Source organism: Flavobacterium sp. CSZ (assembly GCF_015350725.1).
Lineage (GTDB): Bacteria > Bacteroidota > Bacteroidia > Flavobacteriales > Flavobacteriaceae > Flavobacterium.
In genome coordinates, this window is record NZ_JADKPQ010000003.1 from 1 (window position 1) to 57,671 (window position 57,671).

General features: G+C 34.1%; 54 protein-coding genes (1 of these 54 running past the window's edge). 23 read left to right on the plus strand and 31 right to left on the minus strand.

Going from position 1 to position 57,671, the window contains the following annotated elements:
* Positions 1-278 precede the first annotated feature (278 nt).
* The 11 genes from IRZ78_RS03995 to IRZ78_RS04045 all read right to left on the minus strand — a co-directional run bounded on the left by IRZ78_RS03995 (position 279) and on the right by IRZ78_RS04045 (position 6,970).
* A complete protein-coding gene (locus IRZ78_RS03995; RefSeq protein WP_194615290.1) occupies positions 279-650 on the minus strand; it encodes a hypothetical protein in 372 nt (123 codons plus the stop codon).
* A gap of 22 nt (positions 651-672) precedes the next feature.
* Positions 673-1,056 (minus strand): hypothetical protein, encoded by a 384-nt coding sequence (locus IRZ78_RS04000; protein ID WP_194615291.1) that lies wholly within the window; start codon positions 1,054-1,056, stop codon positions 673-675.
* 35 nt (positions 1,057-1,091) lie between these two features.
* Positions 1,092-1,376: a YtxH domain-containing protein gene (locus tag IRZ78_RS04005; protein ID WP_194615292.1), complete on the minus strand. Its 285-nt coding sequence runs from the start codon at positions 1,374-1,376 to the stop codon at positions 1,092-1,094.
* A 45-nt stretch (positions 1,377-1,421) separates the two neighbouring features.
* Positions 1,422-1,574, minus strand: a complete 153-nt coding sequence (locus IRZ78_RS04010; protein ID WP_109746162.1) for a lmo0937 family membrane protein — start codon at positions 1,572-1,574, stop codon at positions 1,422-1,424.
* 34 nt (positions 1,575-1,608) lie between these two features.
* Entirely contained in the window at positions 1,609-2,259 is a 651-nt protein-coding gene (locus tag IRZ78_RS04015; protein WP_194615293.1) for a porin family protein, read from the minus strand.
* 39 nt (positions 2,260-2,298) lie between these two features.
* Positions 2,299-2,820 carry a DUF4142 domain-containing protein gene (locus IRZ78_RS04020; protein WP_228520362.1) on the minus strand — a complete coding sequence of 174 codons (522 nt, stop codon included), beginning with the start codon at positions 2,818-2,820 and terminating at the stop codon, positions 2,299-2,301.
* A 410-nt stretch (positions 2,821-3,230) separates the two neighbouring features.
* Positions 3,231-5,015: a CHASE3 domain-containing protein gene (locus IRZ78_RS04025; protein WP_194615295.1), complete on the minus strand. Its 1,785-nt coding sequence runs from the start codon at positions 5,013-5,015 to the stop codon at positions 3,231-3,233.
* Positions 5,016-5,024: 9 nt separating this feature from the next.
* Positions 5,025-5,474, minus strand: a complete 450-nt coding sequence (locus IRZ78_RS04030) for a response regulator (protein ID WP_055098384.1) — start codon at positions 5,472-5,474, stop codon at positions 5,025-5,027.
* Positions 5,475-5,495: 21 nt separating this feature from the next.
* Positions 5,496-6,047, minus strand: coding sequence for an AraC family transcriptional regulator (locus IRZ78_RS04035; protein WP_173970931.1), 552 nt, complete (start codon positions 6,045-6,047; stop codon positions 5,496-5,498).
* Positions 6,048-6,204: 157 nt separating this feature from the next.
* Positions 6,205-6,390, minus strand: coding sequence for a CsbD family protein (locus IRZ78_RS04040; protein WP_055098382.1), 186 nt, complete (start codon positions 6,388-6,390; stop codon positions 6,205-6,207).
* A 106-nt stretch (positions 6,391-6,496) separates the two neighbouring features.
* Complete coding sequence (locus tag IRZ78_RS04045) at positions 6,497-6,970, minus strand: DNA starvation/stationary phase protection protein (RefSeq protein ID WP_194615296.1); 474 nt, start codon at positions 6,968-6,970, stop codon at positions 6,497-6,499.
* Between the two features lie 162 nt (positions 6,971-7,132).
* On the opposite strand from IRZ78_RS04045, the gene IRZ78_RS04050 reads away from it, so the two are divergent.
* The 3 genes from IRZ78_RS04050 (at position 7,133) to IRZ78_RS04060 (ending at position 11,199) form a co-directional block, all read left to right on the plus strand.
* Positions 7,133-9,316, plus strand: a complete 2,184-nt coding sequence (locus IRZ78_RS04050) for a DUF5723 family protein (protein ID WP_194615297.1) — start codon at positions 7,133-7,135, stop codon at positions 9,314-9,316.
* Positions 9,317-9,431: 115 nt separating this feature from the next.
* On the plus strand, positions 9,432-10,259 hold the full coding sequence (pyrF, locus tag IRZ78_RS04055; RefSeq protein ID WP_194615298.1) for an orotidine-5'-phosphate decarboxylase: 828 nt from the start codon (positions 9,432-9,434) through the stop codon (positions 10,257-10,259).
* Positions 10,260-10,398: 139 nt separating this feature from the next.
* The gene (locus tag IRZ78_RS04060; protein WP_194615299.1) at positions 10,399-11,199 is read left to right on the plus strand and encodes a helical backbone metal receptor; all 801 of its coding nucleotides are present in this window, start codon (positions 10,399-10,401) and stop codon (positions 11,197-11,199) included.
* Here the strand turns inward: IRZ78_RS04060 and IRZ78_RS04065 are convergent.
* Positions 11,196-12,116 carry a helix-turn-helix transcriptional regulator gene (locus IRZ78_RS04065; protein ID WP_194615300.1) on the minus strand — a complete coding sequence of 307 codons (921 nt, stop codon included), beginning with the start codon at positions 12,114-12,116 and terminating at the stop codon, positions 11,196-11,198. The two genes, IRZ78_RS04060 and IRZ78_RS04065, sit on opposite strands and share 4 nt — an antisense overlap.
* A 153-nt stretch (positions 12,117-12,269) precedes the next feature.
* Positions 12,270-13,280: an aldo/keto reductase gene (locus tag IRZ78_RS04070; protein ID WP_194615301.1), complete on the minus strand. Its 1,011-nt coding sequence runs from the start codon at positions 13,278-13,280 to the stop codon at positions 12,270-12,272.
* 890 nt (positions 13,281-14,170) lie between these two features.
* Here IRZ78_RS04070 and IRZ78_RS04075 point away from each other — a divergent pair.
* Positions 14,171-15,664 (plus strand): catalase, encoded by a 1,494-nt coding sequence (locus IRZ78_RS04075; protein WP_194615302.1) that lies wholly within the window; start codon positions 14,171-14,173, stop codon positions 15,662-15,664.
* A gap of 351 nt (positions 15,665-16,015) precedes the next feature.
* Here the strand turns inward: IRZ78_RS04075 and purU are convergent, their stop codons facing one another.
* The 7 genes from purU to IRZ78_RS04110 all read right to left on the minus strand — a co-directional run bounded on the left by purU (position 16,016) and on the right by IRZ78_RS04110 (position 23,066).
* The gene (gene purU / locus IRZ78_RS04080; RefSeq protein ID WP_194615303.1) at positions 16,016-16,870 is read right to left on the minus strand and encodes a formyltetrahydrofolate deformylase; all 855 of its coding nucleotides are present in this window, start codon (positions 16,868-16,870) and stop codon (positions 16,016-16,018) included.
* An 86-nt stretch (positions 16,871-16,956) separates the two neighbouring features.
* Positions 16,957-17,679, minus strand: coding sequence for a DUF4197 domain-containing protein (locus IRZ78_RS04085; RefSeq protein WP_194615304.1), 723 nt, complete (start codon positions 17,677-17,679; stop codon positions 16,957-16,959).
* A 273-nt stretch (positions 17,680-17,952) separates the two neighbouring features.
* Positions 17,953-19,212 carry a hypothetical protein gene (locus IRZ78_RS04090; protein WP_194615305.1) on the minus strand — a complete coding sequence of 420 codons (1,260 nt, stop codon included), beginning with the start codon at positions 19,210-19,212 and terminating at the stop codon, positions 17,953-17,955.
* Positions 19,213-19,403: 191 nt separating this feature from the next.
* Complete coding sequence (locus IRZ78_RS04095) at positions 19,404-19,997, minus strand: hypothetical protein (protein ID WP_347349812.1); 594 nt, start codon at positions 19,995-19,997, stop codon at positions 19,404-19,406.
* Positions 19,984-20,604 carry a hypothetical protein gene (locus tag IRZ78_RS04100; protein WP_194615306.1) on the minus strand — a complete coding sequence of 207 codons (621 nt, stop codon included), beginning with the start codon at positions 20,602-20,604 and terminating at the stop codon, positions 19,984-19,986. Before IRZ78_RS04100 ends, IRZ78_RS04095 begins: the two co-directional genes overlap by 14 nt.
* A 110-nt stretch (positions 20,605-20,714) precedes the next feature.
* Positions 20,715-21,137, minus strand: a complete 423-nt coding sequence (locus IRZ78_RS04105) for a cytochrome c oxidase assembly factor Coa1 family protein (protein WP_194615307.1) — start codon at positions 21,135-21,137, stop codon at positions 20,715-20,717.
* Positions 21,138-21,491: 354 nt separating this feature from the next.
* On the minus strand, positions 21,492-23,066 hold the full coding sequence (locus tag IRZ78_RS04110; protein WP_194615308.1) for a L,D-transpeptidase family protein: 1,575 nt from the start codon (positions 23,064-23,066) through the stop codon (positions 21,492-21,494).
* A 306-nt stretch (positions 23,067-23,372) separates the two neighbouring features.
* Here IRZ78_RS04110 and IRZ78_RS04115 point away from each other — a divergent pair, with 306 nt between their 5' ends.
* Both IRZ78_RS04115 and IRZ78_RS04120 read left to right on the plus strand, forming a co-directional pair.
* On the plus strand, positions 23,373-26,813 hold the full coding sequence (locus IRZ78_RS04115) for a methylmalonyl-CoA mutase family protein (protein ID WP_194615309.1): 3,441 nt from the start codon (positions 23,373-23,375) through the stop codon (positions 26,811-26,813).
* Between the two features lie 173 nt (positions 26,814-26,986).
* The gene (locus IRZ78_RS04120) at positions 26,987-27,601 is read left to right on the plus strand and encodes a hypothetical protein (RefSeq protein WP_194615310.1); all 615 of its coding nucleotides are present in this window, start codon (positions 26,987-26,989) and stop codon (positions 27,599-27,601) included.
* A gap of 41 nt (positions 27,602-27,642) precedes the next feature.
* Here IRZ78_RS04120 and IRZ78_RS04125 read toward each other — a convergent pair whose 3' ends face one another.
* From IRZ78_RS04125 to IRZ78_RS04140, 4 genes are all read right to left on the minus strand, one after another.
* Positions 27,643-28,029, minus strand: a complete 387-nt coding sequence (locus IRZ78_RS04125; RefSeq protein WP_194615311.1) for a flagellar motor protein MotB — start codon at positions 28,027-28,029, stop codon at positions 27,643-27,645.
* A gap of 204 nt (positions 28,030-28,233) precedes the next feature.
* Complete coding sequence (locus IRZ78_RS04130; protein WP_194615312.1) at positions 28,234-28,620, minus strand: secretion protein; 387 nt, start codon at positions 28,618-28,620, stop codon at positions 28,234-28,236.
* A gap of 373 nt (positions 28,621-28,993) precedes the next feature.
* Complete coding sequence (locus IRZ78_RS04135) at positions 28,994-29,401, minus strand: T9SS type A sorting domain-containing protein (RefSeq protein ID WP_194615313.1); 408 nt, start codon at positions 29,399-29,401, stop codon at positions 28,994-28,996.
* A 749-nt stretch (positions 29,402-30,150) separates the two neighbouring features.
* Entirely contained in the window at positions 30,151-30,570 is a 420-nt protein-coding gene (locus IRZ78_RS04140) for a secretion protein (protein ID WP_194615314.1), read from the minus strand.
* A 448-nt stretch (positions 30,571-31,018) separates the two neighbouring features.
* On the opposite strand from IRZ78_RS04140, the gene IRZ78_RS04145 reads away from it, so the two are divergent.
* From IRZ78_RS04145 to IRZ78_RS04160, 4 genes are all read left to right on the plus strand, one after another.
* Positions 31,019-31,891 carry an AraC family transcriptional regulator gene (locus IRZ78_RS04145; RefSeq protein WP_194615315.1) on the plus strand — a complete coding sequence of 291 codons (873 nt, stop codon included), beginning with the start codon at positions 31,019-31,021 and terminating at the stop codon, positions 31,889-31,891.
* A gap of 291 nt (positions 31,892-32,182) precedes the next feature.
* Positions 32,183-34,219, plus strand: a complete 2,037-nt coding sequence (locus tag IRZ78_RS04150) for a M13 family metallopeptidase (RefSeq protein WP_194615316.1) — start codon at positions 32,183-32,185, stop codon at positions 34,217-34,219.
* A 363-nt stretch (positions 34,220-34,582) separates the two neighbouring features.
* Positions 34,583-35,452, plus strand: a complete 870-nt coding sequence (locus IRZ78_RS04155; protein ID WP_194615317.1) for an alpha/beta hydrolase family protein — start codon at positions 34,583-34,585, stop codon at positions 35,450-35,452.
* A gap of 89 nt (positions 35,453-35,541) precedes the next feature.
* Entirely contained in the window at positions 35,542-36,060 is a 519-nt protein-coding gene (locus IRZ78_RS04160) for a hypothetical protein (RefSeq protein WP_194615318.1), read from the plus strand.
* A gap of 339 nt (positions 36,061-36,399) precedes the next feature.
* On the opposite strand, the gene IRZ78_RS04165 is transcribed toward IRZ78_RS04160, so the two are convergent.
* Together IRZ78_RS04165 and IRZ78_RS04170 are read right to left on the minus strand one after the other, a co-directional pair.
* Positions 36,400-37,374, minus strand: coding sequence for a TerC family protein (locus IRZ78_RS04165; protein WP_065447717.1), 975 nt, complete (start codon positions 37,372-37,374; stop codon positions 36,400-36,402).
* 388 nt (positions 37,375-37,762) lie between these two features.
* Entirely contained in the window at positions 37,763-38,779 is a 1,017-nt protein-coding gene (locus IRZ78_RS04170) for a glutamine synthetase beta-grasp domain-containing protein (protein ID WP_194615319.1), read from the minus strand.
* Between the two features lie 427 nt (positions 38,780-39,206).
* Here IRZ78_RS04170 and IRZ78_RS04175 point away from each other — a divergent pair, with 427 nt between their 5' ends.
* From IRZ78_RS04175 to IRZ78_RS04225, 11 genes are all read left to right on the plus strand, one after another.
* Entirely contained in the window at positions 39,207-41,396 is a 2,190-nt protein-coding gene (locus IRZ78_RS04175; protein WP_194615320.1) for a glutamine synthetase III, read from the plus strand.
* A gap of 397 nt (positions 41,397-41,793) precedes the next feature.
* A complete protein-coding gene (locus tag IRZ78_RS04180) occupies positions 41,794-42,642 on the plus strand; it encodes a hypothetical protein (RefSeq protein WP_194615321.1) in 849 nt (282 codons plus the stop codon).
* A gap of 68 nt (positions 42,643-42,710) precedes the next feature.
* Positions 42,711-43,232 carry a hypothetical protein gene (locus tag IRZ78_RS04185; protein WP_194615322.1) on the plus strand — a complete coding sequence of 174 codons (522 nt, stop codon included), beginning with the start codon at positions 42,711-42,713 and terminating at the stop codon, positions 43,230-43,232.
* 8 nt (positions 43,233-43,240) lie between these two features.
* Positions 43,241-43,642, plus strand: coding sequence for a hypothetical protein (locus tag IRZ78_RS04190; protein WP_194615323.1), 402 nt, complete (start codon positions 43,241-43,243; stop codon positions 43,640-43,642).
* A gap of 29 nt (positions 43,643-43,671) precedes the next feature.
* On the plus strand, positions 43,672-43,974 hold the full coding sequence (locus IRZ78_RS04195) for a CsgE family curli-type amyloid fiber assembly protein (protein WP_347349814.1): 303 nt from the start codon (positions 43,672-43,674) through the stop codon (positions 43,972-43,974).
* Positions 43,975-43,990: 16 nt separating this feature from the next.
* Positions 43,991-44,395 (plus strand): curli production assembly/transport component CsgF, encoded by a 405-nt coding sequence (locus tag IRZ78_RS04200; RefSeq protein ID WP_194615325.1) that lies wholly within the window; start codon positions 43,991-43,993, stop codon positions 44,393-44,395.
* 1 nt (position 44,396) lies between these two features.
* The gene (locus IRZ78_RS04205) at positions 44,397-45,758 is read left to right on the plus strand and encodes a CsgG/HfaB family protein (RefSeq protein ID WP_194615326.1); all 1,362 of its coding nucleotides are present in this window, start codon (positions 44,397-44,399) and stop codon (positions 45,756-45,758) included.
* 65 nt (positions 45,759-45,823) lie between these two features.
* Positions 45,824-47,308, plus strand: coding sequence for a carboxypeptidase regulatory-like domain-containing protein (locus IRZ78_RS04210; RefSeq protein WP_194615327.1), 1,485 nt, complete (start codon positions 45,824-45,826; stop codon positions 47,306-47,308).
* A 167-nt stretch (positions 47,309-47,475) separates the two neighbouring features.
* On the plus strand, positions 47,476-48,654 hold the full coding sequence (locus tag IRZ78_RS04215; protein WP_194615328.1) for an AIR synthase related protein: 1,179 nt from the start codon (positions 47,476-47,478) through the stop codon (positions 48,652-48,654).
* Between the two features lie 188 nt (positions 48,655-48,842).
* Positions 48,843-49,199 carry a hypothetical protein gene (locus IRZ78_RS04220; protein ID WP_194615329.1) on the plus strand — a complete coding sequence of 119 codons (357 nt, stop codon included), beginning with the start codon at positions 48,843-48,845 and terminating at the stop codon, positions 49,197-49,199.
* 338 nt (positions 49,200-49,537) lie between these two features.
* Complete coding sequence (locus tag IRZ78_RS04225) at positions 49,538-50,146, plus strand: GNAT family N-acetyltransferase (protein ID WP_194615330.1); 609 nt, start codon at positions 49,538-49,540, stop codon at positions 50,144-50,146.
* A gap of 80 nt (positions 50,147-50,226) precedes the next feature.
* Here the strand turns inward: IRZ78_RS04225 and IRZ78_RS04230 are convergent, their stop codons facing one another.
* Positions 50,227-50,880: a hypothetical protein gene (locus IRZ78_RS04230; protein WP_194615331.1), complete on the minus strand. Its 654-nt coding sequence runs from the start codon at positions 50,878-50,880 to the stop codon at positions 50,227-50,229.
* A gap of 73 nt (positions 50,881-50,953) precedes the next feature.
* Positions 50,954-51,577, minus strand: coding sequence for a hypothetical protein (locus tag IRZ78_RS04235; RefSeq protein ID WP_194615332.1), 624 nt, complete (start codon positions 51,575-51,577; stop codon positions 50,954-50,956).
* A gap of 181 nt (positions 51,578-51,758) precedes the next feature.
* Between IRZ78_RS04235 and IRZ78_RS04240 the strand changes: the two genes are divergently transcribed.
* Together IRZ78_RS04240 and IRZ78_RS04245 are read left to right on the plus strand one after the other, a co-directional pair.
* Positions 51,759-54,086 (plus strand): GH92 family glycosyl hydrolase, encoded by a 2,328-nt coding sequence (locus tag IRZ78_RS04240; RefSeq protein ID WP_194615333.1) that lies wholly within the window; start codon positions 51,759-51,761, stop codon positions 54,084-54,086.
* Positions 54,087-54,299: 213 nt separating this feature from the next.
* Positions 54,300-54,743, plus strand: coding sequence for a hypothetical protein (locus IRZ78_RS04245; RefSeq protein WP_194615334.1), 444 nt, complete (start codon positions 54,300-54,302; stop codon positions 54,741-54,743).
* A gap of 287 nt (positions 54,744-55,030) precedes the next feature.
* Here the strand turns inward: IRZ78_RS04245 and IRZ78_RS04250 are convergent, their stop codons facing one another.
* From IRZ78_RS04250 to IRZ78_RS04260, 3 genes are all read right to left on the minus strand, one after another.
* Positions 55,031-56,884, minus strand: coding sequence for a peptidase M61 (locus IRZ78_RS04250; RefSeq protein ID WP_194615335.1), 1,854 nt, complete (start codon positions 56,882-56,884; stop codon positions 55,031-55,033).
* Positions 56,885-56,984: 100 nt separating this feature from the next.
* Positions 56,985-57,263 carry a DUF2805 domain-containing protein gene (locus IRZ78_RS04255; RefSeq protein ID WP_055098339.1) on the minus strand — a complete coding sequence of 93 codons (279 nt, stop codon included), beginning with the start codon at positions 57,261-57,263 and terminating at the stop codon, positions 56,985-56,987.
* Positions 57,264-57,383: 120 nt separating this feature from the next.
* On the minus strand, positions 57,384-57,671 hold the 3' end of the coding sequence (locus IRZ78_RS04260) for a sterol desaturase family protein (protein WP_194615336.1). The gene runs 540 nt beyond the window's last position; only the last 288 of its 828 coding nucleotides appear in the window; its start codon lies off the right edge, out of view; the stop codon is at positions 57,384-57,386.

Here is a 57,671-nt window from a genome sequence, read left to right on the forward strand (position 1 = left end):
TTTTACTAATGTGAAACAGGGGCTTTTTTTGGTTCGGACAAAGTCTGGTTTTAGACTTTCAAAGAAATCTTAGTAACTTAGCATCTCAGAACCTTAGATATATAGTGAAGGATATTAACTCTTTAACCGTTTGTTTATAAAACGTATAAAGCAAGTTAGATACCTAGAAATACTCTTGAAAATTCGAAACATTTATATAGATTCGAGTAAACGTATACACCATTTTTTAATACTATTTCGCTTAACTTTTCCATAATACATAAATTTGAGTTAGACAATTACTCTCTTGATGGTTCATGTTGTGATGATTCCTCGTTTTGGGATTCATGATGTGGTTTTGAAACTAAATTAGTTACGACAAGCTGTAATAAGGATCCAAATATTCCTTTAAAGACTGAAGTGCTTTTACCCACTACAAATCGTTTTGCGAGATAACCAATCCCTATGCTTATTGCTGATTGTGCCAGATTACTTTTAAATCCTACAGTTTCGTTGATTTCTTCAACTGTGTTTCGGATTAGATTAAGCGGTTTTAAATTGTGCTTAATTTCATCGATTTCGTCTTTTATAGCGCACCATTCTGCGTCCTGTCGAATTTCTAATTCCTGGATCGTCTGATTTAATCCATCAATAGTGTAAATAGTTTCCATAACAGTCTTTTTTAGTTATTAATTAATTTAAATCAGCTTTTGTTTCATCCTTTTTAGTTTCTTTTAAAATACTGGAAATAATCATATTTCCAATTGGTGTTTTAATGATCTTGTGTTGCAGAGTATGCATTACAATTGCAACGATAAGGTAAAAAAGCGCTACGATAAAAAAACCGTAATAATACTCCCCAAGTACTTTACCAAGCCATAAACTAATCCCTATATTAAGGAATAAGGTAAAAAATGCAACAACAGCTCCAACTGCTATTCTTGATGTTAATGTTGATAAAACATCTGCTGCTGCCGATACCGTTTTAAGCTTAATTAATTCTAAGCTAGTTTTGGTATAGTTTTCAGCTTTTTCATAAAGATTTAAGTTCTCGTTTGTTGTTGCATTTGATTCCATGATATAGGGTATTTATGGTTTAAAAATTTCACTCTTTAGTAGTTCGTTTTTACACTTTTTGCTTCATCTTTGATTGTGTTGAAGTCTTCTTTTGCCTGGTTGAATTTTGCTTTTCCTTCTTCGATAATATCTTTACCGTTTGCAGTAATTGTGCTTACAACTCCGTCAAATTTTGTTTTTAAATTATCTCCGTAATCTTTTGATTTATCTTTGATTTTTTTTCTAGTGTTTGACCCTTTGTCCGGTGCAAATAATACTCCTAAAAATGCTCCTGCAGCTGCAGCTCCTAAAATTCCTAAAATTGTGTTACTCGTTTTCATAATATTTGATTTAGTGATTAAAATAATTTTTTATAATGTTGATTTTTAAACTTCTCGACCTTTGATCAGTCTGAATAGTATTGCAATAATTGCAATTACCAGTAATATATGGATGATACTTCCAAGGCTATAAACAAAGAACCCAAGAGCCCAAAGAATAACCAGAATTACCGCGATTGTATATAATAAATTTGACATGGTTTTTATATTAAGGGGTTAATAAAAGTTTTTTTTAGTTTAACTTATATGATAAGTATACAGTTAGGTTGCTGTTTTTAGCGTCTGGAAATGTGTAAGTACCTCCAAAACCATCATTTCTTTCTTTACCTACTTTTGTTAGACCATAGTTGTAACGTACACCAATACTTATTGGGTCAAAGTCTACACCAACACCTGCAGCGATACCGGCATCAAACTTGTTTAAATCGTCTGTGTCTACATTTTCATCAAAAGTAATGTCTCCGTCACCTTTTACTTTAGAACTTACTAAGTATGAAGCGTAACCACCGGCGTGAACGTTAAAATTTTTGGTGATATTTACTCTTACTAATAAAGGAACTTCAATATAGTTTAATTTAAATTTTGCATCTCCTGAAACAAGAGCACTATTATATTCTAATTTTGCCCCTTTTGTAGTAAACAAAATCTCTGGCTGAATAGCGATGAAATCTGAAATAGGTAAAGTGGCATAAACCCCGGCATTGAATCCGTATAATACATTATTGTCGTCTACGTCATCTCCGCTACCGTATAAATTCGACATATTGAATCCTCCCTTTACACCAAACTCGGTATTTACATTATTGTCCTGAGCGTGTAGCATTCCAAATGAAGCTGTTAAAAAAAGTGTTAAGGCGCATAAAAAATTTGATTGCATTTTCATAGTTTAAAATAATTTAGTTAATAATAGATATTTAGGCATTTAATTAATCTCTTTGTTGATCCTCTGCATTTCGCGCAGGATTTGATATTGTTCAGGTAAATATTGTAACACTAATTTTAATATCGTCTTGTCATTTGTTTGTTTGGAAATAGATTCAAACAATCCAATTTGCTCTTTTAATGATTCTGTCATTGAATCCAGATACGCTTTATTAAAATCGGTACTACTTGCATCAATCAGTTCGTATAAATCGAGTTTATTATGTGTCGCATTGATTTCTGTAATAATAATGAGCTTTTTATTGGCCATTTTAGAAACATCCTGCAACAATTGATTCTGATTGATTTCTATTTTTCTACTCCACTCCTGTAAGGTAGAATCTGAACTTTTTTGTTGTGCAATTTGACTTTTTGAAATAATTGATTTTGTTACATTGGCAGTCGCAATAAAAAAAAAGGCTTCTATTTCTTCTTTCTCCGTTTTAGTAAAAGTTTCATTTTTTAGTGATGTTTCTATCGGATTATTTTTCTTGCACGACGTAATGCAAATTATAATTGTCAATAAAAAAATTAGTCTAAAAATTGTCGCTTTTAGTTGGTGCACTGCTATCATTATTACTTCATAAAGTATTACATTACAAAGATGCTAACGAAACAAACATTTCGCTTTACAGCATAAAAACGAATCTTTATATAATTCCCATAATGGGTTTATATAGCTATTTTATCCTTTAATTCTCAGGTGATTATTTAACTAAAGTTTAGAGCAAAAAAAAAAGAAACCACATTTTTTTGTGGTTTCTTTTTATATTTAGGTATGTAATAGATGTAATTTGTTTTCCTACATATTGAGTCTCAGTTTTCAGTTTCAGTTTTGAGCCGCAGTACGTACTCTTATTAATGAGATTTAGTTTTCGGTTTTATATTCACTGAAAAACTGCGGCTGTAAACTTTTTTTAAGACTGTAAACTTTTACTCAGGTAGAAATACTGTAAAAACAGATCCTTTATTAGGAGTACTGTCTGCTATAATATGACCTTTGTGGTTGTCTACTATTTTTTTGCAGATAGCCAGACCAATTCCGGTTCCGGGATAATCTGTTTTAGAATGCAAACGCTGGAATAAAACAAAAATAGTTTCTTTGAACTGAGGATCAAATCCCATTCCGTTATCTGTAAAGGTGATTTTATGGAATTTTTTAATATTAGGTTCTAATAAATCAGGATAATCGGCTGAGTTTACTTTCTCGCTTTCGATCTTAATTTCAGGTGTAATATCAGGCTTGCTGTATTTTAAAGAATTCCCGATAAGGTTAATAAAAAGCTGCTCGATCTGATAAGGTATAACTGCCAGTTTAGGCAATTTCGAAACGGTGATAACAGCATGTTTCTCCTCGATGATTTCAGCCAATTCCGATTCGGCATTTTCAAGCAGTTCGTTCAGGCTTAATTTTATGAATTCCTTTTTGGTTGTATTGGTTCTTGAGAATAAAAGTAAATCATCGATTAACACACGCATTCTTTTGGCCGAAACTTCGATTTTCGAAATATAAGCTTTTGCACTATCAGACATAACAGCTTTATCAGATTCTGGAATTCGCGATACAAAAGTTTGAATTTTTCTTAAAGGTTCCTGCAAATCATGACTTGCAACATGATTGAAAGAAGCTAACTCTTTGTTGCTTTTCTCCAGTTCTCTGTTACGCTCCTGAAGTTCTATATTTAAGAGATGTTCATCGGTAATGTCAAAATTAATTCCCAGTAAAATTTTACTTCCCTGTTGATCCGTCAATAACTTTCCGGTAGATTTAAAATAGCGTATTTCGTAATCCGGTCTTGTAATTTTATAGTATACAAAAGGCAATTGTTTTTTCTCGACAATGCCTTCCATCGATTTTGCTACAGTAGCTTTGTCATCAGGATGCACAAATTCAAGGAAAGTTTCTTTTTCCGGAACAAATGCATTGGGTTCAAAACCCAGTAAACGAAACTGATTGTCTGAATAATCGATTTTATTAGAATCCAGATCCCATTGCCAGGTACTGAATTTGCCGATACTTTCAGATTCGGCCATTAGACCGCTGGAGATCAAAAGTTTTTTATTGTAAATTTTCAATCGTTCAAAGTCACGACTAATTTGTCTGTAGGCCAGTAAAATAAAACTTAACGCTACCAGAAATAAAGAAATAGAAAATAGGGGACTTAATGAGATTTCGGCAGCATAAATTTTGAGTATTTTTGCCAGATAATTTTTCTCGATATCATTCATTTCGTCTACCTGAAAACGAATATTTTCCATCAGGATTCGACCGCCAAACATATGATTGTCGAGTTTTCTCTTATCATATGTTTTGGGATCGCTGTATTTTAAACAATTTTCGAAAGAAACAAAACGCTGAATAATTAGTTTAAATAATTTTTCAAGATTTTTTTGCTGCTTCGGATTATCGGCAGTAAGCTTTTTTAGGGTAATAAACGAAGTATTTACCTTATCGCGCGAATAAATATAAGGCGTTAAAAATCGGGCATTTCGTGTTATAATATAGCCACGCTGCCCCGTTTCAGCATCCTTAATTGCCGACATTAATCGCTCTAATTGAATGTTTATTTCATACGTATGCATTACCACTTTACTGGATTCGTCTAAATCCCGATTGTGTTTGTAAGCAATAGAAGAAAGAAATAACAGAATGAAAACCGCGATTACAAAAATAACTCTCAATGAGTTTGAAGAATTAAAATTTGGTATCCATTTCATTGTATGCTATTATTTTAGTCGAAGCAGGAAATTATCACGATTTAAACCTGATGTATGATAGTGCCAGTTTACTGTCACGACTTCATTGATGATTTTTTTAAGCGTATTAAAATCGCTTGGTTTTTTAATGTAAATATTAGCTCCCTGAATAAAGGTATCTTCTATGTCTTCTTCAGATGATGAAGTAGAATAAATGGCAATAATAATATTTTTAAGATGTTCTGTTTTTTTTATTTCGATCAAACATTCTTTACCTGTTTTTTTAGGCATGTTCAAATCCAGAAATAAAATATCAGGCAGCTTGGTTTCAGGATCCATTAGATGATCCATCAATTGCATTCCGTCATGAACAAAATCCACTTTTGTCTGAATTTTTATTTCTTCGAAAGCATCCTTAAAAAAAAGACGATCATCTTCATCATCATCAGCCAATAAAATGTATAATGCGTTTTTTTGCATTTTAGTATGGTATTATGGGTTTTATTTTAAATTTTCTCTACGTTTCTTAATTATCCTCTGAAAAGCCGATGGCGTAATTCCTGTTGTATTTTTAAACTGCGTACTCAAATGGGCCACACTCGAGTAGTTCAGTAAAAAAGCAATTTCGGTCAAACTCATTTCGTTTATAATAATTAATTGTTTGGCTCTTTCAATTTTTTGTAAAATGATAAAGTTTTCAATAGAAGAGTATGTTACTTCTGAGAAAACATTAGACAAATAACCGTAGCTGTGATTTAATTTCTCAGCTAAAAACACAGAACTTTTATAATTATTGCTGTCTTCCATGAAAACAAGCTCAATTATGGCATCCTTTATTTTTTGAACAAGAACACTTTTCTGATTTTCGACAACTTCGAAACCACAAGGTAGTAAATTATTTTTTAAAGATTCGAGCGCATCAGCATCAAGATTGTCCGCAATTTCAATTTCGCCAAATCCCAGAGTTGTAAAATTTACATTTTGTTGTTCCAGATTTTGTTTCAAAAAAAGTGAGCAAATGGTGTTAATATCGAACTTTATAAATAGTTTCATTTTATAGAAATTTGGTTAAAGATAATTAATTTATTTTTGGTTATAGAGTTTAATGCCTGATAGCGGTTTAGAACAGCGAAAAATTTAAATAAAATTCTCAAAAAAATACCGCCTAATATGTTGTACTAGACGGTATTTATGGTTGATTTAGAAGATCTTACAAATCCGCAATGATTTTGCGAACTTCATCTTTTGTTTTGCCTAATTTTTGTTGAAGTTTTCCGTACATTTCGTCTTCTTTTCCTTCATCATACAATAAATCATCATCTGTTAGGTCTGCATATTGTTGTTTCAATTTTCCTTTCAACTCGTTCCAGTTTCCTTTTATCTCTGTAGTATTCATGATATTTTTTTTAAGTATTAATAGTATTGTAAAATTCGGATTTATGGTTGAGGTCCTTGTTACATGTATTTCTAAAACCTTTTCATAATTCACATTTTGATCTTTTTTAAACCTGATAGCGTCTTAAAACCCACGCCATTTTTTCGTGTTGTTGCAGTAATCCGGTCACAAAATCAGCAGATCCTATATCATTGTTATCTTCTTCAAAAGCCGGGATATAACCTCTAAACTCTGTAACCAGCTGCTCATGGTTTTCTAATAATTCCTCAAGCATATGTTTTTGCGAAGCATATTCTTTTGGAGATTCTTTTAGGGTAGAATTGTCGATGAATTCCTTCATGGTTCCTATAGTTTTTTCTCCAAGCTGGCTAATGCGTTCTGCCACTTCATCTATATTGGCTTCTAAAATTCGGTATTGATCTTCAAACAATTTATGCAACTCCATAAAACTGTTTCCCGAAATATTCCAATGAAATTTTCTGGTTTTTACATAAAGCGTCATTTCATTAGATAAAATAGTGGCTAATATAGTGGCGCTCTTCTTTAAGTTTTTTGGCGTTATTCCGATATGTGGGATCATAATTGTTTGATTTAATGTTCTTTATCAAAAATAGAAAAGAAGCAATTGGCTTTTCTTACATAATTTGTTGAAGATGTTACATGAATTCAATGTTGCGGTAACACGTTTGTAATTCTAAAAGTGTAGTTTTGCCTCCGAATTTATCTAAAAAACCAAATTTTAATGAAAAAAACTTTACTTAGTTTATTACTTATTACCATTACTTTTTCGGCCAAAGCCCAATCTTATTTAGGGTATACGCATGATAATTATGCAGGTATTCAGAGTGTACTTTTCAACCCGGCTTCTATTGCCGATTCTCGTTTTAAAACAGATATTAATATATTTTCTGTTAGCGGATCAGTAGCCAATGATTTGTACGGAGTAAACATTTTTGATACCTATAAAAAAGGATACGATTTTGACAAAGAGTCTAAAATGACTCCAAGAGGTGCCAATAACGGTCTGGCTAATTTCGATATTATGGGACCTTCTTTCATGTTTAATATTGCGCCAAAACATACTATTGCAGTATTTACAAGAGCAAGATCTGTGAGCAACGTAAGAAATATAAACGGAAATCTTGTTGATCAGGTAAAAGACGGTCTGGATCAGGCAAATGATTTTAATTTTAATGCAGGAAATGCCAATGGCGCTTCGAATACCTGGGCAGAACTAGGACTTTCGTATGCGGCAGTTTTATACCAAAAAGACCAACACTTTTTAAAAGGAGGTTTAACCGCCAAATATTTGCAAGGTGGCGTAAACGGATACGTAAAAGGGAACAATGTAAATGTTGCTTATAATGAAAATACAGTAAATCCTGAGCAGGGAACTCTTGTTTCAAGCGGAGAAATTTCTGTGGGAACAAGCCAGGATTTTGAAGCCAACGAAGATTATAAATTTGATTCGAATGCAAACGGATTTGGTTTTGATTTTGGATTGGTTTACGAATGGAGACCGGATTATGATCAGTATGATTTGAGCAGAGCAAAACCGGCAGATAATAATTTTAGAGATTTAAATAAATACAAAGTACGTTTCGGGTTATCGGTTACTGATATTGGATCAATCAATTACAAAAATGCAAGACAGGATACTTATAATGTAAATGGTACCATCACACAGGAAATGATTGATGATGCAGATAATTTCTACGATTTCCTTAACGAACATTATACCAAAACATCTTCAAGAAAAGGGATGAAAACCAATTTGCCAACAGCGCTTCATGCTGATGTAGACTGGAATATACACAGAAAATTCTATTTGAATCTTAACGGAGATATCAATATGGTATCTGCCAATAAAATCAATGGTTACGGAATTGCTGATCGTGTATCGCTTACACCTCGTTACGAAAGCAGATGGTTTAGTTTTTATGTGCCAATGACATATATGGAATACAGCGGAATGCAGGTAGGTTCAGGATTACGAGTGGGAGCATTCTTTATTGGTTCGGGGTCTATCCTGACTAATTTAGTTTCGAAAGAATCAAAAGCAGCTGATTTTCATCTTGGGATAAAAATTCCGGTTTATGAAAAGAAATTCAAAGACACAGACGAAGACGGAGTGATCGACAAAGAAGATGCTTGCAGAAAAGTAGCAGGTCCGGCAGAAAACAAAGGTTGTCCTTGGCCAGATGCAGATAAAGATGGCGTTTTTGATAAAGATGATGCTTGTCCGGATGTAAAAGGCCCGGCAGAAAATAAAGGCTGCCCTTGGAAAGATACTGATGGCGATACACTATTAGATAATGTAGATGCTTGCCCAACAATTGCTGGTCCGGTAGAAAATAAAGGATGTCCATGGCCGGATACTGACGCAGACGGTGTTTTGGACAAAGACGATGCGTGCCCAACCGTTGCAGGTTTAGCAGAAAATAAAGGCTGTCCGGTTCTGGATGCTGACAAAGACGGAGTTTCGGATAATGTTGATGATTGTCCTTTAATTCCTGGCCCGGCTGAAAACAAAGGCTGTCCTAAAGTGACTAAAGCAACTTTAGAGAAACTAAAAGTAGAAGCTAAATCGATCTTTTTCGTTACCGGAAAAGCAACATTAAGCGATGCTAAAAAAGGAGTAACTTCAGGAAGATTAGATGCTATTAAAGAGATTTTGAAAAACTATCCAAACGCTAAATTTGCAATCAACGGACATACAGACAATGTAGGGAATGCAAAAGCAAATCAGAAATTATCTGAGGAGCGAGCAAAAGTGGTTATGGATGCATTAATTGCAAAAGGAGTAAATCCGGATAGTCTAACTTCACAAGGATTTGGAGCTTCAAAACCAGTTGCGTCTAACAAAACTGCTTCTGGAAGAGCACAAAACAGAAGAACAGAAATTGTATACTTAGGTAATTTATAAGCCTAAACTGAATATAAAGCCAAAAAGCCATTCGTAATTGAATGGCTTTTTTTATTTTTGCATACTTCTAAAAAAGAATCACTTTTGATGCATTAGAAGAACTAAAAAAACAAGAATGACAACACAACAACTACACGAACAAATTCTTTTAAAAAAATCATTTTTATGCGTTGGATTAGATCCTGATCTGACCAAAATTCCACCTCATTTATTAGAAACCGAAGATCCTATTTTCGAATTCAATAAAGCTATAATCGATGCTACTCACGATCTTACAGTTGGTTATAAACCTAATACCGCTTTTTTTGAAGCATACGGGATAAAAGGATGGATGTCTTTGCAAAAAACGATCAATTATATCAACGATAATTTCCCTGAAATTTTCACCATTGCCGATGCAAAACGTGGTGATATCGGGAATACTTCGAGCATGTATGCAAAAGCTTTTTTTGAAGATTTGAATTTTGATAGTGTAACCGTTGCGCCTTATATGGGGAAAGATTCCGTTGAGCCATTCTTGGCTTTCGAAAACAAACATACGATCATGTTAGCCCTAACTTCAAACCAAGGTGCTTTCGATTTCCAGACCTTAACTACAAACGGACAAGAATTATACAAACAAGTTTTAGAAACTTCTAAAACATGGAAAAATAGCCACAACCTAATGTATGTGGTTGGCGCTACAAAAGCAGAGTATTTTGCCGATATCAGAAAAATTGTTCCGGATAGTTTCTTACTGGTTCCGGGAATTGGCGCTCAGGGTGGAAGTTTATCAGAAGTATGCAAATACGGAATGAATGATAAAATTGGCTTATTAGTCAACTCGGCAAGAGCGATTATCTACGCCTCAAAAGGAACTGATTTTGCAGAAAAGGCAAGGGAAGAGGCTTTAGCGGTTCAACAGGAAATGGAAAGCATTATTAGTTTAAAGTTTCAGGTTTAAAGTTTTACTTTGAACATAATTTACCACAGAGTTACACAAAGTTTTTCACAAAGATCCACGAAGTTATAAAACAAGGCTTTGCGAAACTCTGTGGTAGAAAAACACCATCCAAGAACTTTAAACCTGAGATAACAAAAACATGAAACAACTCACAGATCAGCTCGGTACTTTACATTCTTTTGAGAAAACCCCAAAAAGAATTATTTCTTTGGTACCTTCTCAAACCGAATTATTATGCGATCTGGGTTTAGAAGAAAAGATCATCGGCATTACCAAGTTTTGTCTACATCCGTATCATTTAAAATCGACTAAGAAGATTGTTGGTGGAACCAAGAAAATTCATTTTGAGAAGATAAAATTATTGCAGCCCGATATTATCATTTGCAATAAAGAAGAAAACACGCCCGAAATTGTCGAGCAATTAAGCACTATTTGTTCGGTTTGGGTAACAAATATTGTTACTATAGAGGATAACTTTCAGATGATTTCAGATTTCGGCCAGCTCTTTAATTGCAGAACCGAATCTCAAAAATGGAATGACAAACTGACTTTCGCTTTAAGCGATTTCAAAAAATATATGGCAGATATTCCGGTACAAAAAGCAGCCTATTTTATCTGGAAGAACCCTTTTATGGTGGCAGGAAAAGATACTTACATCAATGAATTATTAAAACTAAATCATTTCACCAACATCTACGAAGACAAAGGAAGATACCCTGAAATCGAACTCAAAAAAATGCGTATCGAAGGCGATCCGGATATTGTTTTTCTTTCATCAGAACCCTATCCTTTTAAAGAAGAAGATGCTTTTGAAATTGGACGCTTTACACATCACGCCAAAACGATCTTTGTAGACGGCGAAATGTTCTCCTGGCATGGCAGCCGATTATTAAAGGCATTTCCTTATTTTAAGATACTGCATGAAAGACTAAAAAGTTAATTAAATGAACTTCTAAATTCCAAAGGAGAAACATTGGTTTTACTTTTAAACAATTTATTGAACGATTGCGGATATTCAAAACCCAATTGATAAGCCATTTCGCTCACACTTAAAGAAGTAGTGGTAAGTAATTCTTTTGCTTTTTCGATGATCTTATTATGAATATGATGTTGTGTGCTTTGCCCCGTTAAAGAACGTAACATATCACTTAAATAATTAGCAGAAACATTCAATTCTTCTGAAATGTAAGCCACAGTTGGTAATCCGAATTGCTGTACTTTATCACTTTCAAAATAATCAGATAACAATATTTCTAATTTGGTTAAAAGCGTATTGTTGGCAGATTTTCTAGTGATAAACTGGCGGTTGTAGAATCTGTTACAATAATTAAGCAATAATTCGATATGTGAAACCATCACATCCTGACTAAAAGCATCAATAGATGAGCAATATTCATTTTCGATATTTTTCATTATTCCGGTAATCATCACTTGTTCTTTTTCTGAAAGATGCAAAGCTTCACTTACAGCATAAGAAAAGTAACCATAATCTTTAATGTTTTTGGCCAAAGCATAATTCTGAATAAAATCAGGATGAATGACTAACATCGCTCCATAAACGGATGTGTCAACTGAAACTTCTGTAGAAATAACTTGTCCCGGTGACATAAAAGTCATGACCCCTTCATCAAAATCATAGTAATTTTGTCCATATCTCATTTTTCCAGTAAAGCCTTTTTTAATGCAAACGGTATAAAATTCGTAGACAACACTTTTAAGATTGTCATCAAAATGGCAGCTTATCTGACTTAAATCAACAAAACTTATTAAGGGATGTTCCGGTTTTGGAATCTTTAATAAGGAATGCATTTCTGAAATAGAGCGAATTGTATACGGAATGTGGGCTTCTTTTTTCATGATGAAATATATAGAATATTTAAAGAAATATGCAGGTAGTAAAAGCTACTGTAAAGATAAGTTTCTTTTAATGATTTGCTTTGATTGTTATTGGTAAATCTAAAACTTCGCTCAGCAGACGATCATTGTCAGGCTGAGGCGAAGTCAAAGTTTTTATTGATCGATGCCAGCCATATTGGCCTCATCGTATCTTGCACCGGTAATAGTACCAAGAGGAATAATTTTTTCTAAGCGATCTATTTCATCTGTAGTTAGAATCATTTGAGCAGCAGCAATATTTTGTTCAACATATTTTACACGCTTGGTTCCAGGAATTGATAGAATATTTTTTGAAGCAATCCATGATAGCGCTAATTGCGAAGCTGTAATTTGTTTTTCGTTGGCTAATTTCTGTATTTCATTGACCAATTCAATATTTTTCTTAAATTGTTCTCCCTGAAAACGCGGAATAGCTTTTCTGAAATCATTCTTAGGAAAGTCATCGGGACTTTTAATATCACCTGAAATAAAACCTCTTCCGAGTGGAGAATAAGCTACAAATCCAATTTCTAATTCGTTCAGTGTATCTAAAATACCGGACTCTTCAACACTTCTTTCAAACAAAGAATATTCAGTTTGAACAGCAGTTAAAGGGTGAATTTTGTGTGCTCTTCTAATGGTATCTGATGAAACCTCCGATAATCCTATATAACCCACTTTTCCTTCTTTGACCAATTCAGACATTGCAGTAACCGTTTCTTCAATTGGAGTATTAGGATCCAGTCTGTGCAGGTAATACAAATCGATATAATCTGTGCCTAAGTTTTTTAGAGAACGTTCTACCGCTTTTTTAACGTAATCTTTTGTGCCGTTAAATTTCCAGGTTAGTTGCTCATTATCGTCAATTTCATAACCAAATTTAGTAGCAATACTATAAGCATTACGATTCTCCTTTATGGCTTTTGCAATTAATCTTTCGTTGTGTAATGGTCCGTATAAATCTGCAGTGTCCAAAAAGTTTCCTCCCAATTCAAGCGAACGGTGAATGGTAGCGATCGCTTCTTTTTCGTCTGCTTTGCCATAAATATCGGCTCCTGCGATTTGGGTCATTCCCATACAACCTAAACCAATGTTAGGAACAATAAGTCCCTGATTTCCTAATTTAATTCTATTGATAGCATTCATAATTTCGTTTTTAAATTTTAGTTTGAAAATGATAAGACAAAGATCAGTGAGTATTACTTTTTTAAAGTATCTAAATCTCGTGAAGTTGTATCCAAAATGGAGAAGGAGGAAGGTTTAGGTTTCAAGTTTTTGGATTGTTTTTTTTACCACAGAGCAGCACAAAGATTTCACAGAGTTTCACAAAGCTATGCGCAAAAAATAACTCCATGCCTTTGTGAACTCGACAGCTTATTAAAAATAAAAACTCGGTGAAACTCTGTGGTAAAATTATACTCAAAGTAAATCCTTGCGAAACTTTAAACCTGAAATAAAAACTTGACATAAAAAAGAATGCCGGCATCTCGAAGACGCCGGCACTATTTAACTAACCAAAACCAAAATAATAAATAACCAGTTTATTACATTACAAAGATCCGACTTATATCAATCTTATGCTGTTAAGGTCTTGTTATTACTTTGTTGAATATAAGTTAATGTCCAAGTTTTCATTTTGCATATAGTTTTGCAGAAATAAAACTTTAGTTTTTTATGTGAAGCTAACTACAGAATATCGGAAATGGAAGCTTTAAACCTGAAACAAAAAAGATAAGAATTGATATAAAAAAAGAATGCCGGCATCTCGAAGACGCCGGCATCATTTAACTAACCAAAACCAAAATAATAAATAACCAGTTTATTACACTACAAAGATCTAACATATATGAATGTTTAGCTGTTAAGGTTTTGTTATTACTTTGTTGGACATACGTTAAGATTTTTTAATACTGGATTCTGAGCTTTCTGTAGTGCTAAATAACTTTTGATTATTAAAATATAATAACAATCAATTTTGTTTATGAATGTCATAAAGATATCTTCGTATATTTGATAAAATATTAAATATCAGCATTATGGATTCAAACAAAAAATTAACAACTGCAACAGGAACTCCCGTTCCGGACAATCAAAACATACAAACTGCCGGCCCTCGTGGACCCGTTTTATTACAAGATTTTTGGTTTTTAGAAAAAATGGCTCATTTTGACCGCGAGGTAATTCCGGAAAGAAGAATGCATGCCAAAGGTTCTGGAGCTTATGGGACTTTTACTGTAACTCATGATATTACAAAATATACAAGAGCAGATTTGTTTTCGCAAATTGGTAAAAAAACAGAAATGTTTGTACGTTTTTCAACCGTTGCAGGTGAAAGAGGTGCTGCTGACGCCGAAAGAGACATTCGTGGTTTTGCCATGAAATTTTATACCAACGAAGGAAATTGGGATTTGGTAGGTAATAATACACCGGTTTTCTTTTTCCGTGACCCAATGAAGTTTCCAGACTTAAATCACGCAGTAAAACGTGATCCAAAAACCAATTTAAGAAGTGCTGATAACAATTGGGATTTTTGGACTTTATTACCCGAAGCTTTACATCAGGTTACCATTGTAATGAGTGATCGTGGAATTCCCAGATCCTACCGACAAATGCACGGATTCGGAAGTCATACTTTTAGTTTCTTAAATGCTCAAAACGAAAGACATTACGTGAAATTTCACTTTGTATCACAACAAGGAATTGAAAATTTATCTGATGAAGAAGCAGCATTATTAGTAGGTAACGACAGAGAAAGCCACCAAAGAGATTTATTCGATGCTATTGAAGAAGGAAACTTCCCAAAATGGAAAATGTTTGTTCAGATCATGACAGAGGATCAGGCTGCTAATTATCGTTTTCATCCTTTCGATTTGACTAAGGTTTGGTTAAAAGGAGATTTTCCTCTAATTCCCGTTGGAGAATTCGAATTGAATAAAAACCCTGAAAACTATTTTGCTGAGGTAGAACAAGCCGCTTTTAATCCGGCGCACGTACCACCTGGAATTAGTTTCTCACCGGACAAAATGTTACAAGCCCGTTTATTCTCTTACGGAGATGCACACCGTTACCGTTTAGGAGTAAACAATTACCAAATTCCGGTAAACTCATCACGATGTCCTTATAATACTTTCCATAGAGATGGAGCAATGCGCGTAGATGGAAATAACGGAAGCCGTAAACACTACGAGCCTAATAGTTTTGGAGAATGGCAGGAACAACCGGAATTCAAAGAACCGCCATTAAAACTTCATGGTGATGCGTATGCACATAATTTCAGAGACGATGATAATGACTATTTCACCCAGCCAGGTTTATTATTCCGTTTATTAACCGAGGAGAAAAAACAATTATTATTCAAAAATACTGCAGCACAAGTAGGAGGAGCACAAAGATTCATTCAGGTGCGCCACATCAGAAACTGCTACAAAGCCGATCCGGCATACGGAGCAGGTGTAGCAAACGCTTTAGGCCTGACAATGGATGAAGTAAATAATTTTTCTAACCCAAGATTACTAATTGAAGTGAGGTAATTTTTTTGAAGGTTCAAAGTAACAAAGGGACAAAGGTTATCTTTGATATTAAACAGTAGACCCGACAGGTTTTAGACCCTGTCGGGTTTTGTTATTTGATATAAATAAATATTTTTTTATGTAAACTGGACTTCAGTTCAGTTTATTAATAAGGTAGATTCAAAAAAAAATAGTGAAAATCCGTTAAATCAGTCTAACCCACGGGCCAATAATTATACACAAAGCTTTGCGACTTTTAATAAACTCATCAAACACCAAGCATAAAAAAACTTAGCGACCTTTGCGTAACTCTTGGCGTACTTTGCGTTTTAAAAAAAAACTTAGAATCTTAGTGTCTTAGATACTTATTTACTAAGAAAAAACCACCGTCTTATTACTATAAACCATTGTCTTACGTTCGGCATGCAATTTTATAGCACGCGCCAGAACAATACGCTCCAGGTCACGCCCTTTCATAATAAAATCATCAACCGAATGTATATGTGAAACCCTTGCAATATCCTGCTCGATAATTGGCCCTTCGTCTAATTCAGCCGTAACATAATGACTTGTTGCACCAATGATCTTCACACCACGCTTAAAAGCCGAATGATACGGTTTCGCACCCGGAAAAGCAGGCAAAAACGAATGGTGAATATTGATGATTCTATTCTCGTAAAGCGCAATCAAATTTGGAGTGATAATTTGCATATAACGCGCCAAAACAATAAAGTTGATTTGGTACCGCTGCAATAATTCAATTTGTTTCGCTTGGCCTTCTTCCTTATTATCTTTTGTAAAAGGCACACAATGAAACGGAATATCAAATCGTTCTGCAATCGATCTTAAATCGTTATGATTGCTTATAATTACCGGAATTTCAACATTCAGTTCCCCGGCGCTGTAACGTCCTAAAATATCAAAAAGACAATGATCGTATTTCGAGACAAACAAAGCCATTTTTGGTTTCTGTTCCTGATTGTACAAATCCCATGACATATTAAAGTCGGTTGCGATCGTTCTGTCAAAATCAGTTTTTAGGTTTTCAATTGTTATGTTATGATTAGTCAGTTCACATTCCAATCGCATAAAAAATACATTTTGCTCTACATCAACATGCTGATCGATGTAGGTAATATTTCCTTCTACTTTAGCAATAAAAGTAGTCACTGCCGCGATGATTCCTTTTTGGTCTTTACAGTGAATCAGAATGGTTATTTTTTGCATTTCAAGGTTTAGTTTTTTTGTTTAGTTAAAGGCTAAAAGGTTCAAAGTTACAAAGGCTGCTTTGTGCCTTTGAGCCTTAAGGAAAATTATTTTTTATCCTGCATAGCAAATACTTTTTGTAGTAAAGGCGTAGTTCTGGCATTAATATTCGTGCGGATATCTTTTTCTTCAACAGCAATCATTTTAAAAACACCTGCCAAAGCCTGATTCGTTGTATAATCAGTTAAATCAGGATTTACTTTCTTCACGAACGGGATTGTGTTGTATTTATTAATGATATTTTTCCACACCACATCAGCACCCACTTTTTCAAAAGAACTTTTAATCACCGGATTAAACTTGGCGTACAAAGCGGTATTAGTACCCTTTTGTAAATAAGTAGTGGCAGCACTTTCATTGCCTAACAAAATATTTTTAGCATCTGTAAATGACATATTTTTTACAGCCGAAACAAATATCGGAGTCGCTTCTTTTACCGCATCTTCAGCAGCACGATTCATTACTTTTATGCCTTCGTCGGCAAGAGAACCTAAACCTATTTTACGCAAGGTAGCGTCAACTTTTTGTAATTCCTCAGGCATTAAAATTTTTACGGCTTCATTTTTATAAAAACCATCCACAGCGGTCAATTTACTCACTTGCTGCGTAATTCCTTTGTTTAAAGCCTCCTTTAATCCAGACGCAATATCAACGCCACCAACTCCCGAAAGCTGAGTGGATAATTTTGCCAGTTTTTGAGCTAAAGTTTCTTTTACCTGAGCTTGAGAGCTAAGAGACAATAGAAGAGATAGAATTAAAATCTTTTTCATTATTAGTGTTATATATAAGTTTCAAAAATACTACTTATTCAAAAACAAAGCCACAATTTTATTTCAGGAGCACAAACAATTTGTTTTATAAATAACATTCGTCCCGCTCTACGTTGCAATCTTTTGTGCCAAACCCCAGCACAAAAGGATTTCCACTTCCATCGGGGCTCATATTAGAGGTTTTAGTTTTTTTAATACGTGAAGGTTTTACGCATAAAAAAAAGAGATTCAGCCTTAGCCAAATCTCTTTTTGAATTTCTATTAATAAAGACTTTATTTTTTTAAATCAAATTTACCATCTTTCTCACAGTAAATCTCATGTGAACTTGATTCGTATTTTTTATAGCATGAATCAACTGTTTTTTCTACTAAAATAAAAACATTATTATATTTAATAAATTTCAATTCTAATCCTTTATCTGTCGTAATAGTTGTTTTGTCATCAACTACAACAAAATCAACTTCTGCATTATCTTTATAAACCCATACTTTTGCTTGCGTAGGATTATTTGATTGCATAATGCTACCTTCGGAAAGATTAGAAAAACGATCAGTTTTCATTTTTCCAGTAAGTGTTTTTCCGTTTTGAGATACACTTCCGTTTAAATAAATATAATAAGCAGAATCGAATGTTGGGTTTGCAACTTTAGCAGAAAAACTCTTTTGGTTTACCGCCATCAAACTTGTAATGTTTGCTGTAGCTTCGTCTGGCCACATACTCATCATACCTGCTCCTTGTTTGGCAGTTTCAAGGTATTCTAAAGCTTTGTCAAAATTAAAAAGAAAGAGTTGTGTTAAAGATAGGTTAAGGTAAATTACTTTATTGTAATCTTTTGGTTTTAGTTTTTTGTACTCTTTACCAACATAACCCAAATAGAATTTCTCAAGATCAGTAAGGTAAGATTGATCTAAAGAATTACTTGCAATTTTGTTTAAAAAATCATCGGTTTTAGTATTAAATTCCATAAGTTCAGGAAACTCTTCGGCCTTTTCAAACAATCCGTAGTTGAAAGAAAATTCTTTTTCAGTTGCCAGGATATTATTGTCTGCAAGATATTTGTATCCAATATTATTCAAATCACTAGCAAGGCTTTGATATGGTTTTCCGTTTACGTAAGTACCAGAATACATTTTAGCATTAGCACCTTTTTCGTAAATGATTTCATTATTTTTTCCTAAAATCAAATATTTAAAATCACCATCTAAAAGGTAAGTACCATTATCTGCTTTTTTATAAGTAGCTCCTCTGTATCCCATTAAAACTCGAACGTCAGGATTTGCAACGTCTTTTTTAGAGTAATCTTCAATGCTGTTTTTTACAACATTGTTCTCATAAGTCTGGGTGTTTTTATCAATATAAGTTGCATTCCACGAATCATCTCCTTGAATTATAATGTTATAAGTCTTAATATTCTTGAAAAAATCCGACTTTGGAATTGTAATCTTGACTTTTTTCTTGTTCGTATCTGCTTTTTGGGCATAAGAAGTACTGCCAATTACAGTTAGCAATAACAATAAAGTAATTTTTCTCATAGGTATATTTTTGCCAAATATAGTGATATAGCGATCAAAAAAGTTAGTAAAAACAGATGTTTTAATTGAAAAAAAACAATTGCTTAATACATATTTTTGTTTAGAATTTGGGCTGTGCTTGTAGTTCGTTGATTGGTTTTATGATTCTAATAACTTAGAGCCTAAGCATCTGAGTAACTTAGCAGCTTTCCCTACGGCCAATACATTCGAACATTATAATTCCAATAAATTTTACTGGAGATATAAGTAGGCTGAAATTCCGGTATTGGCATGTTATTTTCGTCGTACAATTGAACCCTGATAATCTTTTCGTTGGTATCATCTTTTAGGTCAATGTTTCCTTCGGCATCGTCAATGAGTTCCTTTTTTTTTAAATACAGATTGGGCTTCTCGATAATAAATACTACTCCCGATTCATTTTTAGATTCTCCTTCTCCGGCCAGTTTTCCATTAACATCAAAAGTTTGAATTTTTTCTAAATAATCATTTTTGTAATAGAAAAGCTGATAAGCAATTCCGCCGTGCTGTATTTGTAGTTTGTGATGCTTTAAACGAAAACGCAATACCTGCTTTTTTGCATTGGTAAATTCTACCGGACCATTTCCCGTTGCGTCAATATGTTTGTTTAAAATTCTGGCGGGTTTCGAAAACTGTTGTATTTTATTAATTAGGACTTGAAAATTATCAGCTTGTGCGGATACCGAAATGCATTGCAGGAAACTAAAACAGATAAAAAATACTTGTATTAGTTTTCGGTTTGTGTTGATGCTACTAATTGTATTCACCGTTGATGTTTTTGCGGTTTATTTGTTTGATTCCGGTTTTAGTAAAAGAATAAGTCGATTCTTCCTGCCAGCTCCATGTTTTTTGTTTGTCCAGATCTTCACCAACGGCACTGTAAAGAATTTTAATAGTGTCATTGGTAGTTAGCATTTTAACTTCAATAAAATGATCCTGAATTTTTGCCGAAGATTCTGTTTTATTACAATATTGCAATCTCTCCAAAACCTTTGTATCCTCTTTAAACCATTTTCTTAAGAAAGACAAATGCATGTCAGAGCACTGATATCCCAAATGGAGTGCCCAAAGAAATCTACATTTTAAATTACTTCCGTCGGCTTTTTTTACGCCATCCCAATTACATTCACTGCTAACATCCGTTGCGATATAACCTAACGCAGCGCGCTGTTGATCTGTTAGTGTCTTAATATAATTAGTATTGAGCTGAACAATACCATTGCTTTCAAGCCACAATATTTTGATATAAATATCCTGACTTGCATTTTCTGCAGAGGATTTATTTGCTGATGTAGAGCTTGTTGCATTGGTTTGAGAAAATACTGAAGTAGAAATAGTGAAAAGAAATAATAGCGTAAATAGGCGAATAGTCATAATCGAAAATGAGAAAATTTGTTCCTGATAAAGATACTGTATCTAATATTGTTTTTTCAATAAAAAAAGGCAGAAATCTTTTTAAAGAATCTGCCTTAATTTATATGCAATTATTTTTTCAGTAAATCAATTTCTTCTTTTGTTGCTTTCACAAAAACAGTCATTCCGCTGTATTTCCAGGTGCCCTTTTTTTCAGCAACGACAAATAAGGTTGCTTTTCCTTTAGGTCCTTTTATCGGGATTTGTAAATTACAATTTCCGCTATCGTTGTTTGTGGTGTTTATGCTTCCGGAAGTCATTCCGTCATCTTCAATTGGAGTTCCCAGTTTTTCGATTACCAGTTTGTTCTTTTGTACTTCGGTCATAGCGCCTTTGTAAGCATCAGAATTGGTCATCATCGAGGTAACTCCAAAGAAAATACTGGCAATAAAAACTACAAAAATCAGCAAAATACTGACACACCCTGTTGGTACAAACCATTTCCAGTTTCTTTCCCACCAGCTTTTTCTAACTTCAACGTAATCGTCTTCCATAATAGATTTTTAGATTCGGGTTTAAAGTTAGAAAGATACTATTAATTAAGATTTAAATGCAAATGAATTTTAGACAGAAAAATAGAGCAGGTTATTATTTTGACGAAATTTATTTACTTCACACCAGCATAAGTATTGGTAAACAGACGACCTTCTTCAATTTCCATTAAAGTTTTACTCGGATCAACATAATCATCAGACATGATCGATGCCAATTGCAAATTTTTGATACCTTTTATTTTATTATCGTGAAGATCTATTTCACCAGATAAAATAAGTTTATTTTTTTCCTGCCAAAAAAAACGGGAACTCAGTTGAATGAATTCCCGATTGTATATTTAAAATTTACTAAAATTAATTTGCCGAAACAGCTCGTGTCGATAAGATATTAGTTAGTTCACTATCTTTTTCGTAAACATCCTGATAGAAACCAATTTCGCCATTTTCACTTACCAATGAAGTAAAATACGTAATATAAATAGGCACTTTTTTAGCTAATTTAAAACTGTTTTCTGTTTTACCTTCCATCGCTTTATCAATTTTGGCGGGAGTCCATTCAGGATAATCTTTAAGCATGGCAGCCGCTAATTCTTTTGCCATTTTTACGTTGATACAACCGTGGCTGAAAGTTCTTTTTTCAAAATCGAACAAAGTTTTAGATGGTGTATCGTGCATATAGATATCATCCGGATTAGGGAACATAAATTTTACCAATCCCAGAGAGTTATCCGGCCCTGGTTTTTGTCTTACCTGACCATTTACTATTTCCATATTTTTTTCGGCAAGATAATTTTTATTTGCAGCTATTTTACCTTGCAGCTCATTTTTTACAATACTTTGCGGTACTGTCCAGTAAGGGCTAAAAACGATTCGGTCAATTTCGCCGTTAAAAATCGTTGTTTTAGTCAATGGCGCACCAACAAATACACTCGAGGTCAGTTGTACTTTTCCGTTTTTTACATAAATCAATTCATACGAAGGAACGTTTACTAAAACATACTCATCGCTCGCGGCAATCTGAGCCGAAATAGCGCGGCATCTTTCCATATTAAGTTTTAATGTTTCCATTTTATCAGAGAGCGGCACATTCATTTCTTTAATATGCTCTTCGGCAAGAATATAGTTAGGTTTAAAACCATTACGAACTTTATATTTCATTACCGCATCCATCAATTCGCGATCGTAAATGTTGCTTTTAGAATCCGTTTTTAAATCCCCTAATAAATACAATCTCGTTCTAACTTGTGCAATAGTGTTCGAAACAGCATCCGGGCGTAAATCTTTATAAGGTGTCTCTTCCGGAACGATAGGTTTCCAATTATTTGTTCGTTCTAATTTTTTATATTTTTTTAGAACATCCTGCAATTTGTAATATTGATCATATTCTACTTTTACATCTGCAGTGGTGGTCGATGCATTTGCTTCTTCGATAGTGCTGTAGTTTAAAAAATCTTTCAGCATCGCATCATAAGATATTTTTTTCTTAGCATCAGAATTGCTTTTTTTAGCATAAGCAATATACAAAGAGCTTATAAGCATGTCAGCATCTGTTTTAGCAATTTTTGTTGATGATGTAGAAAAAAGGTCATCAATTTCTTTTTGATAAGGAATAACCAGATCATTTGTTTTTTTTGCTTTTTGGTAAAGTACAGACCCAAATTCATTGATGTTATCTTCGTCAAACCAAATAGTTCCTAAAGTTCTGTTTTTATATAATGACATGACATCAGATTTATATTTTTTTAAATCAGAATATCTTTTAAAGAAATCATTTGAAAGTTCTTCTACATTATCAGAACCTGAATTAGTGTAAAGAGTTGCACTAGATGCAGTTTTTTTATAGGATAGAATGTCGTTTTCTACTGTATTAAAAGAAGATACAAAGAAACTTAAACTTAAAATTACGGTGAATGGGAATAATGTTTTCATTTTTTAAATTTTTACGTTTATTACTTGAGAATAAAAGTTTTTGGGTAAAAATTTGGGGCTTTTCTACCATGCTAAATTACTTTAGGTATCTGGAAAACAAGTTGTTGTATTTAAATTAAATTTTTCAAGATTACCATGTTCTTAACATTTCTATAAGACTTATATTGGATATATACGATAACGATTGAAATTGTTACCCCTGGTTTTGAAAAAAATATTATTTTTTTTGTTAACAAAAAGATATTACGATAACCAAATATTATAATATTTTGTAAATTGCTCCCTTAAAATTATCATATTCATAAAATGGAACAACAAATACCATATATTCCTAAAAATAAAGTAAGAATTGTTACTGCAGCATCTCTTTTTGACGGACACGATGCGGCAATCAATATAATGCGTCGTATTATTCAGTCAACCGGAGTTGAGGTGATTCACTTGGGTCACGATCGTAGTGTCGAGGAAGTGGTGAATACCGCTATTCAGGAAGATGCAAATGCGATTGCTATGACATCATATCAAGGAGGGCATAATGAATACTTTAAATATATGTATGACTTGCTCCATGAAAAAGGAGCGGGACATATCAAAATTTTTGGAGGCGGAGGCGGAGTAATCCTGCCAAGCGAAATTTCAGAATTACACGAATATGGTATTACCAGAATTTATTCTCCAGATGATGGTCGTTCTTTGGGCTTACAGGGAATGATCAACGATTTGGTAGAACGTTCTGATTATCCTATTGGAGACAAACTAAACGGAGAAATCGATCATATCGAAAATAAAATTCCAACTGCAATTGCACGATTAATTTCGGCAGCTGAGAATTTCCCCGAAATTGCAAAACCGGTTTTTGACCAGATACATACTAATAATACCAATTCTATAATTCCGGTTCTGGGAATTACAGGAACAGGTGGAGCCGGAAAATCATCTTTGGTTGATGAATTGGTTCGTCGTTTTTTAATTGACTTTCCAGAGAAAACAATCGGATTAATTTCTGTCGATCCTTCGAAACGTAAAACCGGAGGAGCTTTATTAGGAGACAGAATCCGTATGAATGCTATTAATAATCCTCGCGTTTATATGCGTTCTTTGGCAACACGCCAGTCAAATTTGGCTTTGTCTAAATATGTAGCCGAAGCGATTCAGGTTTTAAAAGCGGCAAAATATGATTTGATTATTCTGGAAACTTCGGGAATCGGGCAATCAGATACCGAGATTATGGATCATTCTGATGTTTCTTTATATGTAATGACGCCCGAGTTTGGTGCCGCAACACAATTAGAGAAAATCGACATGCTTGATTTTGCTGATCTGGTAGCATTGAATAAGTTTGACAAAAGAGGCGCTCTTGATGCCATTCGAGATGTGAAGAAACAATACCAGCGCAACCATAATTTATGGGATAAAAATCCGGACGAAATGCCAGTTTTTGGAACCATTGCTTCGCAGTTCAATGATCCGGGAATGAACACGCTGTATAAAGCGATAATGGATAAAATTGTCGAAAAAACAGATTCAGAATTGCATTCGACCTTTGAAATCACGCGCGAAATGAGCGAGAAAATCTTCGTGATTCCTCCACACAGAACCCGTTATTTATCTGAAATTGCAGAGAACAACAGATCCTATGACGAAATTGCGCTTTCGCAGCAAAAAGTAGCTCAGAAACTATACGGGATCTTTAAAACCATAGAATCGGTTTCAGGTAAAATCCCGCAAATTAATAAAGCAGGAATCGATGATTCAACTGTTTTACCAAGCGGAATTCAGGAGCATGACGAAAATAGAATATTTCTTAATCTTTTACTGAATCAGTTTGATAAAGTAAAAATGGATTTAGATCCGTACAATTGGGAAATTATCCTGAATTGGGACGAGAAAGTAAACAAATACAAAAATCCGGTATATACCTTTAAAGTTCGTGATAAAGAAATTAAAATCGCGACCCATACCGAGAGTTTATCACACATACAAATCCCGAAAATAGCGTTGCCTAAATACGAAGCCTGGGGTGATATCCTGCGTTGGAATTTACAGGAAAATGTTCCGGGTGAATTTCCGTTTGCTTCAGGATTGTATCCGTTCAAGCGTGAAGGCGAAGATCCGTCAAGAATGTTTGCAGGCGAGGGCGGACCGGAAAGAACAAACAAACGTTTTCATTATGTGAGTGCAGGATTGCCGGCAAAACGACTTTCGACCGCTTTTGATAGTGTGACGTTGTACGGAAACGATCCTGATATTCGTCCGGATATTTACGGAAAAATCGGAAATGCCGGAGTTTCGATCTGTTGTCTGGATGATGCCAAAAAACTGTATTCGGGTTTCGATCTGGTTCATGCCTTAACATCTGTAAGTATGACCATCAACGGGCCAGCGCCAATGCTGTTAGGTTTCTTTATGAATGCGGCGATCGATCAGCAATGCGAATATTACATCAAAGCAAATGATCTTGAAAAAGAAGTTGAAGCTAAAATCAACAAAATATACAAAGACAAAGGTCTTGAACGCCCAAAATACCAAGGCGATTTACCAGAAGGAAACAATGGTTTAGGATTAATGCTTTTGGGTGTTACCGGAGATCAGGTTTTGCCTCAGGAAGTCTATAATGATATAAAAGCCAAAACTTTATCGCAGGTTCGTGGTACGGTTCAGGCCGATATTCTAAAAGAAGATCAGGCGCAAAATACCTGTATTTTCTCTACCGAATTTGCCTTGAGATTAATGGGCGACGTTCAGGAATATTTTATTACCAAAAACGTTCGTAATTTTTATTCGGTTTCGATTTCAGGCTATCATATTGCCGAGGCAGGAGCGAACCCCATTACGCAATTGGCCTTTACGCTTTCGAATGGTTTTACTTACGTGGAGTATTATTTGAGCCGCGGCATGAACATCAACGATTTCGGACCAAACTTATCGTTCTTTTTCTCAAACGGAGTAGATCCTGAATATTCGGTTATTGGTCGTGTGGCACGTAAAATTTGGGCGAAAGCCATGAAAAACAAATACGGGGCCAACGAAAGAGCACAGATGCTGAAATATCATATTCAGACTTCGGGACGTTCGTTGCACGCACAGGAAATTGATTTCAATGATATCAGAACCACTTTGCAGGCTTTGTATGCGATTTACGACAACTGTAATTCATTGCACACGAATGCATACGATGAAGCAATTACAACACCAACAGAAGAGTCTGTACGTCGTGCCATGGCCATTCAGTTGATTATTAATAAAGAATTAGGTCTGGCCAAAAACGAAAACCCAATTCAGGGATCGTTTATCATCGAAGAATTAACCGATTTGGTAGAAGCGGCCGTTCTACAAGAATTCGACCGAATCACAGAACGTGGTGGAGTTTTAGGTGCAATGGAAACCATGTATCAGCGTTCTAAAATTCAGGAAGAAAGTTTGTATTATGAAACCCTGAAACACAACGGAGATTTCCCAATTGTGGGTGTAAACACATTCCTGAGTTCAAAAGGTTCTCCAACGGTTATTCCGGCAGAAGTAATTCGTGCCACCGAAGAAGAAAAACAATATCAAATTACGATGCTGGATAACTTACACCAGTTTCACGAAGCAAAAGTAAACGAGCACTTAAACAAACTACAGGAAGCCGCCATTAAAAACGAAAACTTATTCGACCATTTAATGGAAGCTACAAAGGTTTGTTCTTTAGGTCAGATTACTTCAGCGTTGTTTGAGGTGGGCGGGCAGTATAGAAGGAATATGTAAAAATTTACAATTTATATTTATGGAAAACCTCTCAAGATATTGAGAGGTTTTTTTTGCTTTGTTTGTAAAATTTAAGTGCTTTACGTGTTTTCTCAATTTTAGAAAAGTTTGTTTGTATATATTAGCGTTTAAGTTTAATATTATTTTATAAAAGACATAAATCTTAAGTTATAATGAAAATTGTTCTAGAAAATACAGGGATTAAAACAGATACTTTTTATATACCGCCTTTTGTTTTGTATGAAGGTGAAGTAGTCGTTTTGTTTTTGTCTAAAGAGGACGATTATTATGATGCTGAGGTATTTCTAAGAGATGTTTTTTGCGGTAAAATTAAGCATGAAAATGTAATCTTGCATCGAAAGATGAGGTTTGTCGAGTATTTTAGAAGATCATATTTTAGGGATAACTTTTTCCCTTTGACAGTTGGAAGATATCTTAAGAAAAACGCAGATCTTAAAAGTCCTTTTTCTAATAGAATATTTGAAGATAAATGGATTACAAAAGAAACTAAAATAGAGAAGTTGGCAGGAACCCCAAGAAAGCTTTTGACTTTATATGCAGCTCTTTCAAAAACAAAAGATATAATATTTGACTTACCCGCACTGGATTGGGAGGGAATTGAGTTTGCTTTTAAGATGGTAAATAATGCAGTAAAAGAAGGAGGGTCAGCGATTTTGCTTGATGGTATTGAGAATATGAAAGAATATGCATCAAAGTATATTGAAGTAGAATGGAATGAAGATTATGTGCCACCACATAAGCATTTAGAATTTAAGCTAAGCCGTTAATAAAAACTTCCTGCTCGTGAACCCAAAACATATAAGCCTTTCTATATTTTACGTCTTACCGTTGCGTTAGATTTACTTTTTAGTTTTTCTATCAATGCATCGGCTTTTTCGTTTTGAGAAAGGGATCGCAATGATTCTGCGTAGCGATAATAATAGATGGGGTCTAAATCTGATGTCATAGCAAATAGTTCGCCGTACCATACTGCTGCTTTATCAAAATAACAATGTGTATAAGAGGAGTTTCCTAATTTTTGAAACAGGTCTACAGATTTGTATCCTTTTGCAGCAACATTTTCGTAAGTTTTAATTACGTCGACATAAGCATATTTGTCGCTTATTTTATCAGTAGTGTAAAATTCTTCAGTCTGGGCAGCAACCCGAAATGAAAAAACAGTCAATAATAGTAAAATAGCTGGTTTTTGTTGCATAGACATTTTTTTGAATGAATTTGAGAAATGCTTAATCCTTAAAACAATAAAAAAAATAAATTGTATTTGTTTTTATTGTAAAATTATGTAAGTCAATTGTATAACTCATAATTGTTTGTTTTATTATGGATGAAATCATTTTTTATAAAACAAAAAAAAGCATCAGCCACGGCCGATGCTTTTCAGTTTTTACGTAAAAAACAATTAACGACGGAAACCAGGACTTTCGTTTACTGATTCGTCAAGCTTAATAGTTTTTGATTTTTTAGCAGAAACAGCAATTTCGTGTTTCGCAACTTTACCATTTTCGTTTACTTCTAAAGTGTAAGTTCCGGCAGGAAATGCCTCTAAACTTAAAGTTTTCGAAATCTCTAATTTATCTGTAGCAGATGCTCCTGTGTACACTAAATTATGGTTTTCGTCGTAAATAGAAAATACTGATTTCTCAACGTTGTGCAAAGTAAAGCTAATTACTTTTCCGTTTCCGGTTTTTATATTCAAAATATAATCACCTTTTCCATCAATTGCGTAAGTAAAGATTGTTGTTAAAAATAAGGCAACAACTAAGCCCATTTTGGTAAAATTTGTCATGTTTTTTTTAAATTGTTAATTACTGTTTGTGGAACGCTCAAAACTACAAATTGAAATTTAATTTTATGCAAAAAAATCACTTTTTTATATGTGTAAATTGCTGAATTAAAGATGTTTCTGTGCTTTGACTGAACTATGTACGTAATTACTGGGCTTCTGGATGTTTTTAGTTCCTGTTTTTTAATCGTGTAAAAATCAAACTATTATATTTATTAAGAATAGTTTTCTAAAAATAAGCTCACGAAAATTTTCAGGTAAAAATTGGGCATAAAAAAACAGCCCAATAACCACAAAGAGCTGTTTAAAAAACGATTATTCGTCTTAAATTTTACTAACTATCTAACCTCACTTTTATACTTTTCAGTATAACTTCTTAACGTACTGCTACGTTTGTATTTTTAGCAGAAAAACCTGCTTTGTAAACTGATGAAATTGCTTTTTTTGATAATACAGTTGCATTATCAGTTATAGTAATTTCGTGTCTCACTTTTTTTACATTATCTTCAACTTCCAGGAAGTAAGTTCCGGCAGGAAATTCTTCCAAGCTAAAAGTTCTCAAAATTCCATCTTTACCCGAAGCGCTTTCAGAATAAATTAAAGTACCTTCTTTATCATAGATCGATAAATTGGCTTTTTTTACCTGATTAAGGGCAAACGTAATTACTTTTCCATTATTCTTTAATACGTGAAGATTAAAATCTTCATTTCCGTCAATTGCATAAGTACTCATTCCAGTAAAAAGTACCGCACATACTAAACTTAATTTTAAAATCTTTTTCATGGTATTTAGTTTTAAATTAATAGTTCTAATTCTCTGATGCTAAATTACTTAGGATGTAGGTGTTTTTTAACAACTCTATTTGCCAATTTCGATGCTGTATTCTCATTTACGAAACCGTTATAGGTTAAATTTTGAATTATTTTTATCGTTTTTGTTAATTAGGTTATTATTTTTTAATGTTTTGTTTAAATTGAGATAATATTGATTGGTCTGGTTTTCTTACAAAATTTTTATGGAGTAACGTTGAGAGGGTACGCGTATGACAAGGATTCGCTAAAGGGAAAACGCAGATTAAAGCGGATTTTTCATTTCCTCCCAATGTCCTCCCGAGGAACTAAGGATCTTCGCAAGAAACTAACACAAAGCATTTCTACAATCGCAAAGCTTTTTGAACTTTGTGTTTTAGCTTACTGTTATATAAAACTCTTAGTGCTCTTTGTGTTTAATTCTCATTTCAACATGGAGCAAGTTTTTTACCACAGAGAACACAAAGATTATATTTAAAGGGTTTTATAAAAAAAAAACACAAGGTTCACAAAGCTTTGTAAATGTAAAACTTGCGAACTCCTTTACGGTTAAACAAAAAAAACACAAACTTTGTGTCTTATTGCCTTTGTTGCAAATCCAAAAAAGTAGGGCACAAAAAAAACAGCTCAATAACCACAAAGAGCTGTTTCAAAACAATCATGTTTTTAACTTTACTAACTATCTAACCTCATTTTTATACTTTATGAGAAGTATAAACTTTTTTAGCGTACTGCTACGCTTGAATTTTGAGCAATTGTATTTGCTTTATATGATGACGAAACTGCTTTTGAAGATAATACAGATGTATCATCAGTAATTGTAATTTCGTGTCTTACTTTTTTAACGCTGTCTTCTACTTGTAAGAAGTAAGTTCCTGCTGGAAGTTCTTCTAAACTAAAAGTTCTTAAAATTCCTTCTTTGCCAAAAGCATTTTCAGAATAGATTAAAGTATTGTTTTTATCGTAAATACTAATACTTGCTTTTTTAACCTGGTTTAAAGCAAACGTAATTAGCTTTCCATTAGCCTTTAATACATGAAGGTTAAAATCAGCTGCACCATTATCATTTCCATCAATTGCATAAGTACTCATTCCTGTAAAAAGTACTGCGCACACTAAACTTAATTTTAATATCTTTTTCATAGCTCTTAGTTTTAAATTATTGCTTTAATTTTCTGATGCTAAATTACTCCGGTCATTGCTTTTTTTTCACAACTGTATTTTCCAATTTATGTGCTGTATTCTCATTTACGAAACCGTTATAGGTTAAATTTTGAATTATATTAGGTGTTTTTGTTAATTCGGCTATTATTTTTCAATTATTCAATAAAATTAACATTTCTATAAAAGTTCTAATATTCTTACAAATATCGCGTATCGGTATTAAATGGTAGTACTAAATACGATTTATGGAAAAAATCTACCAAAAAAATACGGATCATGAAAAAAATCCATCAAATGTAGTTGTTCGGGCATTTAACTTTTAATGATTATAATGCAAAATTCTCATTTACGAAACCGTTATAGGTTAATTTTTAAATTATATTAGGCATTTTTGTTAAATTTGCTATTATTTTTTAAAGAAATTATCATGAAGACAATTGCCCCAGCTCTTGAAGTGATATCAAACTCATACGGAAGTTCTTTTACCTACACAAAGCACGCCGAAAAGACCAATAGTAAAGCGCATTTATGGCATTATCATCCAGAAATCGAGTTGGTTTATATAAATGGTGGGGCGGGCAAAAGACAAATAGGAAGCCACGTTTCTTATTATACGAATGGTAGTTTGATACTTATAGGTGCTAATTTGCCACATTGTGGTTTTACGAATGAACAAACAGGAAACATTAATGAAACTGTTATTCATATAAAACCTGAGTTTTTAGGGAATGATTTTTTTGTTGCTCCCGAAATGAAAAAGATACAGAATCTTTTTAGTCAGGCAAAAGCCGGAATTGCTTTTGGCGGAGAAACTAAAAAAAGAATCGGTAAGAAAATCGAGATGATGGAACACCAGCTTCCGTTTGAACGTTTATTGACGCTCCTGAGTGTTTTAGACGAATTAGATTCTTCTGAAGAATATACTGTGCTTAATGCCGACGGATTTTCGTTAGAATTGCAAACACAGGACAATGATCGTATCAATGTTATCTTTAATTACGTAAAAGATCATTTTCAGGAATCTATCGCAATAGATGAGGTCTCAAGTCTGGTAAGTATGACAACGCCTTCGTTTTGCCGTTATTTTAAGAAGATTTCCAATAAAACCTTTACAGAATTCGTAAACGAATATCGTTTGGTTCATGCCTCAAAACTACTGGCCGAAAAACCAATAAGCATAAATGAAGTATGTTACGAAAGCGGCTTTAATAATTTTAGTCATTTTAGTAAATCTTTCAAACAATACACCGGTAAAAGCGCTTCGCAATACCGTCACGAACACAAAATTATTATTAGCTAATTCTATAGGAGGAAGCTTTAGATTTTTTGCCACGAATTTACAAATTAGCACGAAATAATATTTTTATTTTACTTAGAAAAAATTAGTGCCAATTTGTAGAATTCGTGGCAATTTTTTTTATTCTGTCTAGCTAAGCGTAGTTGAAGCTTTTTTTTGGAATTTGGAATTTAAAATTTGGATTTTTTTTTAATTTTTGATGTTGTTATAAAAATTATATTTACATGCTTGTTATCTTTAAATTATAACAATTCAAATAATGAATTATTTCCATCAACCAAAATTTATAACCAAATGAGTTTATTTAGAAAACCTGTTACATTCCTTCTTATCGGAATGACATTTTTTAGCTGTAATAAAAAAGAAGTCGCATTTTCAGATCCTTTAATTACCAATCGCGATACCACCATCAATCCGGCCGATGATTTTTTTAATTATGCCAATAATGGCTGGTTCAAAAAAAATCCTATTTCGAAAACGGATAGCAGTAACGGAATAATGAGAACTGTAGTTGATACGATCAACGGACAAATTAAAAGTATCTGCGAAAATTCGGCTAAAGATGAATCGGCAGCAAAAGGAAGCAATAAACAAAAAATAGGTGATTTTTATGCGTCGGGCATGGATACGATTGCCATCGAAAAAGCAGGTTTGTCTCCGCTAGATACCGAAATCAAAAAAATCAACGAAATTAAAGATGTTTCAGGACTGGTCAATACAATTGCGCATTTGCAAACTGTTGGTGCAGATCCGGCATTTACATTTTATGTTTCGCAAGACGATAAAATCAGTACAAAATATGCGCTGTTTTTCGGACAAGGCGGTTTAGGAATGAAACAGAGAGATTATTATCTTGATTCGGATAAACGAAATGTCGAAATTCGTGCGGCTTATTTGTCTCATCTTAAAAACATGATGCGATTTACAGGAGATGAAGAATCAGTTGCGGTAAAAAATGCAGCATCAATTATGAAACTCGAAACTGAACTGGCAAAATCATCCCGAAAATTAGAAGCGCTTCGTGATCCTATAAAAAATTATAATAAGATATCTGTAGAAAAGTTCAATACGCTTACACCCGATATCGACTGGAAAAAAGTATTGCCAATTTTAGGTATTGCAAAAGCGGATACAGTTATAGTAGGACAGCCGGAATTTTTTAAAGCATTAAATACCACGATAAAAAAATATACGATCGAAGACTGGAAAACCTATCTTAAGTTTAACCTTGTTAGTGCTTACGCTCCATATTTGAACGCAGCGATCGAAAAAGAAAATTTCAAATTTTATTCGACAGTACTAAATGGTGTTGCAACTCAAAAACCACGTTGGAAAAGAGTAGTAGAACAAACAGATTCATCTTTAGGGGAATTAGTAGGTCAGGTGTATGTTAGTGATTATATGCCAAAAGGTGTTAAAGAGAAGTTGCTGGAAGTAGGAAATAATATTCGTGATGTCTTTGCTTCACATATTAAAAAACTGGACTGGATGAGCGAACCTACTAAACAGAAAGCCTTGTTCAAGTTGAGTAAAATGGTCATGAAATTGGGTTATCCTGATAAATGGAAGGATATGAGCGCACTTTCTATAGATCGAAAATCATATTGTGTCAATGTTATGAAAGCTTATATTTGGGATTATCAATACATGATCAACAAATTTGGAAAACCTGTCGACAGAAACGAATGGGTGATGCAGCCGCAAACGTACAATGCGTATTATAATCCTAGTAATAACGAAATCGTAATTCCGGCTTGTAATATTATTGTACCGGGTTACGAAGGACGTATGCCGGACGATGCTGTCTTGTACGGAATTATTGGTGGTTCTTTCTTCGGACATGAAATCACGCACGGTTTTGATGATCAGGGAAGTCAATATGATGAAAAAGGAAACCTGAACAATTGGTGGACGGCCGAAGATTTGAAAAAATTCAAAGCCAAAACAAAGTTGATAGTAGACCAATATAGTAAATATGCAATATTGGGTAAAAATATAAATGGTGATGCCACTCAAGGTGAAAATATTGCCGACTTAGGCGGCGTAATTATGGGTTATGAAGCATTCCAGAAAACAGCACAATTTAAAAACAAGGAAAAAATTAGCGGATTAACTCCCGAGCAGCGTTATTTCCTTGCTTATGCTTATTCATGGATGATCAACAGAAGAGATGAATCGAAAATCAATCAAATCATGACTGATGTACATTCACCGGAACAATTTAGGGTAAATGGACCTTTGAGTAATATTCCTGAATTTCATAAAGCATTCAATGTCAAAAAAGGAGATAAAATGTATCAGCCGGATAGTTTACGAGTAGTAATCTGGTAAGACATACAATTATAAGTGATATAAAACCATTCGTTGCAGCGAATGGTTTTTTTTGTTTTACGATGTAATTGTCCACAGATTGTACGGATTAAAATGATTTTATTTTGTCTGAAAAATGTGTGGATTTTTGTTTCACGCAGATTCTGCAGATTTTAGCAAATTTTACTTCGATTTAAAATTAAAAATCTGTGTACATCCGCTTAAATCTTTTTAAATCTGCGTGAAAAAATTAATCGTAATCCAATTCGTGAAAATTCGTGCAATTAGTGGCAAACCTCCGCTACCAAAAAACCAGTCGGATTTTTCATATAATTTACGCGGAAAAAACTATATTTACAATCCCAAAAAAGAAAAAATATAAATATGAAAAACTTTAGAATCTTAGTGTTTGCTGTTCTTTTATGTGCTTCTTCAATGAGTTACGCTGCAAAAGTAGATACTTTACAAGTTGCCAGTACCGCCATGAGCAAAACCTATAAAGCGGCGGTTGTATTACCCAATTCTTATGCAAAAAGCAAATCGGCGTTTCCGGTGATGTATTTATTGCATGGAGCTTACGGTCATTTTAGCGATTGGCTGAAAAATACACCAAACAAAAAACTAGTTCAAAATTTATCTGATCAGTATAATATTATTATTGTAATGCCGGAAGGAGAGACATTCAGTTTTTATCTGGACAGTCCGGTAAATAAAGGAAGTCAGTTTGAGACTTTTATTACTCAGGAAGTAGTTCAAAAAGTAGATAAAACCTATAGAACGATAAGCAACCGAAACGGAAGAGTAATTACAGGACTTTCTATGGGAGGTCATGGCGCATTATACTTATCTGCCAAACATCCTGAATTGTTTTGCGCTGCCGGAAGTATGAGCGGTGCGGTAGATATGAGTACGATGCTTAATCGTGAATCTTCGGCTCAGGTAGTAAAACTGATGCAGCCTGTTTTTGGAGACAAAAGCGATAGTTCTGAAATGTATGCCCAATATGCCGTAATTGGAATGCTGGATAAAATTAAAGCCAATAAACTACCTCTAATTATCGATTGTGGAGTTGATGATTTCTTAATAGAACCCAACAGAGAATTACACCGAAGACTGGTATATAACAAAGTAGATCACGATTACATAGAACGTCCCGGAGCGCATACCTGGGATTATTGGGAGAATTCTCTACCTTATCATGTACTATTTTTTAATAAAATCTTGCTTAAAAACCAGCAGGTTACAAAAAAATAATAGAAATTTTTTACAGAAAGAAACGTAAAAGCTTTTTTTGGTTTGATTTTTGGAATACCTTTATGTATAAACTTAAAAAAATAAAAATTATGAAAAAGATACTTACCTTATTCGCAGTTGTTGGATTAATCGTGTTTTCAAGCTGTGAAGGCGATCAAGGGCCTCCGGGATATGATGGGATTGATGGAGAAATAGGAACTGTTTATGAAAATATAGCACCTAATTACTATAATTTTGTAGGGCCTGATTATAGTGTTAGATTTACCTTTCCAAAGCCAATATTTGATTCTGATGTCGTTTTGGTATATCGTTTTGATGGAGTAGATTCCGGTAATCGACCAGTTTGGCAGGCTTTGCCAGAAACTTATTATTTGAATGATGGGACTAGAGATTTTTCTTTAAAATATGTTTTTACACCTAGTTATGTGAATATTTATTTAGACGGAAATAATCGAGCCACAGTTCCTGCTGCTTATAGAGTTAATCAGATTTTTAGAATTGTTGTAGTTCCTGCGGATTTTGTAAACTCAGTTAATAAATCTAATTATTTAGATGTGATGAAAACCTTAAAATTAAATGAAAGTGATATTAAGAGAATTAATTTATAATTTCATAATTCAATCATAAAAAAGGAGATCGTAAGATCTCCTTTTTTATGAATACACGTTTATTATCCCCAATCTTGTCATTCCGAGGCACGGGGAATTGCCGAAAATAACTACGCAACTATAGCCTAATCTTTATCGATTTTCATGTGTAATTTACTTTGTCTGTTCGCTATCGCTTGGGCCTTTTTTCAATCGAAATGACAAACTTTGTAGATCTATTAAAACGATTATTCGAAATCGTCTGTCTTTTAATATAGTAGCGAAATAACAAATGATCAATAAAAATAAAAGGCTATCTTTTTAGGATAGCCTTTATTGTAAATATATGTTTTAGGAATACTATTCTTCTCCCAAATCAGTATCAGTAAGTTCTTTTTCTTTTCCGAATTTAAGAGAAACCAAAATCCCTACTAAAAGCGAAAGAGCAATAAATCCTAATGAAGCCCATTCCGGAACGTGAATCCATTCATGAAGTAACATTTTTAATCCAACAAAGGCTAAAATGGCTACCAGACTATATTCTAAATAACTGAATTTTGCCAGCATATTGGCCAGGAAGAAATACATAGAACGTAATCCAAGAATAGCAAAAATATTAGAACTGAATACCAAAAACGGATCAGATGTAATGGCTAAGATAGCAGGAACACTATCCACAGCAAAAAGAACATCCATAACTTCAATAACAATCAGGGCTACAAATAATGGAGTTGCAGCTCTTTTGGCTGTTTTGGTAGAAATGAAAAACTTTTCACCATCCATTTCAGCAGTAATGGGAATAATTTTTCCTAATGTTTTATATACAAAAGAATCCTTTGGCTGGAAATCATCATCTTCTCCAGAGAACAACATTTTTATTGCAGTAAAAAGAAGGAAAAGCCCAAATACATAAGTGGTCCATGCAAATTTATTGATTAGCATTACTCCAAAGAAAATCATTAATCCACGGAAGATTACAGCGCCCAGGATTCCCCAGAATAAAACGCGGTGTTGGTATTTTTGCGGAATTTTGAAAGAGGCGAAAATAATGGCAATCACAAAGATATTATCTACACTCAAAGAAAGTTCAATCAAATAACCGGTAATAAACTTCATAGAAGCTACCGCTGGTTTTAGATTGTCAGGATTTGCGATATAATCAGTAGTGTAAAGCCAGTAAATTACTCCTGAAAACAGGAACGATAAAGTCACCCAAATAAGTGTCCATTTACTTGCTTCTTTGGTGCTAATAATATGTGGGTTTTTATTGAAAACACCCAAGTCTAAAGCAAGAATAAAAACAACGGCTAATAAAAACAAAATCCAGACTATCATGATACTTTTTTTAAATGATTTACAAAGATAGTTTTTGAAGTTTAACTTAAAAATTAATTGTCGAAAAGTTGTGTTCAAATTCTGAATAAAGCTTAAAGATTTCTAAGTTAGTGATGTTGGTTTTGTGTATCATGGGAAGATTGTGGTAAATGGCATGGGGATGACACCGATTCGCTTTGCGAAAACACAGATTTGAACGGATTTATTTCTTTTACCCATCGTAGCTACCCGTAATCTTGTTATCCTGAGGAAATGAAGGATCACACTCGGGATTCTACAAAGATTAGCTCCTGAAAAAAAATATAGCAATCAGAAAGGCAAACTATACGGCAAAAAAAAAGTGCCATCAAATTTGATGGCACTTTTAAGATATAATCTAAGCTTTGAATTATATCGCTGATTTAACAGTTTTGATAATTCTTGCAGCAATTTTGTATGGATCTCCGTTTGAAGCTGGTCTTCTGTCTTCAAGATATCCTTTCCATCCTTTTTGAACGGTATATAAAGGAATTCTGATTGACGCTCCTCTATCAGATACTCCGTAAGAGAAATCATGGATAGAAGCAGTTTCATGTTTACCAGTTAAACGTTGGTCGTTGTAAGCTCCGTAAACTGCAATGTGTTCTGCAACTACAGGACGGAAAGCTTCACATATTTTTTCGTAAGTTTCTTTAGAACCACATGTTCTTAATACTTCGTTAGAGAAGTTAGCATGCATACCAGAACCATTCCAGTCTGTGTCTCCAAGTGGTTTTGGGTGGTATTCTATATAGTAACCATATTTTTCAGTCAAACGATCTAGTAAGTAACGGGCAACCCAAATTTCGTCCCCGGCTTTTTTAGCACCTTTAGCGAATAATTGAAATTCCCATTGTCCGCAGGCAACCTCCTGGTTAATACCTTCAAAGTTAAGACCCGCAGCGATACATAAATCAGCATGTTCTTCTACTAATTTTCTTCCGTGAGTGTTTTTTCCACCTACAGAGCAGTAGTACATACCTTGTGGAGCAGGATATCCTCCAACAGGGAAACCTAATGGCAATAAGGTTTTAGTATCCATGATGAAATACTCTTGTTCGAAACCAAACCAAAAATCATCATTATCATCATCAATTGTAGCTCTACCGTTAGAAGGGTGTGGCGTTCCGTCAGCATACATTACTTCTGACATTACAAGGTATCCGTTTATACGAGTTGGATCAGGGTAGATAGCAACAGGAACTAATAAACAGTCAGAAGATCCGCCTTCAGCTTGTTTTGTTGATGAACCATCAAATGACCAGTTTCCAAGTTCTTCTAATGTTCCTTTGAAATTTTCATGCTCTTCAACTTTAGTTTTACTTCTAAGATTTTGAGTTGGTTCATATCCATCTAACCAAATGTACTCTAACTTAATTTTAGCCATAATAATATAAATTAATTTTTTTGTTTTTTTCGTTGGGTCAAATATAGATTTATTTTTTTAGCCGTAAAAATTAGGGGGCTGTTTTGTTTATGTCTCTACTATTTTTTGGATAAGCGCAATTTTCTAAGGGGTATATTTTTAAAAAAGCAATTTTTAACACTATTAAAAAATAAATTCGTAAAAATTACAGCTGTTTTTTATAAATCAGGGTTAAGGAATTATGAAAAAATGTTTATTTAATGAAGAATACTGATGTATTTTGTTACATTTCTTTAAATCAAATTCATTATTCTTTGAAAAAAGCGTCTTATGTTGAAAAATCGTCGAACAAAAATCTCAAATTTATCTTATAAACAGGCTTTTTATTTGTTTATATTTGTCGATCATTTTTTAATAAAAATTATTACAAATTTTAAACTTATTATACATGTCAACATTACGTTTCCAGGCCTTGAGAGATGCTTCTACAAGAAAACCAGTACATTTTGAAGAAATCGATAGAAAATCTAACATTTTTGGTGCAAATGTCTTTAATGAAAAAGCAATGAAGCAGTTTTTGACTTCGGATGCTTTAAAAGGTGTTAGAGACGCTGTTCAGCACGGAACTAAAATAGAAAGAAAACTGGCAGATTACATTGCCATGGGAATGAAAGAATGGGCATTATCTAAAGGAGTTACTCATTATACACACTGGTTTCAACCCCTTACAGGAACTACGGCAGAAAAGCATGATGCTTTTTTTGAAGTTTCATATGACGGAAGTGATCCGGTAGAGAAATTTGGCGGAGCACAACTGGTACAACAAGAGCCGGATGCGTCGAGTTTTCCGAATGGCGGAATCAGAAATACATTCGAAGCCAGAGGTTATACGGCCTGGGATCCAACTTCTCCTGCTTTTATTTACGGAACTACTTTATGTATTCCAACTGTATTTATCGCTTATACAGGAGAAGCATTGGACAATAAAATTCCGTTGTTAAGAGCCTTATCTGCCATAGATGAAGCCGCAACAGAAGTATGTCGCTATTTTGATAAAAATGTAAAAAAGGTAACCGCTACTTTAGGCTGGGAGCAGGAATATTTCTTAATCGATAAAGCACTAGCCAATTCCCGTCCTGACTTGATGATGACCGGCAGAACTTTATTAGGACATACCTCTGCAAAAGGACAGCAATTAGACGATCATTATTTTGGTTCTATCCCAACTCGTGCGCTTACTTATATGAGAGATTTAGAGCAGGAATGTATGTTATTGGGGATTCCGGTAAAAACGCGTCATAACGAAGTGGCACCTAACCAATTTGAGCTGGCGCCCATTTTTGAAGAAACCAATCTTGCCGTAGATCATAACTCATTATTGATGGATGTGATGCAGAGAGTGGCAGAGCGTCATGACTTTAAAGTACTATTTCACGAAAAACCTTTTAAAGGAGTAAACGGATCAGGAAAACACAACAACTGGTCCTTGGCAACAGATACTGGAGTTAATTTATTGAGCCCGAGTAAAACGCCAATGAGCAATTTACAATTCCTGACTTTCTTTATTAATACCATAAAAGCAGTTAACGATTATGAAACCTTATTAAGAGCGTCTATTGCAACTGCAAGTAATGATCACAGGTTAGGAGCAAATGAAGCGCCGCCGGCAATTATTTCTGTTTTTATTGGGGCACAATTAACCAAAGTATTATCAGAATTAGAAAGTGTGACAACAGGAAAATTATCTCCTGAAGAAAAAACAGATTTAAAACTGAATGTAGTGGGTAAAATCCCGGACGTTCTTTTGGATAATACAGACAGAAACAGAACTTCGCCTTTTGCCTTTACCGGAAATAAATTTGAATTTAGAGCAGTAGGATCAAATTCGAACTGTTCGAATTCGATGACAACCCTTAATGCAATTGTAGCCAAACAACTAAAAGATTTTAAAATAGAGGTAGATACTTTGATCGAGTCGAAAGACATGAAAAAAGACGATGCTATTTTTAATGTTTTAAGAGAATATATCAAAGAGTCTAAAAAAATACTTTTTGAAGGTGACGGATATAGCGACAGCTGGGAAAAAGAAGCTGCAAAAAGAGGTTTAAGTAATTTTAAAACTACTCCGGAAGCGATTAAAGCGAAAGTTTCGAAACAAGCTTTGGATTTGTTTTCTGAATTAGGAATTCTAAACCATGTTGAAGCCGAAGCACGTTACGAAATAGAGTTAGAAGAATACACTAAGAAAATCCAGATTGAAGGAAGGGTTTTAGGCGATATTGCAAGAAATCATGTTATTCCAACGGCAATACGTTACCAAAATACTTTAATTGAGAATGTAAAAGGATTAAAAGAAATCTTCGGTGCAGCGTTTGAAACTATTGCCAAAGAACAAATCGTTCTCATTAAGGAAATTTCAGGTCATATCGAAGGAATAAATTCTAAAGTATTGGCGATGACTGACGAAAGAAGAACCGCCAATCATTTAACAGATGCACAAAAAATGGCCGAAGCCTATTGCAATAAAGTGAAGCCCTATTTTGAAGATATTCGTAATCACTGTGACAAATTAGAGCTACTTGTTGACGACGAAAGTTGGACATTAACCAAATATAGAGAGCTATTGTTCACGAAATAAAAAGTACCTGAACAATTCTATTAAGCCCATCGAATTAAGATGGGCTTTTTTTTGTTTTAATGTTAAAATAAAGTAAGATAAGCATTGTTTTTATCAGATCACAGGGTATAAATGTAAGGAAATTGTAATAATTAAGTAATTTCCTACTTATGTTTTTGACGATTTCAGCAGTTCATCGAGATAGTTTTACAGTTCATCGAAAAGTCGTTATGTTATTGTAAAATAGGTATTTATACTTGATTTGATTTTCGAGAAGTTTTCTAATTTTGGTCATGAAGAAAGAGAATAAGTCCTCTGATTTTATTTTCGAATGACGTTTTTTTGATGGCTCGATTTCCCCCAAATCACACTGACCTACATAATAAGTTGTATTAATAACCAATTAAATATATCTATTATGAAAAAAGTAATTTTAAGCATCTCAGCGATGCTATTTGTAGGGGCTGCAGCAATTGCGCAGGGAAACACTTCATCAGTGAATCAGGTAGGAAACTCTGACATTGGTATTGTAAATCAAAATGGAGGAACAAATGATTCCAAAATTGATCAATTAGGAGATTCGAACAAATCAGAAGTTTATCAGGGAATTCAACCGGGCGTTTACAATGCTAAAAACAATGCTGCAGATGTAAAACAAAAAGGTAACAACAACAATGCTTTTGCTTCTCAAAGTAACCATGATAACAAAGCGTATCAAACTCAAACAGGAGACTGGAATAAAGCAACAATCTGGCAAGATCAAATTGCTCCTCCAGCATCAGCATTAGGAGGATTTGATAAAGCAACTCAGGTGCAAACAGGAAAACACAATGAAGCTATTATTGACCAAGGAACAACTGGAAATGAAAAACCAACCGGAGCTCCTTTCAATGCAGCTCAATTGGCAGCTGTTAATGCAGTAAGTGTACCATTTGCTCCTCATAATACTAATGAGGCTACACAAACTCAAAATGGTGATGGTAATTATGCTTATGCTACTCAGGGTGGTGTTAAAAACCAATCTTGGCAAACTCAAAAAGCTCCAGCAGGTACAGCTGTAGCAGATGGTAATAAATCATACCATTATCAATATGGTGAAGAAAATAAAGCTACAACTACACAAGATGGTACTAAATTGAAAGAAAGTACATTGCAAATTGGAAACAAAAATACTGCAACTGTAACTCAAACTGGTACATCTCATGCTAGTGTTGCATTTTCACTTGGAAACATGAACACAATTACAGTGACCCAATCAGGTATGTAATTTATGAAAATAAAAATGAGATAGTCATAGAAGGTGACTATCTCATTTTTTAATCTAAATCAATCAAGATGAAAACTTTCATTTTAAATATTGTATTGCTTTTACTTTTTTCTCCTGTATTTTATGCGCAGGAAAAAGAAGATAAATCCGATTTTAAACCTTACAGCTCTTCTGTTTTTAATTCAAAAGAAAAAGCTTTTAGTGTGGTTTCGAGTATGGATAAAAAGGCACAGGATAATTTAAATTCAAAAATTCAGTCTGGAATACAAATTCAGCAAATTGGGGATTTAAATAAAGTAAGAGCATTTTTAAAATCAAATGAAACAAAAGTTGCTGTAAACCAAAATGGACACCGCAATGAATTGTTTCTGGATAAAAATGCTAAAACACTGACCCAGAATATTGTTCAACAAGGAGATAATAATAAAATTTCAGATTTTACATTGCATACCAATTATAATGTAAATATGGAAATGATCCAAAAAGGAGACAATCAAAACATTCAAAGTATTGGAACCAATTCCTTGTCAAAAAACATGAAAATTACCCAGACAGGAAATGGCGCCTCAATAATTCTTATCAATAAATAAATTTAAACATGCGTTTTTTATATCGACATATCACATTCTTATTTCTGGTTTTTACTGCCACAGTATATGCTCAGGTCCCCCAAGACAAAATAAAAGCAAAACTGGAAATTGAAAAAGTAGAGGGTAATGTAAAAATTACTGGTACAGCTGAAAATCTTACTGATGTCATCAGAGGTGCCGCCTATAGAATGTCTGTTATAAAAAATAATAATAAAAGTAATAATCAGTCTAATAATGACCAGGTTGGTGTTTTTACCTTACAGCCAAACGAAAAACAAAAACTATCTACTTCTCAGATTAATCTGTCTGAAGATGATGAGGTAGTTGTATTATTATTGTTTTATGATGAAGACAAGCAAATAATAGCGAAAGATCGTGTGGTTTTGGGTGAAGAAAAAAAAAAGATGTAGAAGTAATTGTAGTGCCTGTTGACGGATTTGTGTTAAGAGGAATTATTACAGATGATACTAAAACCAAAATGGGAAAAGATTTTTACGACCGGTATTATTACAAATACAATGATCTTGGAATCAACGCTGAAAAAATAGTCACAATAGGTGAAGAATATAGTTTTGCAAGAAATACATCCATAACCATAAGTATCGACAATGAAGTTATTTATGAGTTTCTGGCAAGGCCGGATGATGAATTTTTAGATGCAGTTGCAGAAGAATCTGTAAATGCCACCTTCACTTACCTGAAAGAAAAAGAAAAAGAGCGCAAATATTTCACTCAGTATTAATTTTATTATTAGCGACATGAAATTTATAATCACCCTGGCAGTATTCCTGCTTATTTCTCCGTTTATAAATGCTCAGGCATTAGTTTATAAACCAGTTAATCCGGCTTTTGGAGGAGATACCTTTAACTATCAATGGCTTTTGAGCAGTGCCGAAGCTCAAAATAAGCAAAAGGATAAAACAGCCGAAACCAAAACGCAAACTGACTTAGAGCGATTTAAAGCCAATTTAAATTCGCAATTATTGAGTCAGATTTCAAGTACTCTCTACAAACAACAATTTGGTACTGATGGTATAAAAGAAGGTTCCTATACTTTCGGGAGCTATTCAGTGGATGTTTACCCATCTGCAGACGGACTTACTCTAAATATTTTAGATACCAATACCGGGGAACAAACTCAAGTAATTATCCCAAATCAATAACATGAGATTACATCACTACTTATTTATAGTATCCGGATTACTTTTTTCGGGTTGCGGTGCTTATTATAATCAGCCAACCGGTGTTCAAAAAGCAGTTTTAGGAGAAGGAACTCCTGCAACTTCATTATTAAAAGATCTGCCAAAACCCAAAGAGCAAGTTGTCGTGGGTGTCTATAAATTCAGAGACCAGACCGGACAATATAAACCGCAGGAAAACGGAAGCAGTTTTAGTACCGCCGTTACTCAGGGCGCGACTTCTATATTGATAAAAGCGCTGGAAGATTCTAAATGGTTTATACCCATCGAGCGTGAAAATATTGGTAATTTATTGCAGGAACGAAACCTTATTCGGGCAACGCGTCAGGAATATGTAAAAAATGCCAATCCAAACGAACCTCAGTTAACACCTTTATTATATGCCGGGGTTTTATTAGAAGGCGGAATAGTTTCGTATGATTCTAATATTATTACCGGAGGTTTTGGAGCGCGGTATTTTGGAGCCGGAGCTTCTGTAAAATACCGTCAGGATCGTGTTACCATTTATTTGAGAATGATTTCAACCTCAAACGGAAAAATTTTAAAATCAGTTTATATATCGAAAACCATTTTGTCTCAGGCAATTGATGAAAGCTTATTTAGATATGTAAATTTTAAAAGGTTATTAGAAGTTGAAACCGGATATACCACAAATGAACCGGTCCATATGGCCGTCACTGAAGCCATTGAAAAAGCGGTAGAATCTTTGGTTCTCGAAGGTATAAAAGATAATATCTGGGAAGCTGATGCACCAAAATGGCAAGTCGATAATTTAATAAAAGCATATGCCGAAGAAACTAAAACGGCTGATGTAACCGCGCTTTACGGAAGAGAATTAGAAAACAGAAGAAGCAAATTTGCTATCGAAATTTCCGGTGGGGCAACCCTTATGGATGGCGATTATCAAGATCCGCTTTTAAGGCCTTTTGGTCGCGGAGCTTTAAAGTATTTTTTAACTCCCGCTTTGAATATCAGCGCTTCTACCAACGTGGTTAATCTCGCCAACAAAAATTTACTCGACGTAGGTTATATCACTTATGATCTTAATCTCGAATGGATTTTACTTCCCAAAGATCGTTTTACTCCTTATCTCTACGCAGGAGGAGGATATGCAACAAACAGGAAATTCGAGAATGCTTATGGTAAAATTCAATACGGTTTAGGACTTGAATATCTGATTTCAGATAAAATTGGAATCAAATTGTTTGGAGAGCAAAACATTAATTTTAGTGATAATGTCGATTATATAAAAGCAGGAACCCGTGACGATTACTATTACAAATTTGGGTTAGGACTTACTTATTATTTTACAAAAAAGAAAAAATAGGATAATTGAAAGACCAGAATTTTAAAGACATAACGATGAAGTTTAAATTTAAAAACAAATTAATAATGAAGTATTTATACAAAATAGCAAGCGTACTTTTTTTATTGTTTTTGGTTTCATGTAGTGAAGAGAAAATAGGAGAATCGGCATATGGTACTGTTAGCGGAAGAGTGGTGAATGCAGATACTTTTGAACCAATGGAAAATGTAAAAATCCTTTCAAGTCCCACAACAAGTACTGTTTTTACAGATGCAGATGGTAAATTTACAGTTTCGAATGTAAAAGTGGGCGAATACTCTTTTCAGGCACAAAAAGAAGGCTTTATAGCAAAATTCGAAGCCACAACCGTTACAGCAAACAATACATCACAAGTGGTTTTTGAACTCAAAAAAGCATCAGCCAATAATAAGCCGCCAACAGTTCCCGTATTAGTAAATCCGGTTGATAATAGTACCGCCCAAGCTGTATCATTAGATCTTACCTGGACAGCTACAGATCTGGATAAAGATGAATTGATTTTCAAGATAACCCTTAGAAACGACAGAAACAGCGAGGTGAAAGTTTATGATGCTGTAAAAACGAACAAACTTACGTTGATAGATTTGATTTTTGGAGCAAAATATTATTGGCAAATCGAAGTTACCGATGGTGTAAATACACCTGTTTTAAGCACCGTAAGTACCTTTACCACAATTGCTTTTCCGGCAACACGATATTTGTTTATAAAAAACATAAACGATAATAATGTGATTTTTACTGCCGATGATGCGGGTAAACAATATCAATTAACGAGTTCAGACAGAAATTACTGGCGTCCCAGAAGAAATAATCTGGTAAAGAAAATTGCCTTTATAGGAACAAATGGTTCTCAAAATGATCTTTACACGATGAATTATGACGGAACGGGAATTAAAAAGTTAACAAGTTCAGTGCCTATTGCCGGGTTCAATTCAGATTATATAGGCTATTCCTGGAATGCCTCAGGAAGTGAACTGATTTATCCTAATTTCGATAAATTATACAAAATCAACAATGACGGAAGCGGTTTGACCAAAATATTCCAGACCCCAAATGGCAAATTCATATCAGAATGTGACTGGAGCGCCGACGGCTCAAAAATTGCTTTAAAAGTAAATGATGCCAACGGATATAATGTTGAGGTCTACGTAATCAATGCTTCAGGAGTGGTGATAACAACCATTCTTTCAGGACAAAACGGAGCAGTGGGCGGACTAAACTTTTCCATCACAGGCCAAAAATTAGTCTATACCAGAGATGTTTCAGGATTCGAAAGTTCAAATTACCGACAGTTAGATTCTAAAATTTTCGAATACAGCTTTGCATCGGGAAATACTACACAAATTATAACAGAGAAAATATCCGGAACAAACGATCTCGATGTACGATATTCACCAAACGAGTCCGAATTAATTTTTACCAATACCTCAAATGATGGTATTTCGATAAAAAACATTGTAAAAACAACAGTAGGAGTTGTCAATTCCAGAGTAGTATTATTTTCAGGAACAGCAATGCCTGACTGGGAGTAACTTTTAGGAGCCAAAATTTTATAACCAATTTTACTCAGGAAATTCGGCAGCGCTATAAAACCTGCCGATTTTTTTTTGTGCGTCAAAATCTTCAATTTTAAATACTATAGCCCTGAGAATTAAAAAAAGGGATTATCTTTGCACCACATCAACACAAACTAAGTTTCATGAGTTCAGATTCTAGCAAAAGGTATGCACAAAGAGGTGTTTCGGCATCAAAAGAAGACGTACACAACGCCATAAAAAATATTGATAAAGGTTTATTTCCTCAAGCATTTTGCAAAATTGTTCCCGATTATCTTACCCAGGATGAGGAATATTGCTTAATAATGCACGCTGACGGAGCAGGTACAAAATCGTCACTGGCGTATATGTACTGGAAAGAAACAGGCGATATTTCAGTTTGGAAAGGAATTGCTCAGGATGCCTTAATCATGAATATCGACGATTTATTATGTGTTGGCGCAACAGATAATATTCTGCTTTCATCCACAATAGGAAGAAATAAAAACCTAATTCCTGCTGAGGTTATTTCGGCCATCATCAACGGGACCGAAGAATTAATCAACGAATTAAAATCTTTTGGCGTAACCATTCATTCAACAGGCGGAGAAACTGCCGATGTTGGAGATGTAGTGCGCACCATAATTGTAGATTCTACGGTAACTGCACGTATGAAACGCAGCGATGTTGTAGATAATGCCAACATAAAAGCAGGCGACGTAATTGTTGGTTTAACCTCTTTTGGTCAGGCAACTTACGAAAAAAGTTATAATGGCGGAATGGGAAGCAACGGATTAACCTCTGCGCGTCATGACGTTTTCGGGAAATATTTAGCTAAAAAATATCCGGAGAGTTTCGATGCTGCAGTTCCTGAAGAACTAATTTATTCAGGTCAGGTAAATCTAACCGATGAAGTAGAGAATAGCCCAATAAATGCAGGTCAGTTGGTACTTTCTCCAACCAGAACTTACGCACCAATTATCAAGAAAATTTTAGACACTTACACACCAAACGAAATTCACGGAATGGTGCATTGTAGTGGAGGAGCGCAAACTAAAATTTTACATTTCGTTCAGAATTTACACATTATAAAAGACAATTTATTTCCGGTTCCTCCATTGTTCAAGTTAATTCAGGAACAATCAAAAACCGACTGGAAAGAAATGTATCAGGTTTTCAACTGCGGTCACCGTATGGAAATCTATGTTCCTGAAAACATTGCACAGGATATTATCGCGATTTCAAAATCATTCAATGTCGATGCACAAATCGTAGGTAGAGTAGAAGCAGCCGATGCTAAAAAACTAACAATTACCAGCGAGTACGGAACATTCGAATATTAATTTTTTTTGAGTTACAAAGTTACAAAGGTTCTGAGTTGCAAAGGTTTTATATACTGGAGTTTATAACAGAACCTTTTTTATTAATAATCAGCTTTTTTAGGAGCTAATCCAGCTATCCGCTATATTTTTTGTGGCGAACCCCGCTACAAAAGGATGCCGCTACTATCGGGGCTAAAAAACACCAGGCTATGTACGAATTACTTTTTTGGAGATATTTAGAGGAGGTTTACCTAAACCATCATGAAGTTTACGAAGCTCTTGTAGAAAGAGAAGATGTAGAAGGTCTTGAAACACTACCTGTTGAGGTGATCATGAACAGAATCGCTTCGGTATTCTCAAAATGGGAAAGAGTCGATGAAAATAGCTGGCAAAATACTACAGGAAAAGGTGCTTTTCAGGTTATCACAACCCCTCAAAGTGTTAAAATCGACTGTTACGGAACCGAAGGTAAAACTATGAATAAGCTGGTTGAAGTAATGGAAGAATTCAAATGTCCGTTGTACGATCCCCAGGTGCCGGAACGTTATGATGAAATGAGTGAGTAATTAAACTTTGCAAAACTTCGTGGTATCTTTGAATCTTTGCGAAATAGCTATAACACAAAGTTACACAAAGATTTCACAGAGATTCTCAAAAGTATACTCCCTACAGGACAATTTTTCTTAACGATTTTTTTTCTACAAATATTTAATTCCTAACGGAATAAGTATTTATTAAAGTAAATATCCCGTAGAGATTAAATGTTGATAGAAAAAAATTACGAATATCCATTTTGTCCCTCAGGGACTACACATTCTACCATAAAATAATGATTATATAAAGTTTTTTTTTTAATCTTTATAATAAATTATCCCAATTGCTATCGGGAGTGACAAAAAAATATATGACATCCATCTCTAACTTCAGTTTCTCAGACAATATCATTTTAGAAGACGATTTAGTTTTATTGCGTCCTTTGCAAGAATCAGACATCGATAATTTATTAGAAATATCGATCAACGAACCAGAAACCTGGAAATATTCCTTAGTAGGAGCAGACGGAAAAGAAAATCTGATCCAATATATTCAGTTGGCGATAAAAGCAAGAGAAAATCAAAAAGAATTTCCCTTTATTGTTTTCGATAAAAAGTCCCAAAAATACGCTGGTTCAACACGTTTCTACGATATGAACTTGGAGTTTAAAACCCTTCAATTGGGCTATACCTGGTATGGTTCAGCTTTTAGAGGAACCGGACTCAACAAACATTGTAAATTCTTACTACTACAGTTTGCCTTCGAAACCCTTGGAATGGAACGCGTAGAATTCCGTGCTGATAATGACAACAAACGAAGCATTGCCGCTATGAAAAGCATCGGTTGCAAAGTCGAAGGCGTTTTACGAAGCCATATGCCCACAATAAATAAAGAAATACGCCGTGATTCAATCGTCCTGAGTATCCTTAAAAACGAATGGTTCAACGAAGTAAAAGAAAACCTAAAACAAAAGCTTTAAAGAGCCAAAGGCTCGCCAAATATTGTAGGGCTGGATTTTAGTCCAGTCTAGCATAATAACATGAGAATATAAATCAGTTATTAATCTAAACCTGGGTTAGCTATGATTTTCTTTGATTTTAATAAGTTATCCAATTCATCTTTTCTCGTCCAATCAAAATTTAGCTCAGTTAAAGTTACTAGTTGTATGTCAATTTTCGAGATGTACCATTCAAGATATTCTTTCATTCCGCTTTGATAAAAGTCCAGCCAGTTTTTATAATTTTCAGGAATGGCTATTCTAGGTCCGTATAATGGTCTGTCAAGAATATCGGGAAGATTTAATTCGCATTGATAACAGTCAAGAATATAAGTAATTCGTTCCTGACTTTTTGACCACCAATCAATAATTAATTTGCTTGTCCAATTTTTATTACCATCAAAATAGTAAGCATCATATGGATCAATTGAGGCAGCTGTTAATATCTCCTTTAATTCTTGTTCGTTAAGAGGCTGCTTAAATATCACTTCATGATAATCTTCGTCGCCACCAACATTATTCATGGCTTCTACTTGGCCTGTTCCACAATTATCAGTACAGCTGGTATAAATTGGTCCTGGCGTATTTAGCCAATTTATATTTTCAAAATCTCCATGATTGGTAAATTTAAAATTTCCTATAAAGCGAACGAATTCCTCAGTATTAACTGTTTGTTCAAACAAAATTTTTTCTATTTCTTTTAATGGTATTGTCATTTAGATAGCCCAAAATTTGGAATTGATAATTTATATTGAAATTTGGAATTTAAAAAATTGAAATTTAACAATCCTATCCATCATGCAAAATAAGATCCTGTTCCTTTCTTAGTTTGGCAGTTAAATTATCGACATAGGTTTTTATTTTTGGCGGTAAGGAATTCCAGTTAGCATCTTTTTTGAAACTTCTGCAATAATCAAGAACACATTCTACGGCGCGAATTGCATACTTTTTGTTTTTATAAACCGTAATAATTTTAACCCTTCTTATTTCATTATTTTCATTTCTGGTTCCGTAAACAATTACAGGATCGATGTAGCCATCGCCGTCAAGATCTTTGGTGCTGCAATATTTGGTCCAGAACCAAATATTGGTTTCTTTAGGTTCAGTAATTTCAAGTAAATCATTAATGCGCCATTTTTCAAGAAAACCACCATGATCGCTCATTGTATAAATCGCCTGAATTTTGGTGTTTAAAGTATCTTTTTTAGTAATATTTTTTTGGTTTTCGCACAAAAGCAAATTATAAACCCCAGCCTTATCAGAACATTCAAAAGCTTTATAAATAGGGAAATCCGAAACCTGATCGAGTTCTCTTTCTTTTATCTCGCTTTTTGTTAATTTATAACTTTCTGTTTTTTGCGAAAAGCTTAATAAGGAATAAGAAAACAACAGAAATAAAAAATATTTTTTCATGTGTAGCATTGCATTTTTTGGATCAATCAAAGATATTTAAAAGCTTTTTATTGCAGTAAATTTTATATTTTTTAAAAAGCAGATTTTGTTGTATTTTTCTAACCTGGAATTATTAGAAAAACGTTTTAGTAAGTACCTGATACTGTTTTGTAGAAATTATAATGTTTAAAAAAAACACCTAATGAATAGAATAAATTACAAAAGTTTTCTCTTTGGATTCTCCTTTTTAGTGATTGGCTTTGGAGTAAAAGCTCAGAAAAAAGCAATAGAAAAACGTAATCTAATTCAGTATGTTGATCCCATGATTGGTACGGCTAAGATGGGACATACCTATCCGGGCGCAACCGTTCCGTTTGGAAGCGTACAGCTAAGTCCGGAAACCGATACCATTGCGTACAGTTTAAACGGGAAATACAACGGGGATGTCTATAAATATTGTGCGGGATACCAATACGAAGACAAAACAATTGTAGGTTTTAGCCATACCCATTTTAGCGGAACAGGTCATTCTGATCTGGGAGATTTTTTAATTATGCCTACAACAGGAAAATTGCAACTGAATCCCGGAGTAGCTTCAAAACCATTATCAGGTTATCGATCAGCATTTTCTCATTCGACCGAAAAAGCAGAACCGGCTTATTACAGTGTAATGCTGGAAGATCATAAAATAAAAGCAGAACTTACAGCAACTACGCGTGTGGGAATGCATCAGTACACATTTCCAAAGTCCGATCAAGCACATATTATTCTGGATCTGACTTCCGGAATTTACAATTACGATAAAAAGAACGTCTGGACCTTTGTTCGTGTTGAGAATGATACTTTGATTACCGGATATCGCCAAACTAACGGATGGGCGAGAACCAGAACGGTTTATTTTGCGATGTCATTCAGTAAACCCATTAAAAGTTACGGACAGGCAGCACTGGAAAAAAGTGTCTACAGAGGCTTTTGGGGAAGATTCGATCAAACGAAGAATTTCCCGGAAATGGCAGGTCAAAACTTAAAATTGTTTTTTGATTTTAATACCCAGCAAGGAGAGAAGATCAAAATAAAGATGGCTTTATCTCCTGTAAGTTCTGCCGGTGCACTGGAAAATATGAAAAAAGAAGTTCCGGGCTGGGATTTCGAAAAAGTAAAAAAACAAAGTCAGGAAGTCTGGAACAACGAATTGAATAAAATTCAGGTAGAAACCATTCAGAAAGAGGATTTGGTAAATTTCTATACCTCTATGTATCATGCCTTTTTGGGACCAACAGAATACATGGATTTAGATGGCAATTATAAAGGTTTGGATATGAACGTTCATAAAGCTGAAGACTTTACAAATTACACCAGTTATTCGTTATGGGATACTTACAGGGCTTTGCATCCTTTGTTCAATTTGGTACAGCCAGCCCGAAACTCAGATATGATTAGTTCGATGTTGGCGCATTCAGACCAAAGTGTACATAAAATGTTGCCGATATGGTCGCACTATGCCAATGAAAACTGGTGTATGATAGGCTATCATTCGGTTTCTGTAATTGCCGATGCAATTGTAAAAGGAAATGGCAACTTTGATACTGAAAAGGCACTTCAGGCTTGTGTAAACACAGCAAAAGTACCATATTATGACGGATTGGAATATTATATAACAAAAGGTTATGTTCCTGAAGATAAAAATGGGGCTTCGGTTTCTAAAACTTTAGAATATGCTTATGATGACTGGGCGATTGCACAGGCAGCGAAAAAATTGGGTAAAACAGAAATTTATAATGAATTTATCGAAAGATCTAAAAATTATAAAAACGTTTACGATGCAAAAACAGGTTTTATGCGTCCTAAATTAAACGACGGAACTTTCAAAAAAGAGTTTGATCCGCTTGATACGCACGGGCAGGGATTTATAGAGGGGAATTCATGGAATTACAGTTTATATGTTCCGCAGGATCCTGCTGATATGATTAAAATGATGGGAGGAAACGACAAATTTAATGTTCGCCTTGATTCGTTGTTCAGTATGCATTTACCGGATAAGTATTTTGAAAATACAGAAGATATTACCAGAGATGGAATCATTGGGAATTATGTTCACGGAAACGAACCTTCGCACCATGTGGTGTATTTGTACAACTGGACCAACTCGCCCTGGAAAGCGCAAGACAAAATTAGAATGATCCTGAAAAAAATGTATCGAAATGGGGCCGATGGTTTAGGCGGAAATGATGATTTTGGGCAAATGAGTGCCTGGTATATTTTTAGCAGTTTAGGGTTTTATCCTGTAGCGCCGGGCTCTGACGAATATGCATTGGGAAGTCCGTTGGTAAAAAAAGCGATTTTTAACTTAGAAAACGGAAAAAATTTCGAGGTAGAAACGGTAAATCAATCGGATAAAAATGTGTTTGTAAGTAAAGTGCTTTTAAACGGAAAACAATTAGAGAAACCTTTCCTGAAGCATTCGGATCTTATCAATGGCGGAAAAATTACTTTTTATATGAGTGCGAAACCCAATAAAAAGAATTATTAAACTAAATAAATTTGCCCACGGGTTTTACGGATAAAACGGTTTTATGCGATTTTTTTATGTCAGACTTAGAAGTCGAAGGGCTTTCACGATGAAAAAGACTTCGACTTCGCTCAGCCTGACAATGTGTAATATTTAAATTTGAGAAAATTTGTGCTATTCGTGGCGGAACAACAAAAAACTTCACGAAATTTGCACTTTAAATAAAAAGTAAATATGAAAATAAATCTAAAATCAGGAATTGATAAATTGCTTTTCGGAATGAAGCAAAACGATGTAAGCGCTGCTTTAGGAAAACCGGACAAAAATTATGTAGATGAAGATGATAATGTGATTTTTGTATACAACGCACACAAAATCAGATTGACATTTTATCAGGAAGAAGACTTGAAATTAGGTTATTTGGTAGCGTCAAGCAATGATTTGGAAGTTTTCGGGTTCAAGTTAATTGGAAGAAAAATTGCTGATGTGAAGAAGGATTTAGCGACTAAAGGAATTACAAAATATACTCAGGAGACTTTTGATACTTTCGAAAACTACTTTAACGAAGATAATTGGTTTATTCTTCAAACTGAATTTGATGAAGTAGTGAAATTTGAAGTTGGTGCGATCATCAACGAAAAAGACGAATTTGACTGGAAGTTTGCGGTGAAGAAATAAGCACAATCTTGTCAGGATGACAAAAAAACAAAAGCCCACAATTTTGTCGGCTTTTTTTGTGGTCATTATTTAGGGGGTAATCACTTCAATATTACACGATAGTTCTTGAATTATCTAAATCCCTGATGGGAACGGCATCCTTTTGTGGTGGGGTTCACCACAAAAGGTACAGTGGACAGCAGGAAATAGCTCCTGATTTTTAATATTATAATTTTTAGAAAAGCATAACTAAAACAAAAAAACCGACAATCGCTTGTCGGTTTTTTTTATGTTTTGATGAAAAGAAATTACCCTTTTAACCATGCATTTTTAAGTTTGTCTTTTGAAGCATCTGTCGCTTTAAAAGTTTCTTTTTCTTCGAATGGTACTTTTACAGTTCCTTTGATGGTTTGTTCTTTTCCGTCACGTTTGATTTTAATCGTGATAGGATCGTTTTCTTTCCAGTTTTCACTTTCTGTAATCAAATCATAAATATTGTCTAAGTTGTACGCTTTACCGTTTACAGTAAGGATTTGATCGACTGCTTTAAGATTTAAACTGGTAAAAAATACGTTAAGTTCAATTCCCGGACGAACGCTTATTATTTTGGTTACCTGATCAACACCAATATACGGAGCTTGTCCTTTGATGAAAATGGATCCCGGAACTTTTTCTGATGCTTTGCCTACGCCCACTTTAGCTAAATAAAAATCGTAAGGAATTGGAGTTGTTCCCTGAACATATTTGGTTAAAAATTCGCCAACTTCAGGATAAGTAAGCTGAGTGATTTTAGCAAAAAGTTCGTCATCATTAAATGGTTTTTCTACACCGTATTCGTCAGATAATTTATGCATTAGATCAAGAATTCCTCTTTCGCCATTGCTTTTTTCTCTAATGATAATATCAATGCACATACCAATTAAAGCTCCTTTTTGGTATACGTTTAAGTATTGGTCTTTATAAGGCTGCTCTAATACGTTTTTACTCATAACGGTAAACGACATAGTATCATTTAGATCTTTTGCCTGTTCGATTTTATCAGCAATACGAGTATAAAATTCAGCTTCGCTAATTAACCCCTGATTGATCTGAAAAAGGTTGGCAAAATATTCTGTTACCCCTTCGTACATCCATAAATGTTCAGACATTTTTGGTGCATTATAATCAAAATACTGAATTTCTTTTGAGTGAATCGTTAAAGGTGTTACAATATGAAAAAACTCGTGCGAAACAACGTCTTTCATTGATTCTACTAATTTTTCTTTTGGCATAGATTCCGGTAAAACAACGGTAGTTGCAGTAGGGTGTTCGAGAGCTCCAAAACCATGGGCATCATCTTTTGCCATGCTTGATAAATACAATAAAACAGTATATTTTTTAGTAGCATTCACTTTTCCTAAAAAGTTTTTCTGAGCTGTCATCATTGTTTTCATCTCAGGAGTAATACTTTCGGCAGTAAATTTTCCTGTTGGAGAGTAAACAGCGATTAAAATATCCATTCCGTTTACGTTAAACGTAGTGTAATCCGGTTTAGAATACATGATTGGGTTTTCGACTAAAACAGCATAACGCGGAGTTGTAAAAACGTCGCTTGTGTTGCTTGCATCTTCATCATTCATTGAAGTTGCTCCCCAAAGTGTTTCAGGATGCGTGATGGTCACTTTATAAGGTACATCTAGTTTATCCTGAAAATAACCTACAAAACCATGCGTGTTCACCATAAAGTTGATTCCTGCATTGATGTTGGTTCCTGCCGGCGAAAAAACGTCGTCATTACCAAATCCGGTTCCTTTTTCAGTATCAAAAGTGTCACCTACTAAATAGGTTACTTTTTTTAATTTTTTGGCATCAGCAATCGACCATGAGTTATCGTCAATTCTTTTTACTGTTAATGGGTTGCCTTTTGCATCAAAAGCTTTAAAATCATCCGAAAATTTACCGTAATTGTCTGTAGAATATGTTCCCGGAACTGTTTTTGGGATACTATAGATTACTTCGTCGGTTTTTATTTGAGGAGGTGTAACAGTCACCAGTACTTTGTCATCTTTTACATCAATAAGATTAATGTTAACACCCACGACATTTGCGGCACCAGATGAACTTCCTGTTTTACAGCTCCAAAGAGTTGCTGCAAGAGCTAAGGTGTAAAGTATTTTTTTCATTTATTTAAGTTTAGTTATTTGTATATGACTTGTAAATTATAAAAAAGTTACATTAATAGTAAAAATAATAAAAAAACTCCTGAATTTCAGGAGTTGTGTGTTAGTCTAGTTTATTTTTTATATAATATTTACCATCCAGATCTTCGTCAAAATCATCTATTTTAACAGGCTTTGGTTTTGGTTTATTTGCAATTGCCTTTTTTTTCCACATCTCAAATTTTTCAAGTGGCATCTTCTTTTTCATGATTTCCAGAACTTCTTTTTCTGCCAATCCAAATTCCTTTTTTATGATCTCAAATGGATTTTTTTCTTCTAAGGCTAACGAAACAAGTTTTTCGGTTTGCTCCCAATTCAATTCTTTGCGGTTACTCTTTTTCATCACGTGAAAATTAATTCAAAATAGGGGTTAATGATTAATAGATTGATTTTCAATTTAAGTATCAATATTAATAAAAAAAATAATTAGTTGGTTCGATCTGGGATATTTTTTTTAATGATTTTAACTGTTTTTTGCAGATCTTGATTTTTGAAACGGAATTTGCAATAAATTTTTCAATTTATTGTTTTCTTGAGGTTCCATATGTGTGTCTACTCCGTAGATTAATTCTTCTTTTGGAAGTGTTGTAAAAGTGCCAAAAAGCCGGTCCCAAACCGAAAAAATATTCCCGTAATTACTGTCAGTATAAGGTAACACATAATGATGATGTACTTTGTGCATATTGGGAGAAATAATAAAATAACTCAAAAAGGCATCAAATTTAGCTGGTAAAGAAATATTGGCATGATT

Bases quoted from the DNA above. Each gene is read 5' to 3' on its own strand.
- IRZ78_RS03995 (WP_194615290.1), bottom strand. From the start codon at position 650: ATGGAAACTATTTACACTATTGATGGATTAAATCAGACGATCCAGGAA.
- IRZ78_RS04000 (WP_194615291.1), bottom strand. From the start codon at position 1,056: ATGGAATCAAATGCAACAACAAACGAGAACTTAAATCTTTATGAAAAA.
- IRZ78_RS04005 (WP_194615292.1), bottom strand. From the start codon at position 1,376: ATGAAAACGAGTAACACAATTTTAGGAATTTTAGGAGCTGCAGCTGCA.
- IRZ78_RS04010 (WP_109746162.1), bottom strand. From the start codon at position 1,574: ATGTCAAATTTATTATATACAATCGCGGTAATTCTGGTTATTCTTTGG.
- IRZ78_RS04015 (WP_194615293.1), bottom strand. From the start codon at position 2,259: ATGAAAATGCAATCAAATTTTTTATGCGCCTTAACACTTTTTTTAACA.
- IRZ78_RS04025 (WP_194615295.1), bottom strand. From the start codon at position 5,015: ATGAAATGGATACCAAATTTTAATTCTTCAAACTCATTGAGAGTTATT.
- IRZ78_RS04030 (WP_055098384.1), bottom strand. From the start codon at position 5,474: ATGCAAAAAAACGCATTATACATTTTATTGGCTGATGATGATGAAGAT.
- IRZ78_RS04035 (WP_173970931.1), bottom strand. From the start codon at position 6,047: ATGAAACTATTTATAAAGTTCGATATTAACACCATTTGCTCACTTTTT.
- IRZ78_RS04040 (WP_055098382.1), bottom strand. From the start codon at position 6,390: ATGAATACTACAGAGATAAAAGGAAACTGGAACGAGTTGAAAGGAAAA.
- IRZ78_RS04045 (WP_194615296.1), bottom strand. From the start codon at position 6,970: ATGATCCCACATATCGGAATAACGCCAAAAAACTTAAAGAAGAGCGCC.
- IRZ78_RS04050 (WP_194615297.1), top strand. From the start codon at position 7,133: ATGAAAAAAACTTTACTTAGTTTATTACTTATTACCATTACTTTTTCG.
- pyrF (WP_194615298.1), top strand. From the start codon at position 9,432: ATGACAACACAACAACTACACGAACAAATTCTTTTAAAAAAATCATTT.
- IRZ78_RS04060 (WP_194615299.1), top strand. From the start codon at position 10,399: ATGAAACAACTCACAGATCAGCTCGGTACTTTACATTCTTTTGAGAAA.
- IRZ78_RS04065 (WP_194615300.1), bottom strand. From the start codon at position 12,116: ATGAAAAAAGAAGCCCACATTCCGTATACAATTCGCTCTATTTCAGAA.
- IRZ78_RS04070 (WP_194615301.1), bottom strand. From the start codon at position 13,280: ATGAATGCTATCAATAGAATTAAATTAGGAAATCAGGGACTTATTGTT.
- IRZ78_RS04075 (WP_194615302.1), top strand. From the start codon at position 14,171: ATGGATTCAAACAAAAAATTAACAACTGCAACAGGAACTCCCGTTCCG.
- purU (WP_194615303.1), bottom strand. From the start codon at position 16,870: ATGCAAAAAATAACCATTCTGATTCACTGTAAAGACCAAAAAGGAATC.
- IRZ78_RS04085 (WP_194615304.1), bottom strand. From the start codon at position 17,679: ATGAAAAAGATTTTAATTCTATCTCTTCTATTGTCTCTTAGCTCTCAA.
- IRZ78_RS04090 (WP_194615305.1), bottom strand. From the start codon at position 19,212: ATGAGAAAAATTACTTTATTGTTATTGCTAACTGTAATTGGCAGTACT.
- IRZ78_RS04100 (WP_194615306.1), bottom strand. From the start codon at position 20,604: ATGACTATTCGCCTATTTACGCTATTATTTCTTTTCACTATTTCTACT.
- IRZ78_RS04105 (WP_194615307.1), bottom strand. From the start codon at position 21,137: ATGGAAGACGATTACGTTGAAGTTAGAAAAAGCTGGTGGGAAAGAAAC.
- IRZ78_RS04110 (WP_194615308.1), bottom strand. From the start codon at position 23,066: ATGAAAACATTATTCCCATTCACCGTAATTTTAAGTTTAAGTTTCTTT.
- IRZ78_RS04115 (WP_194615309.1), top strand. From the start codon at position 23,373: ATGGAACAACAAATACCATATATTCCTAAAAATAAAGTAAGAATTGTT.
- IRZ78_RS04120 (WP_194615310.1), top strand. From the start codon at position 26,987: ATGAAAATTGTTCTAGAAAATACAGGGATTAAAACAGATACTTTTTAT.
- IRZ78_RS04125 (WP_194615311.1), bottom strand. From the start codon at position 28,029: ATGCAACAAAAACCAGCTATTTTACTATTATTGACTGTTTTTTCATTT.
- IRZ78_RS04130 (WP_194615312.1), bottom strand. From the start codon at position 28,620: ATGACAAATTTTACCAAAATGGGCTTAGTTGTTGCCTTATTTTTAACA.
- IRZ78_RS04135 (WP_194615313.1), bottom strand. From the start codon at position 29,401: ATGAAAAAGATTTTAAAATTAAGTTTAGTATGTGCGGTACTTTTTACT.
- IRZ78_RS04140 (WP_194615314.1), bottom strand. From the start codon at position 30,570: ATGAAAAAGATATTAAAATTAAGTTTAGTGTGCGCAGTACTTTTTACA.
- IRZ78_RS04145 (WP_194615315.1), top strand. From the start codon at position 31,019: ATGAAGACAATTGCCCCAGCTCTTGAAGTGATATCAAACTCATACGGA.
- IRZ78_RS04150 (WP_194615316.1), top strand. From the start codon at position 32,183: ATGAGTTTATTTAGAAAACCTGTTACATTCCTTCTTATCGGAATGACA.
- IRZ78_RS04155 (WP_194615317.1), top strand. From the start codon at position 34,583: ATGAAAAACTTTAGAATCTTAGTGTTTGCTGTTCTTTTATGTGCTTCT.
- IRZ78_RS04160 (WP_194615318.1), top strand. From the start codon at position 35,542: ATGAAAAAGATACTTACCTTATTCGCAGTTGTTGGATTAATCGTGTTT.
- IRZ78_RS04165 (WP_065447717.1), bottom strand. From the start codon at position 37,374: ATGATAGTCTGGATTTTGTTTTTATTAGCCGTTGTTTTTATTCTTGCT.
- IRZ78_RS04170 (WP_194615319.1), bottom strand. From the start codon at position 38,779: ATGGCTAAAATTAAGTTAGAGTACATTTGGTTAGATGGATATGAACCA.
- IRZ78_RS04175 (WP_194615320.1), top strand. From the start codon at position 39,207: ATGTCAACATTACGTTTCCAGGCCTTGAGAGATGCTTCTACAAGAAAA.
- IRZ78_RS04180 (WP_194615321.1), top strand. From the start codon at position 41,794: ATGAAAAAAGTAATTTTAAGCATCTCAGCGATGCTATTTGTAGGGGCT.
- IRZ78_RS04185 (WP_194615322.1), top strand. From the start codon at position 42,711: ATGAAAACTTTCATTTTAAATATTGTATTGCTTTTACTTTTTTCTCCT.
- IRZ78_RS04190 (WP_194615323.1), top strand. From the start codon at position 43,241: ATGCGTTTTTTATATCGACATATCACATTCTTATTTCTGGTTTTTACT.
- IRZ78_RS04200 (WP_194615325.1), top strand. From the start codon at position 43,991: ATGAAATTTATAATCACCCTGGCAGTATTCCTGCTTATTTCTCCGTTT.
- IRZ78_RS04205 (WP_194615326.1), top strand. From the start codon at position 44,397: ATGAGATTACATCACTACTTATTTATAGTATCCGGATTACTTTTTTCG.
- IRZ78_RS04210 (WP_194615327.1), top strand. From the start codon at position 45,824: ATGAAGTATTTATACAAAATAGCAAGCGTACTTTTTTTATTGTTTTTG.
- IRZ78_RS04215 (WP_194615328.1), top strand. From the start codon at position 47,476: ATGAGTTCAGATTCTAGCAAAAGGTATGCACAAAGAGGTGTTTCGGCA.
- IRZ78_RS04220 (WP_194615329.1), top strand. From the start codon at position 48,843: ATGTACGAATTACTTTTTTGGAGATATTTAGAGGAGGTTTACCTAAAC.
- IRZ78_RS04225 (WP_194615330.1), top strand. From the start codon at position 49,538: ATGACATCCATCTCTAACTTCAGTTTCTCAGACAATATCATTTTAGAA.
- IRZ78_RS04230 (WP_194615331.1), bottom strand. From the start codon at position 50,880: ATGACAATACCATTAAAAGAAATAGAAAAAATTTTGTTTGAACAAACA.
- IRZ78_RS04235 (WP_194615332.1), bottom strand. From the start codon at position 51,577: ATGAAAAAATATTTTTTATTTCTGTTGTTTTCTTATTCCTTATTAAGC.
- IRZ78_RS04240 (WP_194615333.1), top strand. From the start codon at position 51,759: ATGAATAGAATAAATTACAAAAGTTTTCTCTTTGGATTCTCCTTTTTA.
- IRZ78_RS04245 (WP_194615334.1), top strand. From the start codon at position 54,300: ATGAAAATAAATCTAAAATCAGGAATTGATAAATTGCTTTTCGGAATG.
- IRZ78_RS04250 (WP_194615335.1), bottom strand. From the start codon at position 56,884: ATGAAAAAAATACTTTACACCTTAGCTCTTGCAGCAACTCTTTGGAGC.
- IRZ78_RS04255 (WP_055098339.1), bottom strand. From the start codon at position 57,263: ATGAAAAAGAGTAACCGCAAAGAATTGAATTGGGAGCAAACCGAAAAA.